The sequence below is a fragment of the Enterococcus sp. 3G1_DIV0629 genome (assembly GCF_002141285.1).
Taxonomy (GTDB): Bacteria; Bacillota; Bacilli; order Lactobacillales; family Enterococcaceae; genus Enterococcus_B; species Enterococcus_B lactis.
The window spans coordinates 300341-358011 of record NZ_NGLI01000003.1; the positions used below are offsets into that span (position 1 = coordinate 300341).

A 57671-nucleotide genomic window follows, 5' to 3' on the forward strand; every position below is an offset into this window, starting at 1 on the left:
TTTGCTTTTTAGACAAACCTAATTTTTTAAACATTTTAGAAGGTACGCAGTAAAAATAAATATTCTGGAAAATAAGCAATAAGCGATTAGGAGATTCAAATTATGGATCAGTTAAATCGATGGAGTACTCGGGGGCACTAAAACATCAATAAAGCAAGTAGCCCCGCTATCGATTGTCAACAGGGTCACTTACTTTAATGTGATTCCATTAATTTGGAGAATAAATGAACTTTCACTCTACTCCGATGGTCATCCTGAAAGAATTATCAACCATCGGAAGACCTAACATTTCCTTTCCCAAACCAAATTGATACACAACAAACTCATAACTTCCTGGATCGCTTGGCGCTTTGAAAGAAATCTTTCTATTTTGTGGAGTAATTTTATTGGATTTAGAATCTTTCGATAACCGAATAGGCAAGTTAGAAAGACCATTTAGTTCAATTTGCTTATTTCCTAATAAGACAACAAGGACGTATTCCTATAATCCCTCAATACTTGGACCAACTAAGAAGTTTAATTCAACCATTTCTCCTATTGATACATTCAAATAAGGACTTGGATTATTTATTAACTCACTTTTAGAATCTGTAACATTTAATCCATATTAAAGTATTCGCAGATTAACTGAAAAAGACGTTTTTTCTTTGTTTAAAATAAAAACAGTTTTGTGGGATTTTCGTGGCATAAAATAAAAAAACAGCGCAGACACATTGTTAAACCAACATGTTGCACTGTTTAAGGAAGCCACTTGCCGGGCTTGAACCGGCGACCTCTTCCTTACCATGGAAGCGCTCTACCAGCTGAGCTAAAGCGGCATTATCATTAATACAAATAATAGGATAACGAATATTAATGTATTTGTCAATATATTTTTTATCAAAAAAATGTGTTTTTGTACTAATGAAACAATTCACATAAAAAAGTAAAAATAACAAAAAATGCTAACGGTTTCTTCGAGAATATAGTAAAAAAATTCAAAAAAAGTATTGCGTTATTTGAAAGAAATTGATATTATATTCATGTACTTGATTCCGGCATAGCTCAGTTGGTAGTAGCGCATGACTGTTAATCATGATGTCGTAGGTTCGAGTCCTACTGCCGGAGTAAATAAAGCTTATGCAAAAAAAAGAAATCCAATTACTTGGGTTTCTTTTTCTTTTATTATGATGATGAATCAAGCTTTCTGTTTTTGTCACGTATGTTATAATCTTTACGAAAGAGTAGGGTTGGCTACTCATAATCAACCATACTTCCCATCATCGCTAAATACGAAATAAATCAGCATTCCTACACCGATCAAAGCACAAGCTGCACCAAGAAAAGGGATGACATTCCCAAAGTTATCTGTATTCATAAGTATGCCACCACCCACAAACAAAAAGCCACCAGCAACCAGGTTTTTCATTTAATACATTCTCCTTTCTTACGTTATAGTATTTCCTTCTTTCAATGAGTATTTTGAAAGCTATCTTATTGTATGATGTTCTTCTAGGCCTCTTCTTTATTATACAGGCCATTTTCGTTATCTCATAGAAATATTCCTTTTTATCTGAAAACTATTGTATACCGTATGACATTTTTCTTCATGAAGTCGTAAGTATATTCTCATTCAAATGAAAATTTCATCATAGAAGAGATTGTATTTCTAAATTCTTAAGAGTAAAATACGAAGTGTAACTTGGATTTGGAAGGATGATTGGATGAAAGCTATTACACCGGATATGACAACAAAATTTGACAAACAGTTTCAAGCAAATAACAAACAGCAGGCATTGCAGCGGGCTGTCGTGAAGAACGGGATTACTGCTTCTGCTGAAAATATTTCAGCACATGTGGCGAATACACCAGTATTTTCTATTGATCTAGCTACAGGAAAAGTGGCTAATCAGATGCAATCGGGCCGTTGCTGGATGTTTGCTGCATTGAATACGTTCCGTCACAAAATGCTGAATCAATTCCATTTAAAAGAGTTTGAATTATCACAAAATTACACTTTTTTCTGGGATAAATATGAAAAGGCAAATTACTTCTATGAAAACATCATTGCAACTGGAAAAGAGGCTATTGATAGCCGAAAAGTTGCTTTCTTGCTAACTACTCCTCAACAAGATGGCGGTCAATGGGATATGATCGTTTCATTATTCCAAAAATACGGTGTTGTGCCTAAATCGGTAATGCCGGAAAGTGCGAATAGTTCAAATTCTCGAGATTTGAATAACTACTTGAACAAACTACTGCGTAAAGATGCAGTTGTGTTACGCGAAATGGTTGCTCAAGGAGAAACATTAGACGCTATTGAAGAAAAAAAAGAAGAAATGCTAGAAAGTATTTATAACTTCTTAGCCATCTCATTAGGAACACCTCCAAAAGAATTCGATTTTGAGTACCGCGATGAGGAACAGAACTATCATCTTGACCGAGGATTGACACCACAAATTTTTTATGATAAATACATCGGTGTAAAATTAGATGATTATGTTAGTGTGATCAATGCACCAACAAAAGACAAACCATTCAATCGTTCTTATACAGTAGAGATGCTAGGGAATGTCGTTGGCGGGAAAGAAGTTAAATACCTGAATGTTGATATGGAAACTTTCAAAAAATTAGCGATTGCTCAGCTTGAACAAGGAGAATCTGTATGGTTTGGTTGTGATGTAGGACAATCTTCTACTAGAACCAGTGGCATCATGGCCTTAGATGCTTATTCGATGGATGATCTATTCGATACAGACTTCACAATGACTAAAGCTGAACGTTTGGATTTTGGTGAAAGTTTGATGACCCATGCGATGGTATTGACTGGCGTTGATTTAGTGGACGGACAATCAACAAAATGGAAAGTCGAAAACAGCTGGGGCGAAAAAGTTGGAAAGAACGGTTTCTTCGTTATGAGTGATGCCTGGATGGACGAATATACGTACCAAATCGTTGTAAGAAAAGATTTGTTGACGAAAGAGCAACTAAATGCGTTTAATGAAGAACCAATTGTGTTATCTCCATGGGACCCAATGGGTGCTTTAGCATAGGTAAATAGTTCAATAAAGAGTATGCTATAGATAAAAAAGAGCTGGCTTAAGTCAGCTCTTTTTATCTATAAAGTCCATCTCCTGATTTTTATGGTCCCTGTGCTATAATTCTAAATAAAGGGATGAGGATTGGAAATAATCCTTTTATCATGAAACAAGTATGATGACAAAATAGAATAAAATTGGGAGCAGGGGGAAAAGTCATGGATATCCAAACTGTTTTATCTGAACTGAAACTAAATGGTAAAGTGATTCCAGTTGTTGGCGGCGATGTGAATCAAACTTATCGTATAAAAACAGAGCAGCGTGCTTATTTTTTGAAAATCCATCCGAATGTAAAAAAAGATTTTTTTGAAGCAGAAGTAGACGGGTTAAAAGAGCTAGCTGCATTCGTACGTGTACCAGATACGTACATGCTGGGTGAAACAAGTGAAGGCGCTTATTTGTTAATGGAATGGATCGAGCCGGGAAAAGGAGATCAACGAGATCTTGCTGCAGCTTTAGCTAACCTCCATCAGCAAACAGCGCCACAATTTGGTTTTCGAAAAGATAACTATCTAGGTACACTTATTCAGAAAAATTCTTTTGAAGAAGATTGGTGGATTTTTTTCTTTAAAAATCGGCTTGAAGCCCAGATTTCTTTAGCAGAAGAAACGAATCGTTGGAATGTACAGCGGCAAGAAAAGTATCTGCAATTTAAAGAACGAGTATTGAAATCGGTTGAACCCAAAAAGATCACTCCACGCCTCTTGCATGGAGACCTGTGGAGTGGTAATGTGTTCTTTGACCAGCAAGGACATCCAATTTTTGTCGATCCGGCTGTTTCTTATGGGAATCGGGAACAAGACATTGCAATGAGTCAGTTATTCGGCGGTTTCCGACCGGAATTTTTAGATGCCTATCAAACTATATTTCCATTAGAAGAGGGATGGGAAGATCGACTGCCGATTTACCAGTTATATTATCTTTTGGCACATTTGAATATGTTTGGAGAAAGTTACGGTTCCCAAGTAGATCAATTACTAGAAAGTTTTTAAGAGGAGGGCGTGTTTTTGGCAAAGAAATATACCAAAAAGCATGAAGTTTCATATTATGAGTGTGACATCAATCAAACGATGACATTTCCTTCGATGTTAGGAGTAGTTATCAAAACATCTGAAGATCAAAGCGACCAGTTGGGAAGAGGCAGTGAATTCGTCAATAGCTTTGGACTGACTTGGGTCATCACGAATTATTCTATGGAGATTAATCGTCTGCCTAGAGTCGGTGAAGTAATTTCAGTAACGACTCAAGCCATGGAGTACAATAAGTTTTTTTGTTATCGGAACTTCTGGATCCATGATGAGGATGGGGAAGAATTAGTCAAAATAGAATCTGTTTTTGTATTGATGGATTTTGTGAATCGAAAAATGAGCAGTGTTAATGAAGAGATCATTGCTCCTTTTGAGAGTGAGAAAATCAAGAAAATCAAGCGTCAGGAAAAAATTGAAAAAATCGATTCGGGCTTCATGTTGCCATATCGTGTTCGTTTTTATGATATCGATAGTAATCAGCATGTTAATAATGCGATGTATTTTAATTGGATCATTGATGTATTGGGATATGACTTTTTGACTACGCATGTTCCAGAAAAAGTAATTATTCGATTTGATAAAGAAGTAGAGTACGGGAATGAGATCGAAAGCCATTTTGAACAAGTCCCAACCGAAAATGGTATCAAAACAAAACATGAAATCCGAATGCAAGAACAGCTGTATTGTGAAGCCAATATTATATGGAAAAATAAATAAAAAAGAGGTTGTGACAGAAGTGGTCAGCTTCAAGAAATAAGAAGAAATTTACGAAAATTGTTTCTCAAATTTTTGTAAAATTTCGGCTTAGTTTTCGAAGAAGCTACTTTTGTCACAGCCTCTCTTTTTAAGTTTAGCTATCAGATATTGATGGTTAGTTTTGGATAAACGAAATCAATTCTTCGCCCGTCAAACCATAGTTTACGGCAATCAATAGTTTTAAACGTGCTTTTTGACTATTGATGCTGTTGCAGAAAATAATCCCCATTTCTTCTAGTTCTTTTCCTCCGCCTTCATAATCATAAACAGGCTCTGCGATTCCATTGAAACAACGAGAAACAAGTACTACAGGGATTTTTTGGACAAGGAGCTTTTCTAAAGCTGCTAAGGCTTGAGGAGGGAGATTTCCGGCACCTAAAGCTTCAATGACTAGACCGTCTACTTTCGTATGGGCGATTGCTTCCAATAAGTCTCCTTGCATCCCAGCATATGCTTTAACAATTGGGATAGTCCCATTTACAGCGGAAATATCCAGCCGCTTTGTTTCTAAAAGTTCTTGTAAGAATAAGATTCGATTCTTAGTTACTAAACCGATTGGTCCCAATGTAGGCGTTCGGAAAGTAGCAACATTTGTGGTGTGGGTCTTTGTCACGTAGCGTGCAGAATGGATCTCATCGTTCATGACCACTAATACACCCTTATCTACCGCTTCTTCACAGCTTGCGACGCGAATAGCACTTTCAAAATTATAGAGGCCGTCACTTCCAAGTTCGTTACTTGAACGCATTGCCCCAGTCAAAACAATTGGTAATTTGTCGCCAATCGTTGTATCAAGAAAAAAGGCAGTTTCTTCTAATGTATCCGTACCATGTGTAATCACCACTCCGAATATACCTGATTCATAAGCGGACAAGATACGTTCTTTTAATACCAACATGTGAGAAGGCATGATGTGTGGTGAGGGAAGATTGAAGATATCTTCAACTAAGAGTTCCACATGCTCAGGTATCGTGATTTCTGCATCTAATAACGGGTTTGCCACATCAGGACTAACACCGCCAGTGAGCATGTTTTCTTTCATGGCGATCGTTCCGCCGGTGTGCAGTACAAGTATTTTTTTCATTTTACAGACTTCCTTACGAATAATTTTGCATAGCCGTTAAATCTTATTGTATACTATATAAAAGAGTTTTGCTATCAGTGAAGAATAACAATAGCCAGACTTATTATAAAAAAGCTGCCCTTACTTAAACGAAGAAGACTCGACCTTGACCTCTTAATGCACGGAGTATTTGGTTGAGTTTCTTTTACAAAAAAGCAGTCAAGGGAAAACAATTACGAAGGTGGTCGAAAATGATCAGAATCGGATTAACATCGTTTAAAGAACATGACAAATTAACTGGCAAAAAGAATAACACTCTGTATGAATATGCCGGATTTCTACCCTTAGTGGAATTAGATACTGCTTATTATGGGATTCCTCGAAAGTCCTCTGTTGAGAATTGGATAAACGAAGTACCTGAATCTTTTCGCTTTGTAGTCAAAGTCTATCAAGGGATCAGCGGTCAAGGAGATTGGAAGCCTTATTATCAGACAGAAGAAGAGATGATTACGCATTTTTTAGATGTCATGTCGCCAATGGTAGAAGCTGGAAAGCTTTTTTGCTTTTTAATTCAATTCCCCTCTTCATTCAAGTGTACAAAAGAAAATGTCCAATACTTGCGCAAACTTAGAAAGTGGTTTGAGGGTTATCCTGTTGCTGTAGAATTGCGGGACTATTCTTGGTATAGCGATGAATTTCTTGAACGTACGAGAAACTTTATGTCTCGAGCCGCTTTTTCTTTAGCCATCATCGATGAGCCGCAGCTGCTGAATACAACGATTCCCTTTGATTCATTTGTAACCAATCCGAACTTTGCTCTTTTTCGATTTCATGGCAGGAATGCTCAGGGATGGCAAGCAAATGATAAAGATTGGCGCAAAAAAAGAACATTGTATCGTTATTCAGAAAAAGAACTGCAAGAACTAGCACGTGAAGTCAAAGCAGTTGATTCTAAGACAAAAGAGGTAGGTGTGATTTTTAATAACAATTCTGGCGGGGATGCGGCTGAAAATGCATTAGCACTGCAAAAAATATTAAATATCAATCCGGATGGACTTAATCCAACTCAAATGGATCTGTTTTAAAGGCTTATTTTATTCATGAAAGGGGCGAAGTCTATGATCAAAGCTATTTTTTTTGATATTGACGGAACATTGGTCACCAATCGTTCAAAAGCATTGGAATCAACAAAACAAGCAATTAATTATGCTCGGAAAAACGGCATTTTATGCGGTGTAGCAACGGGTCGCAGCCCAATAAAGATCAAAGAAATCATTGATGAATTGGAATTAGATATGTATGTCGTGTATAATGGTCAACTGGTTTTTACTGCAGATCGAACGATTATCGACCACCCTTTTGAACAAAAAGTATTGGAACATATTGTTGAATTTGCAGATGAGAACCATCGACAAATCGTTTTTGGTGCGAGAAATCGGCTAGATGGATCAACGACGATGCTATTAGGACAATCGATTTTTATCAAGCGGCTAGTCAGCTTTTTACCGCGTAAATTCCCGGTACGTCTGATGAAAAAAATCCTCCAGCTTTTTAGCCCTCACCGGCAAAAGGACCGTTATGAAACATTAGAGATATTAAAAGAACCAATTTACCAATGTATACTGCTTAGTCCGGAGTCAGAACAGAAAAAGTTAGAACATCTATTTCCCGAGTGTACCTTCCAACGTTCAAATACGTATACTGTAGATATTATCCCAAAAGGTGGTTCAAAATTGCTAGGCATCCAAGCTTTCGCAAATGCTGTCGGAATTGAGATGGAAGAAATCATGGCATTCGGCGACCATTACAATGATATCGAGATGCTGAAAGGTGTAGGAATTGGAGTGGCCATGGGAAATGCCCAGAACGAAGTAAAACATGCCGCAGATTTTGTGACCCAATCAAATGAAGAAGATGGCATATACGAAGGACTGAAACACTTTGGTCTGATTTATTAGTCAATGAAAGAAGGAAAACATTAGTATGGAATCAGAGACACCTTTTCAAAAAGTAGAAGCATTTCACAAAATTTTTGATCCAAGAAGACCAGAAATCCCCACAGCTTTTACTGCGATGGAGGCTCATACACGTGCTGCATTCAAAATAGAAGAACTTGTTGAATTTGTTGCAGCTACCTCACCAAGTAAAGTACAACTACATGAAGCTGTTACTCTGCTACACGAAGCATTAGATAAAGCAGAAGAAAAAATACTTGATAAAACAGAGTGGGTAAGTGATCCACTGATTGAACAAGTAGATGCACTGACAGATATCCTTTACTTTACTTATGGTTCTTTTTCATTATTGGGAATAGCGCCTGATCGAATATTTGATATCGTCCATCAGGCAAATATGGGAAAATTGTTTCCAGATGGAAAACCTCATTATGATCCTGTAACAAATAAAGTATTGAAACCTGAGAACTGGCAGATGGAGTACGCGCCAGAGCCTAAAATCGCGGCAGAAATCCAACGACAGATTCAAGAAGCTCTTGCTGGGAAAAGCTCTGCTGAAAAGAGTGCACGCACAAACGAAACAGAGTGATCAGTACTTCACTATTTTTGTTATCTTTATACGATGGAAAAACAAAAGATTTTCGTTTAAGTTAGTGAATGCACGAAAATAGTATGCTATAATCTAAAATAGATGTCTTTTGCACGAGAGACGTATTATTTGGATTTATGCCAAGCAGAACGCCATCTGTTGCATAAAAAGATGCATACTGAAAACGGAGGAACCATAAATGGGAAATAATGTTATCATCGGAATCGTCATTGCAATCATTATAGTCGCCATTGTCGTCTTTTTGGTTAGTTACTTGATGAAGAAAAAAAACCAAGATCGATTGGATGCCTTAGAAAAACGCAAGGAAGAATTATTTGACTTGCCAGTGATTGAAGAAGTCGATGATGTTAAAAAAATGCATCTGGTTGGGCAAAGCCAAAATACCTTTCGTGAATGGAGTCAAAAGTGGAATGACATATCTACTTCCTCATTCGCTGAATTAGAAAGTCAAATTTTTGAAGTGGAAAACCTCAATGAAAGTTTTCGGTTCTTAAAAGGAAAAAAAGCAGTTGTTGAAGCAGAAGCAACAATGGACCAAATGGAGAAACAAGTAACGGAAATCCGTGAAGGTCTGAAGGAATTGCGAGAAACGGAAGAACGCAACTCATTAGCTGTCCAGCAGGCGCTTGATGTCTATGAAGAACTGAAAGAAAAAGTCAGAGAAGACGAGCATGAATATGGACCAGCTCTTTTTGAATTGCAAAAACAGATCAAGATGATCGAAAAAGAATTTACGCAATTCGTGACTTTAAATACTTCCGGCGATCCTGTAGAGGCCCGCGAGGTTTTAGATAAAGCAGAAAAACATACGTATGAAGTGGAAGCTCTGATGAAAAAAATTCCACCACTGTATGAAGATCTCCATACGACTTTCCCTGAACAACTTGAAGAAATCAGTGATACTTATGAGAAATTAATGGAAGAACAATATGTATTCCCTGAAGAAGATCTTGCTGAAGATATCGCAAAAGTAAGTCGAAGAATTGAAAATTCATTAGCCAATCTTGAAAAAACAGAAGTTGAAACGGTCGAATTCGAAAACCGAGAAACAGCTGATTTGATTGATTCGCTATATGACATCTTAGAACGGGAAATGGAAGCTCAGAGATATGTAAAAACTAACCAATCAACGATTGCAGAGTATATCAAACATACAACGAAGAATAACCGTCAATTATTGATTGAGTTGGATCACACCGCTCAAAGCTATACATTGAATCACAATGAAATTGGTCGTGTACGAGGTTTCCAAACTGAAGTGGAAGAAATGGAACGTCAAAATGAACAGATGATTCCGCAGATCCGCCAACACGAAATCCCTTATTCAGAAGTGCGTACGTTCTATAAAACAGTCTTCAAGGTCTTAGAAGATATCGAAACGCAACAAGTAGAGATCGACGACTCATTACATGAATTGAGAAAAGGCGAAAAAGAAGCGCAAGAAAAGATCGATACATTCGAATTTAAATTGCGTAGTTTGAAACGTTTTGTAGAGAAACAACGTTTGCCTGGCTTGCCGAATGATTACCTAGAATTCTTTTTTGTTGCTACTGATCGTATTGAAGAACTAAGTGTTGTCTTGAATAAAATTCGAGTAAACATGGAGGAAGTCAATCGTTTAGTTGCTCTATGCGAAGAAGATCTAGAATTATTAGATAAGAAGACACATGATCTAGTAGATGCAGCAGCACTAACGGAGCAAATGCTCCAATATGCAAACCGTTATCGTCATACACACGAAGAAGTGCGAGAAGCGATTGATAAAAGTTACTATTTATTCAATAAAGAATATCATTATCAAGAAGCATTAGACGAAATTGGTACAGCATTAGAGAGAGTAGAACCAGGTGCTTTCAAACGCATCGAAGATTTTTATTTTAATCATCCAGACTTAGTATAAAGCAAAAAAGCAGTAATCATGCAAGAACAAGACAATCATCCGTCTTGTTCTTGTCTTTTTTTATGTCTATCCGAAGGACGAAACAAGTGAAAATTCCACCTGCTCTTGAAAGCACCTTGGACAACCGTTATAATAGAAAAGAATTTCAAAAAAGAGGGGTTTCTTATGATATATTTTGATAACAGTGCAACGACCCCAATCTTTCCGCAAAGCTTAGATGCATATGTAAAAACCAGTCAGCGGATTATTGGGAATCCATCAAGTCTTCATGATTTGGGCAATCAAGCTAATCGGTTGTTGCAGCAAGCAAGAAAGCAGATCGCTGATTTGATCCATGCAGAACCAGAAGAAATCTTTTTTACTTCAGGAGGAACAGAAGGAGATAACTGGGTATTAAAAGGAACGATGATTGAAAAAAGAGAGTATGGGAATCATATGATCATTTCAGGAATCGAACATCCGGCAGTCAGTGAGACGGCCGAACAATTAAAAGAATTAGGAATCGAAGTAAGTATCGCCCCAGTAGATAAACGCGGATTTGTACGTGTTGACGAATTGAAAAAATTAATAAGAAAAGAGACAGTTTTGGTCTCTGTTATGGCTGTGAATAATGAAGTAGGATCGATTCAGCCCATCCAAGAAATCAGTGATCTTTTGGATGATTTCCCTAAAATTCATTTCCATGTAGACGCTGTTCAGGCAATCGGAAAAGTACCATTCTCGCAATGGTTGACAGGGAGAGTGGATTTTGCAACATTTTCAGCCCATAAATTCCATGGTCCACGGGGAACGGGTTTCATTTATTGGAAAAAGGGTCGTCGTTTAGCACCATTACTGACAGGTGGAGGACAGGAAAGAAATCAACGAAGTGGGACAGAAAATGTTCCAGGTATTGTGGCTATGGCTAAAGCTTTACGTTTATCATTAGAGATAAAGAAACAAAAACCTGAGCAGACACAACGCTTAAAAGAAGCTTTGATCAATGCGTTGAAGTCGTATGATAAAGTGACGATCTTTTCAGAAGGAACCGACTATGCGCCGCATATTTTATGTTTTGCTCTAAAAGGAATTCGTGGTGAAGTTCTCGTCCATGCTTTAGAGGAAAAGCAAATATTTGTTTCTACTACTAGTGCCTGCTCCTCACGTAAACATATGGCAAGCAGTACATTGCACGCGATGCATGTACCAAATGATTTGGCTACATCTGCTATTCGAATCAGCCTAGATGAAAATAACTCATTAGCAGAAGTGGAACAATTTATGATTATTTTCAAGCAGCTTTATAAGAAATTTTCTGCAATCAATTAAAAGAGGAGTGTTCTTGTGAAATACAGTGAAATTATGGTCCGTTATGGAGAGCTTTCGACAAAAGGAAAGAATCGAAAAAGCTTTATCATGCAACTAGCACAAAATGTCAGACAAGCTTTGAAAGAATTTCCAGAAATCAAAATCCATGCTGATCGCGACCGGATGCATCTTTTGTTGAATGGTGCAGACAGTCAGCTAGTTATTCCAAAACTAGCAAAAATATTTGGGATCCAAAATTTTTCTCCGAGTATTCGGGTAGAAAAAGATGTCGAAGTTTTGAAACAAGCTGTTCAAGACATCATGAAAGAAATTTATACAGGGAAAGAAACATTTAAAATTATCGCTAAAAGAAGCGATCACCAATTTGAATTGACAAGTAATGAATTGAATCAAACATTAGGCAATGCTGTTTTTGATATTTTCCCTCATATCCAAGTTCAAATGCGTCAGCCCGATATTCCATTACGTGTAGAGATTCGTCGTGACGGCGCTTATCTGTCGTATGAAACGATCAAAGGAGCTGGCGGGTTGCCTGTAGGAACAAGTGGAAAGGGAATGCTCATGCTTTCTGGTGGGATTGATTCTCCTGTAGCAGGATATTTTGCAATGAAGCGGGGAGTGGAAATCGAAGCTGTTCATTTTGCTAGTCCACCGTATACAAGTGAACAAGCACTGCAAAAAGCAAAAGACTTAACAGCGAAACTAGCGCCATATGTAGGAACAATCCATTTTATTGAAGTGCCATTTACCGAGATTCAAGAAGAAATCAAAAAATCAGTGCCACAAGGATATTGGATGACGATCACTCGTCGAATGATGTTGCGGTTGACCGATGAAATTCGCCGTATTCGTCATGGTCTAGTTATTTTGAATGGCGAATCATTAGGTCAAGTGGCTTCACAAACCTTGCAAAGTATGGTGGCTATCAATGAAGTAACGAATACGCCAATCATTCGGCCTGTAGCGACAATGGATAAACTTGAAATCATTGAAGTAGCAGAACAGATCGATACATTTAATCTTTCTATCCAGCCTTTTGAAGACTGCTGTACGATTTTTGCTCCTCCACAGCCAAAAACACGCCCTCAACTGGAAAAGGTCCATCAATATGAAGAGCGTTTAGCAATAGATGAAATGATCCAACGAGCATTAGCTGGCTTGAAGATGGAAGAGATACAAGCAGAATCTTCTAATGAAAAAACTGAAGAATTTTCAGAATTGCTATAAGAGGTTGTGAAATCAGTGTTTTGAACTAATGTCGAAGATTAGCTGATAAATGATAAAAAAGAGAAATTTCCATGAAATAGCGACCCAAATAGTTAATTTTTGGGTCGTTTTATTTGTCTCACACCCTTTTCCTTCCTACCTGTAACCTTGCTCCCGAGTTAGAAACATGTTACACTAAATATGTGAAATTATTAACAAGGAGCGTCGTTATGCGAGAAAAAACAGATACACTGCCAAAAGCAACTGCGAAAAGGTTACCTTTATATTTACGCTACTTAAAGATGCTGGATGACTCAGGCATAAGTAGAATCAAATCAAATGAGTTCAGCGAAATCACCCAAATTCCTTCTGCAACGATCCGCAGAGACTTCTCGCAATTAGGCGAGCTAGGCAGAAGCGGATATGGCTATGATGTCCCTTTCCTTATCGATGTATTCAATAATATCCTTAATACTAAAGAAGAAAAACGAATCGCATTAGTCGGATACGGAAATCTTGGCAAAGCATTGAAACATAACAATTTTAGAAGAAATGAAAATCTAAATATCGTGTGCGTCTTTGATAATGATCCAGCACTGATCAATCGAGTCATTGATGGAGAATTGATCTATCCGATTGATCGTTTCGCGGAGATAGCCAAAGCAAAAAATGTGACAGTAGCAATCTCTACGGTACCAAGTAAATATTCACAATCTGCTATTGATGAAATTGTCAAAGGGAATGTAACCGCTATACTTAATTTTGCACCTGACCGAGTAACTGTCCCAGCTTATGTCAATGTTCAATACATTGATTTGACAACCGAGTTACAGACGCTTATTTACTTTGATGAGAATTACTCAGAAGTTTTTTCTTAGGAAAATTTGAGTAGGCTTATTGTTCTTGCGAGGATCCGTCGTAATTCTTTCAAAAATTTTTTAATACTAAATGAAGTGGTTTTTTCACGACCACTTGTTGACTAAAAAAAAAAACCATTGTAGAATGAAGCATAACGCTGAACAAGAGGAGTAACTGGCACATTCATTCTTAGAGAGAGAACTATCTGCTGAAAGGTTCTCAATGACAACCAGTGAAGGTAGCTTGGGAGTTTCTGTCTTGAATGGAGTAGAGATAGACGAGTCGTGATCGTTAACTCACTTGAGAGGCAATAATGATTGATTATTGCAATTTAGGTGGTACCGCGTAAATCATACGTCCTAAAATACGAAAGTATTTTAGGACGTTTTTTAGTTTAAAGGAGGAAAACAGCATGACGGAAGAAAATAACCTATCAACAAAATATAACCCGCAAGAAGTTGAAGCTGGACGTTATCAGCATTGGTTAGAACAAGATTTGTTTAAACCGAGCGGAGATAAAAAAGCAAAACCTTATTCAATCGTGATCCCACCCCCAAATGTTACCGGAAAACTTCATTTAGGGCATGCTTGGGATACGACCTTGCAAGATATGCTGATTCGTCAAAAGAGAATGCAAGGATATGATACTTTATGGTTGCCTGGTATGGACCATGCAGGAATCGCGACACAAGCAAAGGTAGAAGCAAAGCTCAGAGAGCAAGGAATTTCTCGCTATGATCTAGGTCGTGAAAAGTTCATCGATCAAGTGTGGGAATGGAAAGAAGAGTATGCAAACCATATCCGTGAACAGTGGGCTAAAATGGGCTTATCTTTAGATTACAGCAGAGAACGTTTTACATTAGATGACGGATTATCTGAAGCAGTACGTAAAGTTTTTGTTACCTTATATGAAAAAGGGTTGATCTATCGCGGTGAATACATCATCAATTGGGACCCTCAAGCACGAACAGCTCTATCTGATATCGAAGTTATTCATAAAGACATCGAAGGCGCCTTTTACCATATGAGCTATGAACTGGCAGATGGATCAGGCGTAGTAGAAATTGCGACGACCCGGCCAGAAACGATGTTGGGAGATACGGCGATTGCTGTTCACCCAGAAGACGAGCGTTATCAAGCGCTGATCGGCAAAAAAGTGATTCTACCTTTAGTCAATAAAGAAATCCCAATCATTGCAGATGAATATGTAGATATGGAGTTTGGGACAGGCGTAGTAAAAATCACTCCAGCACATGATCCAAACGACTTTGAGGTAGGTAATCGTCATGATCTCCCACGAGTCAATGTGATGGATGATGATGGCACGATGAATGAACTAGCAGGAAAATATGCTGGAATGGATCGTTTCGCTGCCCGTAAAGCAATCGTGCAAGATCTAAAAGAAATCGGCCGATTGATCAAAATCGATACGATGGTCCATAGTGTGGGACATTCCGAGCGGACAGGTGTCGTTGTCGAACCTCGATTGTCTACTCAATGGTTTGTAAAAATGGCGCCGTTAGCAAAAAAAGCCATTGATAACCAAGAAACAGATCAAGCAGTGGAATTCTTCCCTCCAAGATTCAATCAAACATTTTTACGTTGGATGGAAAATGTCCATGACTGGGTAATTTCACGACAATTATGGTGGGGACATCAAATCCCTGCATGGTATCACAAAGAAACAGGCGAAATGTATGTAGGGATGGAAGCACCAGCTGATAGTGAAAACTGGGTCCAAGATCCGGATGTTTTAGACACTTGGTTTAGTTCAGCATTGTGGCCTTTTTCAACGATGGGCTGGCCAGACACGGAAAGCGAAGATTATAAGCGGTACTTCCCTACTAGCACCTTAGTAACTGGTTATGACATCATTTTCTTCTGGGTAAGCCGAATGATCTTCCAAAGTTTGGAATTTACTGGCGAACGACCATTTGAGAATGTCTTGATTCATGGATTGATTCGTGACGAACAAGGGCGGAAGATGAGTAAATCATTAGGTAATGGAATCGATCCGATGGAAGTAATCGAAAAGTATGGAGCAGATGCTCTTCGTTGGTTCTTATCGAATGGTTCTGCCCCAGGGCAAGATGTTCGCTTCAGCTATGAAAAAATGGATGCTTCATGGAACTTTATCAATAAAATCTGGAATGCTTCACGTTTCGTTATCATGAATATCGAAGGAATGACCGTAGAAGAGATCGATTTATCTGGAGAAAAATCAGTGGCTGACCGATGGATCCTTACTCGTTTGAATGAAACGATCGCACGTGTAACTGAATTATTTGATCGTTTTGAATTTGGTGAAGCCGGTAGACAACTGTATAACTTTATCTGGGATGATTTTTGTGACTGGTATATCGAAATGAGCAAAGAAGTACTTTATGGAGATGATGCTGTTTCAAAACAAACAACACGTAGTATCCTAGTCCATACCTTGGATCAGATTTTGCGTTTGTTGCATCCAATCATGCCATTCGTCACAGAAGAAATATGGGAACATATTCCTCATCAAGGAAATTCTCTAGTAGTAGCAGAATATCCTGTGGTACGTCCAGAGTTTGACGATGAAACTGCTTCTAAAGGAATGGAAGTATTGAAGGAATTGATTCGAGCAGTTCGAAACATTCGTTCAGAAGTGAATACACCATTGTCTAAACCAATTACGTTATTAATCAAAACAAACGATGCTAAAATCGATCAATTTTTAGTTGAAAATACAAGCTACATCGAACGCTTCTGTAATCCAGAAGAGTTGACGATATCAAGTGAGATCACTGCACCAGATCTAGCGATGTCAGCTGTTCTGACAGGTGCAGAAATCTTCTTGCCGTTAGCAGGATTGATCAATATCGAAGAGGAAATCAAACGATTAGAAAAAGAACTGGAAAAATGGACAAGCGAAGTGAAACGTGTCCAAGGAAAACTTTCTAATGAACGGTTTGTTTCTAATGCGCCGGAAGAAGTAGTAGAGGCAGAACGTGCAAAAGAAAAAGATTATTTAGAGAAGCAAACGGCTGTCAAAGAACGAATCGAAAGTTTGCGTACTATTCAATAAAAGCGGGGAACACCACTTATTCCGAATAAGGGGATGTGACATGATTATTGTCGCATCCTCTTTTTTAGTCTACTCTGATTACTTAGAAAAAAGAGCGATTTATCATGTATCTGGAGCAGATTTTTCTCTCTATCGTCCTTTTATTTTTCTTATGTCTTCTATTTGTTATAATAAAAGAGAAATGGGGGAATTGTTGATGACGATTGAAGAAGCAATAGAATGGATCCATAGTCGATTACCATTTGGTTCACGTCCTGGTCTTGACCGAGTCGAAGCTTTATTAGAAGTGGTAGGTCATCCGGAGAGGAAAGTAAAAACGATCCATATCGCTGGAACAAACGGAAAAGGGTCTACTGTAGCCTATTTGAGAAGCCTATTAGAAGAAGCTGGTCTGATAGTTGGAACGTTTACTTCACCTTATATCGAAACGTTCAATGAACGGATTGCAATCAATGGAAAAAGTATCCCAGACAATGACTTGATCCAGCTTGTAAAAAAATATCAGCCGCTGATCAAACAACTTGATCAATTTGAAGCAGTAGCTGGTATCACTGAATTTGAGACATTAACAGCAATGGCATTTGATTATTTTTTGATGAAGAAAGTTGACGTAGCGATTATTGAAGTTGGTTTAGGTGGCTTATTGGATTCTACCAATGTAGCTGTACCGATGCTAACTGGAATAACAACGATTGGGCTTGATCATACCGAGATACTTGGAGATACGATTGAAGAAATCGCTGCGCAAAAAGCAGGAATCATCAAACAAGGCGTTCCTGTTGTCACAGGAAACATCGGCCCAGAAGCTTTTAATGTCATCAAACAAACAGCTAAAGAAAAAAATGCGACGCTTTATGTATACGGGGAAAATTATAAAATAAACTATCTGCATCCTGATGAGACTTGGGGAGAAGTATTTGAATTCTTTAATGAAGCAGGGAAAATCCCTCAACTAACCACGCCGCTTTTAGGGCAACATCAAGCTGAAAATGCAGGAGTAGCCATCGAATTGTATTTTGTTTACTGTCAATTGGAAAAGCTGCCTTTTCGAGAAAAAGATGTTTTGAAGGGGTTGAAGAAATCTCGATGGCCAGGAAGAATGGAGCGTTTGAGTAACGAGCCATTAGTTGTTTTAGATGGTGCTCATAATACGCATGCAATGAACCGGCTTGTTGAGAATTTGAAAAAAGAATTCAAAGGATATCAAATCAACATTTTGTTTTCCGCCTTACGAACTAAAAATGTTAGAGAAATGCTAGAACGACTGCAGCAAGTACCAAATGTCCATATTTATTTGACGACCTTTGAACATCCAAAAGCCATCGAATTAAGTGAAGTATCAGATTTAGCAAGTGAGAGAGTATCAATCGTTTCATTGTGGCAATTCGGATTAGCAGATATATTGGAAAAGATGACAAATGAAGATGTATTAGTTGTGACCGGTTCGCTTTATTTCATTTCAGAAGTTCGTCATTTATTAATACAATTAGGAGGAGACCATGAAGTATAATGCAGTGATTTTTGATATGGATGGTTTATTGTTTGACACAGAGTTAGTATATTACGAGGCTTCACAAGTAGTAGCAGATAGGATGGGTTTTCCTTATGATAAAGACCTGTATTTAAAATTCTTAGGTGTTTCCGATGAAGAAGTGTGGGCGAATTATCATATGATTTTTGCGGAATTCGGCAAAACAAGCGTACAAAGATTCATAGATGATTCATACCAGGAAACGCTTGATCGCTTTTCACAAGGAGCTGTACAAATGAAGCCAGGTGTGTTGGAACTCCTCACTTTTTTAGAAGAACATCAGATTCCCAAAGTTGTCGCTTCCAGTAACCAACGAGCTGTCATTGAACTTTTATTGAAGAAGAACAATCTGTTTGAACGATTTGAGACGATTGTTTCCGCAGAGAATGTTCAACGAGCAAAACCAGATCCGGAAATTTTTTTATTAGCCAATCAGAAATTAGGTACAGCTAAGAAAGAAACATTGATTTTAGAAGATTCACAAAATGGTATTTTAGCAGCTTCTGCGGCTGAGATCCCTGTAGTCATGGTGCCAGATTTGCTTCCGCCTTCCCAAGAATTGATCAAAAAAACGGCTGGGGTCGTTTCTTCTTTGCATGAAATCCCTGCATTGATAAAATAAAAATCCATCTCTTTTCGTATCTTATTTTAGAAAAGATAGAAAGGAGATGTTTTTTTGGAAAAACGATTGATCAAAGAAGTACCAACTAGCTCTTTACCAAGGGAACGTATGGAAATTTATGGAGCTGAAGCTTTATCGGATCAGGAGCTTTTAGCAATTTTACTGCGTACTGGTCAGCACCCTCATAGTGTGATGTCGATTGCTGGCAATCTGTTAAAAACGTTTGGTGGATTGGCTTCTTTACGACAGGCGACTTTGCATGAGTTAGAAGAGATTCGAGGGATAGGACGTGTGAAAGCAATCGAAATCAAAGCCTTGATTGAGTTAGGCCGCCGCATTCAGACGGACCAAGAAAGAGCAGCTCCGGCCATTCATACTAGCTATGAACTGGCACAACAATTGATTCTGGAAATGAAAGATCACAAATAGGAACATTTGATTTGTATTTATTTGGACACGAAGAATCAAGTGATCTTAAAAAAGACAGTGTTCATCGGTTCGCTGAATCAGTCAGTCGCTCATCCTAGAGAAATATTTCATTATGCTGTACGTTATTGCGCGGCAAGAATCGTTTTAGCACATAATCATCCTTCTGGTAATGTTATTCCATCACAACAGGATATGAATTTTACTAAAAGGATACAAAAGTGCGGAGAAATGATGGGCATCACTGTACTGGATCATTTGATCATCGGACGTAAACGATATTTTAGTTTGAGAGAAGAAGGATTAATGGAAGAGAAGTAAGTTGCTTTCTTGCAAAAAAAATGAAGCAAGTGTACAATTATATTGTAATTTTGTTTGGGAATAGAAGTTGAAACATCTGTTGCACCTCTATCGTACACGAGCAATGTTACAATTTAAATAAGTGCTTTTGGCACGAGGAGGATATTATTATGGAAAACGGAACAGTAAAATGGTTCAACGCTGAAAAAGGATTTGGATTTATCTCACGTGAAGATGGAAGCGACGTATTCGTTCACTTCTCTGCTATCCAAGGTGACGGATTCAAAACATTAGAAGAAGGTCAAGCAGTGACTTTCGACGTTGAAGAATCAGACCGTGGCCCACAAGCTGCAAACGTTGTAAAAGCTTAATTTTATCTGTAAATCAAATTGATGGTAGGCATCAATTTTTACGAGAGAACAAAGCGAGTAACAAAAATACCTGCCACAAGAGGAAATTTCTCTTGTGGCAGGTATTTTTTGTATGAAAAAGTAAATAAATTTTAAGAGGTTGTGAAAAAGCTGCCCAGTATCAATCAATAAGAACAGCCAAATAAAAACAACTTGTCCTGTTTTCCGTTTGGTTTCTCTTATACTCAGGTCAGGGCACTAATTTCACAATCTCTTACTTATTCTTCATCTGGTGTCATGACCATCGGTAAAATCATTGGATGTCTTTCTGTACGTTCGAATAAGAATGGCTGAAGCGCGCCAGTCATCGCTTCTTTCAATTTATATTCTGAACAGTCAGGTCCATTTAAACATTCTCTTAAAGCATGGAATAAGATTCGCTGAGCTTCATTGATCATTTCTCCTGATTCTCGCATGTAAACAAATCCACGAGAGAGAATATCTGGACCAGCCAAGATTTCTTTTTTCTTGATATCTACTGTTGCAACAGCTAATACAAGACCTTCTTCTGAAAGCAGGTGACGGTCACGTAAAACGACATTACCGATATCGCCGATCCCGCTACCATCGATATATACATCTCCAGCCACAAAATGCCCAGCAGGACGTGCAGAATCGCTAGTTAACGCTAAAACATCGCCATTTTCCATGATGAAGCAGTTTTCTGCAGGAACACCTACATCTTGTGCTAGAGAAGCATGGACTTTCAGCATGCGGAATTCTCCATGGACAGGGATAAAATATTTTGGTTTCATCAAGCGAAGCATCAATTTTTGTTCTTCTTGTCCACCGTGACCGGAAGTATGGATGTTATTGATTTTTCCATGGATTACTTCTGCGCCAGCTTCAGACAGCAAGTTGATCAAATGATTGACACTTGTTGTATTACCAGGGATAGGTGAACTTGAAAAGATCACTGTATCGTCTGGCTGGATTTGGATTTGACGGTGGGTACCATTTGCAATACGGCTCAAAGCGGCCATCGCTTCCCCTTGAGAACCTGTACATAGGATCATCGTTTCGTTAGCAGGCAAGCGATTGATTTCATGTGCATCTACAAATGTGCCGTCTGGAACTTTGATATATCCTAAACGTTGGCCATTGACAATGGCATTTTCCATGCTACGTCCGAAAACAGCGATTTTACGACCAGTCGCCACAGCGGCATCTGCTGCTTGCTGCAAACGGAAGATATTAGAAGCAAAGCTGGCAAAAATAATACGACCTTCGATTTTTGAAAAGATCTTCAAGATAGAATGACCAATCGTTTTTTCTGATTTAGTAAATGTTGGAATCTCAGCATTTGTACTATCAGATAAAAGGCACAAGACACCTTCTTCCCCGATACGAGCCATTTTATGCAAGTTTGCTGGTTCGCCAACGGGAGTGAAATCAAACTTGAAGTCTCCAGTCGCTACGATATTACCAGAAGGTGTTTTCACCACGATTCCTAATGCGTCTGGGATACTATGAGTCGTTCTGAAAAAGCTGACAGAAGTTTTTCTAAAACGAATGATCGTATCTTCATTGATTTCATGAAGCTCTGCCTCTCGAAGTAAGCCATGCTCATCTAATTTGTTCGTGATCAACGCTAATGCGAGAGGACCAGCATAGATAGGAATATTTGCTTGTTTTAGCAAGTAGGGTATTCCGCCGATGTGGTCTTCATGTCCGTGAGTAATCACTAGGGCTTTTACTTTGTGCAAGTTTTGTATGATGTAGCTGTAGTCGGGAATGACATAGTCAATTCCAAGTAGATCGTCTTCCGGGAACTTGATCCCGGCATCAATCAAAATGATTTCATCTTGGAATTGTACCCCATACGTATTTTTCCCGATTTCACCTAATCCACCAATAGCAAAGACGCCTGTCTCATTATTTTTGATGGAAAGTTTCATATTAAAACTCCACTAATGAGAAATCAGCATTTTCTTTTTCGTATTCTAGATGACTTCCTTCTAGAAGTTGAACGAATTCAATATTGTATGGGGTATTTTCTTCCACACGTTGGCGAGCGTCTACATCGCTTTTTGCCTCAATGTAAAGAGATTTTGTTTCTTCCCGTTTAGGGTTACGTACTTTTGTTTCTTGATAATAAACTTTATAGATCATTGTTTTGTCTCCTTTATCTGCGTAAAGCAGTGATTTAGCTAGTTGATTTTTTTAGACAACACAAAACGAGGGGACAAGCCACCTAGTTTTTCATATGCTTTGACTAGAATACTGGATTCGAGTCAAAGAGACAAGCCTCGTTTTTGCTCATCTGTTCGGATATTTTTTCAACCGTACCTTCTGTATAAAAAATATACAACAATTAATTGTTATTCTAGCATAAAACAGCAAATAAGTATAGAAATCAACTAGATTGAAAGAAAAAATCAACGTTTATCATTTTACTATAATCATAATGACTTTTTTATGAGAGAAGTGTTCTATTAATAGGTTCGTTGTGCTATCATTTTTAGTAATGAAAATGTAACAAAAGATTAAAAGGAGATGAGAAAGTGAAACTAATGTGGCATTATACCATGCGTTATAAGAAATTCTTGTTTTTCAATTTCATATGCGTATTCGGTTTTATTTTGATTGAATTAGGACTTCCTACGATTTTAGCACGTATGATTGATGTAGGAATCCGCAATGATGATTTTGATTATGTGAAACAGCAAGGGATATTTATGATCGTTATTACCGTAATCGGTATTATTTTGAATATCTTGTTAGGTTATTTTGGTTCGAGGATCACGACCAATATCGTAGCAGATATTCGAGATGACTTGTTCGAAAAGATCCAAAGCTATTCGCATCAGGAGTACGAAAATTTAGGCGTATCTTCCTTGATCACTCGTACAACAAATGATGCTTATCAGATCATGTTGTTCCTGCAAAATATTTTACGTATTGGTTTCATGGCGCCGATGATGTTCGTTGTCAGTTTGTACATGGTCATGCGTACAAGTGTGACACTCAGTTTGTATGTAGTAGGCGCATTGCCTTTGCTATTATTGGCGGTCGTAGCGATTGCTAAGGTGTCTGAGCCGTTATCTAAAAAACAACAAAAAAACTTAGATAAAATCAATAGTATCTTGCGGGAAAACCTTTCAGGATTGCGTGTGATTCGTGCCTTCGTCAATGAAAAGTTTGAAGAAAAACGCTTTGCTGTAGTCAATGAGAATTATGCTGCTAGTTCGAAAAGCTTGTTCCGTTTGATGGCTGTTGCACAACCAGGCTTTTATTTCTTGTTTAATATCGTGATGGTATTAATCATTTGGAGCGGGGCAGTGCAAATCGATGCTGGCGAACTTCGAGTAGGAGATTTGATTGCATTTATCGAGTATATATTCCATGCCTTATTCTCATTCATGTTATTTGCCAGTGTGTTCATGATGTATCCAAGAGCAGCCGTTTCAGCTGGACGTATCCAAGAGGCACTAGATGCCAAACCTTCGATTGTAGAAGATCCAAATGGTATATCGGATACGAAGACTAAAGGGTATATCGAATTTCAAAATGTAACATTTGCTTATCCAGGCCATTCGCAAGAACCAGTGATTCGAAATGTCAGTTTTACAGCCTCTCCAGGAGAAACCGTTGCTTTTATTGGAAGTACCGGTAGCGGAAAATCTACGTTGATTCAATTGATTCCTCGCTTTTATGATGTGAGTGAAGGAAAGATCTTGATTGACGGAGTGGACGTGAGAGATTATCGGTTAAGCAAGTTGCGAGATAAGATTGGGTTTATTCCGCAAAAAGCGCTGCTATTTACTGGAACGATTGCAGATAATTTGAGATACGGGAAAGAAGATGCCACACAAGAAGAAATGGAACGTGCAGCTGAGATTGCTCAAGCTTCAGAATTCATTTCTCGAAAACCAGATGGATTTGACGAACATTTATCAGAAGGTGGTTCCAATTTTTCAGGCGGACAAAAACAACGATTGGCAATAGCCAGAGCCATCATACGCCGTCCGGAAATCTATATTTTTGATGACAGCTTTTCTGCATTAGATTATCAAACGGATGCGAAGTTACGTGCTCGTCTGAAAAAAGAAACAACAGAGTCTACTGTATTGATCGTAGCACAACGTGTGGGAACGATCATGCATGCAGATAAGATCATCGTATTAAATGAAGGAGAAGTCGTCGGCATGGGGACACATCGGGAGTTGTTGGAAAAATGCCCGATTTATTATGATATTGCCGCTTCTCAATTATCAAAGGAGGAATTAGCATGAAAAAAACCTTTTCTTCCTTAAAACGTTTAGCTCGATATATCAGACCGTATCGTGGGACTTTTCTCCTAGTGATCCTATTTACAGTTCTGACAGTGGCTTTCAACGTGGCTTTGCCATATGTTACAGGACTTCCTACTACAGAAATCAGCCGTAATATTGCCAATGGCGAATCAATCAATTTTTCTTATATATTCAAATGTCTTATTTGGATCACAGTGGTCGGAATAGGGTATTGTATTTCGCAATTGCTTTCTGGTGTTTTGATGACAAATGTCGTTCAAAGTGCCATGCATGATTTGCGAAGAGACATAGAAGAAAAAATCAATCGTCTTCCGGTTTCTTATTTCGATAAAAACCAGCAAGGAAATATTTTGTCTCGTGTGACGAATGATGTAGATGCAGTCAGCGGTGCTTTACAACAAGCTTTTATTGGTATCGTAAATGCGATATTGGGAATTACGTTGGCTGCAGCAATGATGTTTTATATCCAGCCGATGATGGCGCTGATCTCTATGATCATGATTCCAACATCGATCTGGATCTCCAAACGAGTGATCAATGCTTCGCAGAAATATTTTCAAAGCATGCAGAATTCGCTTGGTGAGCTAAACGGCTACGTTCAAGAAAATATGACAGGTTTCAGTGTATTGAAAGTATACGGACGCGAAAAAGAAACATTGGAAGGATTCAAAAAAGTAAATCATAGCTTGAAATACTTTGGGTTCCGCGCAGCGTTCATTTCTGGGTTGATGATGCCATTAGTCCAACTAACTGCCTATGCTACTTATATTGGTATGGCTGTTCTAGGAAGTTTCTATGTTATTACTGGAGCAATCGTTGTTGGTCAACTTCAGGCGTTCATCCAATATATTTGGCAAATCAGCCAGCCGATGGGGAACGTGACACAATTGTCTTCTGTTTTGCAAAGTGCATCAGCGGCAACAAAACGTGTATTCGAGATTTTAGATGAGCCAGAAGAAAAAGAAAACAAAGTAGATGTTTCACTGCCAGAAACGATTTTAGGAGATGTGACATTCGATCATGTCGATTTTGCGTATGATCCGAAGAAACCATTGATCCAAGATTTGAACTTTGAAGTGAAAGCAGGTCAAACCGTGGCTGTCGTCGGTCCGACTGGTGCCGGCAAGACGACCTTGATCAATCTATTGATGCGTTTTTACGACGTAGACAAAGGAGCTATCAGGATCGACGGGATTGATACCAAATCAATGAGCCGCAGTGATGTTCGTTCCTTGTTTGGTATGGTCTTACAAGATGCATGGCTCTATCAAGGAACGATTGCCGATAATATCCGTTTTGGAAAGCTTGATGCGACAGATTATGAAGTAGTAGATGCTGCAAAAACAGCAAACGTAGACCATTTTATCCGGACAATGCCAGATGGATATGAGATGGCCATAAATTCTGAGGGAGACAATGTGTCTTTAGGACAAAAACAGTTACTGACGATTGCCCGAGCAGTGGTTTCAGATCCTAAAATTTTGATTTTGGATGAAGCGACAAGTTCAGTAGACACTCGTTTAGAAGCGTTGATTCAAAAAGCGATGGATCGCGTGATGGAGGGGCGGACAAGTTTTGTCATTGCTCACCGTTTATCGACGATACGCGATGCAGATCTGATTCTAGTGATGGACCAAGGTCAGATCATTGAAAAAGGAACACATGAGAGTTTATTGGCACAAGGCGGATTTTATGAAAAACTGTATAACAGCCAATTTGCTGAGGAAGCAGGATAAAACAGTTTGAAACTTATTTTTTGTTCTCCTTTCTTGATAATGGTAAAGTAAGGTTATCAAAAAAAGTGAGGGCACGGAGATGGAACAGTTTTTAAATGAAAAAATCACTGAAGCCAAAAGAGAAATTGATCGTTTAACGCACGTCTGTCAGACAAAACCATTTGATTCAGCTGATTTTTTTGAAAATGAGTTTCAAATCGAACGCTTGGCAGCACAAATCGAAGTGTACGAATTAGTTTTGAAGAAAGTAATAGAAGAAAATATAGAGGTACAATAAACAGGTAAAACGTCAGTTTACCAGATAGCGCAAATAGGCATCTGGACCGAGCAGGTTTTACCTGTTTTTTTCTTATAAAATAAATATATGCTATGATACATTTATTCAATAGGATTAGTTTCTACAAAAAAACGAAAGGAGAAAATAGAGATGGAACGGTTTATAGCATCAAATGCTACAGTGATTGGTGACGTGACATTGTCAGAAGATGTGACGATCTGGTATCAAGCAGTTTTACGCGGGGACAGTAATTGGATAAAAGTAGGACAAAGAACGAATATCCAAGATGGTACAATCGTCCATGTCGATCATGATGCACCTGTAGATATTGCTGAGAATGTGACGGTAGGACATCAGTGTATGCTACACGGCTGTACAATCGAAAAAGGGGCGCTGATCGGGATGGGAACCACGATATTGAATCATGCGGTTATTGGTGAGAATAGTTTGATTGGTGCTGGATCACTAGTAACAGAAGGAAAAGTTATTCCTCCTAATGTCTTGGCTTTTGGTCGTCCAGCTAAAGTGATCCGACCTTTGACAAAAGAAGAAATACAAAAAAACAAAGAAAATATCCAGCATTATGTCGAAATAGGTCGGATGCATGCGCAAGGAAAATTCAAGGAGCAAAGATAGGCAGTAGCATCCATAAAAATAAAAAAAGGATGGTCAGTTTGAGCTGGCCATCCTTTTTTATTTGGTTTAGATAAGAAGGCTTAAAAAGCTTCCTTTGAAACAGATTAATTTAATGAAGAACTGTTTTCCATGACTTCATCAATCAATCCATATGCTTTTGCTTGTTCAGCTGTCATATAGTTGTCACGGTCTGTATCTTTTTCAATCACTTCAAGCGGTTGGCCAGTGCGTTCAGCTAAAATTTTGTTTAAGCGTTCGCGTGTTTGTAAAATATGACGTGCCGCAATTTCGATTTCAGTTGCTTGACCTTGAGCGCCGCCAAGAGGTTGATGGATCATGATCTCAGCATTTGGTAAAGCAAATCGTTTCCCTTTTGTACCAGCTGTCAGCAAGAAGCTTCCCATTGAAGCAGCCATACCCATAACGATTGTTTGGACATCAGCTTTGACAAAGTTCATTGTGTCGTAGATAGCCATACCTGCTGTAACTGAACCACCAGGAGAATTGATATAAAGATAGATATCTTTTTCAGAATCTTGAGCATCTAAGAAAAGCAATTGGGCGATGATCGAATTAGCAAGATCATCAGTTACTTGGCCGCTTAACATGATGATACGGTCTTTCAATAAACGTGAGTAGATATCGTAAGCTCTTTCGCCTCGTGATGATTGTTCAATGACTGTAGGAATTAAATTCATAATAGAGTTCCTCCTTGGTTTCGTTTAGAAATAGTGTACCATAATTTAGTTTCTAATACCTAAAAAGTAGTATACATTTTTGGTCAAAAAAGGTCAAATAAAAAACTTAGGCAAATTAGTCGCATAAACCTGCTTTATGGTATGATAAGCAGAGAAGCAAAACAAGGAGGAACAACAGATTGATAGTTGGTATTACAGGTCTTATCGGCGTGTTGACGGGTGCTGTAGTTGTCTATATCGGCATGATACTGCAAATGCGTCACTTGGAAAATAAAGAACAGCGTAGACGTGAATTGGAATTGAAAGTCAAAGAAATCGAGACGCTGAACCAATTAAATAAAAAGATCAACGAGATCTTGCAAAAAAGGACGACGCTGATGGAAGAATATGTCAGCTTTGATGCATTCGATGATTGTTATATCACGATTGACGATTTTGCGTATCTCCAATCATTTTCAGCGCAGAATAGTTTTTATCTGCCAAATTATATTTTAGATGAGCTGTTTAAGAACATCTCCCATCGAAAAGTGATTTTATCTCCAGATGAAACAATGAAGATTGGTGGATATGCTTATAAAGGCGGACGCGTGATTTTAGAGAATTTTACGGATAGTTTGACTGAAATGATCAATGAAAAAAAAGCACAGTTGAAGACTATGACGCGCCAGCCGATTGGTTTCTTCTCGAAAGATGATGTTTGGAGCTGATATTTTGAAGCATTGCCGTTGCACATGAGAGCGTGGTAATGCTTTCTTTTTTTCTTAATGATACAATAGAACTGAACGGAGTGAAGAAAGATGTTACAAATCTATGCTCATCGCGGAAGCAGCGGTACCCACCCAGAAAATACGCTTCCTGCATTTGCAGAAGCTGTACGAGTAGGTGCAGATGGTATCGAACTAGATGTTCATCTAAGCAAAGACGGTTATTTGATCGTTATGCATGACGAAGAAGTGGATCGGACGACTAACGGTAAAGGGCTGATTCGAGAAAAAACATTGGAAGAACTCAAAAAATTGAATGCAGGAGGCAAATTCAGCAAAGAATTTCCAGCAGCTAAAGTCCCTGAATTGAAAGAAGTTTTAGGACTGCTTCTCCAAAAAAATTACCGAGGGATGCTAATGATTGAAATTAAAACTGATCAGTATGAATATCCCGGTATCGAAGAAAAATTAGCCGAAACATTAAAAAGCAGAGATTGGCCTTTTCAACATGCATATTGCAGCTTTCATTTGGCTTCTTTGGAAAAAATCGCGTTATTGGAACCAGAGATACAGCTGGACTTATTGATGAGTACTTCTGATAAAAAGATCCAACTAGCAGCAGAAACCCCTTATATAGAAGGAGTACATCCAAAAAATACTTGGTTGTTCGAACATCCAGTCCAGGCAGCTGATTTTCCAAAAGCAATTCGTGCATGGACGATCAACGATGAAGAAGAAATGGCCAAATGTCAAGAACTCAAAATAGATGGAATAATAACTGATTTTCCGGAGAAAGCTCTTCGGTGGAAACAATCAACGAAAAGTAGGTAAAATATGGAAAAAGTATTAGTAATCGTCGGTCCGACAGCAGTCGGTAAAACAGCGCTAAGTGTGGAACTCGCACAACTATTTGGAGGAGAGATCATCAGCGGTGATTCATTGCAAATCTATAAAAATCTGGATATCGGTACAGCAAAAATCAAAGAAGAAGAGATGAATGATGTTCCGCATCATTTGATTGATGTGATCGAACCTACTCAACATTACTCAGCCGCTGATTTTCAGCGTTCAGGTCGACAATTGATTACTGAGATTGCGAACCGAGAGCATCTACCTATCATAGCTGGCGGAACGGGTCTGTATATCCAATCTCTTCTATACGATTACCAGTTAGGGGCGACAGAAGAAGCGAATCCTGAGATTAGAAAAAAGTATGAAACGTTAGCCGAGACAATTGGTTCCCAAGCGTTATGGAATCAGTTGAAAGAAAAAGACCCGGCAGCTGCTGAGAAAATCCACTGGAACAATCAACGCAAAGTGATAAGAGCTCTGGAAGTTTTGGAGACGACAGGGCATAGTATCACGGCACCTAAAGAAGAGCCAAAGCGATTATATGATTACCTCATGATTGGGTTAGATACGAAGCGTGATGTCTTGTATGATCGAATCAATCACAGAGTCGATTTGATGCTAGCAGAAGGCTTGGTAGCAGAAGCACGTATGGTATATGAGCTTGGAGAAGTCCAAGCCAGTCAAGGGATTGGATATAAAGAATTTTTCCCTTATTTTGAAGGGAAAGAAACATTGGAAGAAGCAACAGAACAAGTCAAACTACATTCGAGAAGATACGCGAAACGTCAGTTAACGTGGTTTCGTAACCGTTTGGATGCACAGTGGTTTGATCTTATAAGTGAGCCAAATCAAAAAAGTCAGATTGAGCAAACAATCAAAAAATGGCTGGAGGCGGAATAAAATGGAAGAAAAAGTAATCATCGTAGGGGTAGAAACCGAAGCAAACCAGCGTTACTTTACAGAGTCAATGGAAGAGCTAGTTCAGCTGACGAACACCGCATCAGGAGAAGTCGTATTCACAATTACACAGAAAAGACCACAAGTAGATCGGCAAACGATTATCGGGAAAGGGAAATTACAAGAATTAGTTCAACAAGCAGATGCGCATGAAGCGGATTTGATCATCTTTAATCATGAACTGACTCCGAGACAGAGTCAACTGATTACGGATGCTGTTGGTCTTCCGGTGATTGATCGAGTACAGCTGATTCTAGATATTTTTGCGATGCGTGCTCGTTCGAAAGAAGGAAAGCTGCAAGTTGAACTTGCCCAGTTAGAATATCTTCTGCCTCGTTTAGTAGGGCAAGGGAAAACATTGTCTCGTCTTGGTGGTGGGATTGGAACAAGAGGACCAGGTGAAACAAAGTTAGAAACAGACCGCCGACATATACGGAATAAAATTTTTGCTGTTAAGAAAGAATTGAAAGAAGTAGAAGCCCATCGAGAGCGCAACCGTCAAAAAAGAAAAAACAGTGAGATTTTTCAGATTGGTCTTATAGGCTACACGAATGCTGGAAAATCAACCATCTTGAATTTATTGACACAAGCGGATACTTATTCAAAAGATCAGTTGTTTGCAACGTTAGATCCATTGACTAAAAGATGGCGTTTTGCTGAAGGATTTGAGATTACAGTAACAGATACCGTCGGGTTCATCCAAGATCTGCCTACGCAACTGATTGATGCTTTCCATTCTACACTAGAAGAAAGTCAGAATATGGATCTTTTGTTGCATGTAGTCGATGCCAGTTCTCCAGATCGCATTTTACAGGAGCAGACTGTACTAAAATTGATGGATGAATTGAATATGAAAGAAATGCCGATACTGACTGTTTACAATAAGGCAGACCAGATTGATCCGGCGATGTTTACGCCCACCTTATTCCCTAATGTCTTGATTTCTGCTCAAACGAAAGAAGGGAAGACGGCATTGATCGAAGCAATCAAGCGTCAACTGATGGAACTGATGACACCTTATACACTGTCTGTGCCAAGCAATGAAGGACAGAAATTAAGTGAGTTAAGAAGACAAACGATGGTTTTGGACGAAGCCTACATGGAAGAATCAAACGAGTATGAAGTGAGAGGATTTGCAAAAAATGATTCAAAATGGTTAAGAAAAAGCAAATAAAATTTTGTTTTTTTACAATAAAAATCACTGGGAAAGAATAGCATAGTACAATAAAAGTAAAAGGTATCTGGTACGAAAATCAACTAGATACCTTTTTTTGCGTTCATATTTTTTTGTTATTTTATAAAAAAATAGAGATCTCATGTTAGAAAACCTAACATATGCAGTTGACAATATTTTTTTTAATTGGTACACTTTAGCCAACTTATAAAACGAAAGGGGACGTCTGATGGGAGAAAAGGAATTGCGCCGATCTATGTCCGTATTTCCAATTGGTACAGTTATGAAGCTGACTGATTTGTCTGCTCGGCAAATTCGCTACTATGAAGAACAAGATTTAGTTCATCCGGAACGAAGCGAAGGAAATCGCCGCATGTATTCGTTGAATGATATCGATATGCTGCTTGAGATCAAAGATTATCTTTCAGACGGGTTAAACATGGCTGGAATCAAACGTGTATACGAAATGGCACAGGCGAAAAAACAAGAAGCAAAAAGCAAGAAGCCGTTGACAGATCATGACGTTCGACAAATTTTTCGTGATGAGATTTTGGCGCAAGGTGGGTTAAGCAAAACAGGTCATTATCAGTCGCAAGGATTACAAAGACAATTCTTTGACTGAATAAATTAAAAAAAGGAAGAGGGATACCATGGTAAAGAAACAGATAACAGGTGAAGAGATCAAACGAATCATTGAGGAAGAAAACGTACGATTTTTACGATTGATGTTCACAGACATCTTAGGTACGATTAAAAATGTAGAAGTTCCAGTGAGCCAGATTGACAAAGTGTTAGAAAACAAAATGATGTTTGACGGTTCTTCGATTGAAGGATTTGTTCGAATTGAAGAAAGCGATATGTATTTGTATCCAGATCTCTCCACTTGGATGATCTTCCCATGGGAAAGTGCTCATGGAAAAGTTGCTCGTTTAATTTGTGATATCTATAATCCAGATGGGACACCATTTGCCGGTGATCCTCGTGGAAATTTGAAACGAGCATTGAAAGACATGCGCGACCTTGGTTTTACCTCTTTCAATTTAGGACCTGAACCAGAATTCTTCTTATTTAAATTAGACGAAGATGGTGGGATCACAACGACCTTGAATGATAAGGGTGGTTATTTTGATTTTGCACCAACAGATTTAGGTGAAAATTGCCGCCGTGACATCGTGTTGGAATTAGAAAGCTTAGGCTTTGAAGTGGAAGCTTCACATCATGAAGTAGCGCCAGGACAGCATGAAATTGACTTCAAATATGCGGATGTAGTAGATGCTTGTGATAATATCCAAACCTTTAAGCTCGTTGTCAAAACGATTGCACGCAAGCACGGACTTCACGCAACTTTCATGCCGAAACCGTTATTTGGAATCAATGGTTCTGGTATGCATTGCAATATGTCTTTGTTCAATGATGAAGGAAATGTCTTCTATGATAAAGACGGTGAATTGGAACTTAGTGAAACAGCGTATCATTTCTTAGGCGGTTTGCTGAAACATGCTCGTGCCTATACAGCCGTTTGCAATCCAACAGTCAATTCTTATAAACGTCTCGTTCCAGGTTATGAAGCGCCTGTTTATGTCGCATGGAGCGGTCGTAATCGTTCGCCATTAGTACGTGTACCAGAATCTCGCGGTTTGTCCACACGTTTGGAATTGCGTTCAGTTGATCCATCTGCAAACCCATACTTGGCAATGGCAGTATTGTTGCAAGCAGGACTAGACGGTATCCGTAATCAGATCACACCGCCAGCCGCTGTTGACCGTAACATTTATGTAATGGATGAGGAAGAAAGAGAAGCTGCACATATCCAAGACTTACCTTCAACTATCCATAATGCTATCAAGGAATTACGTAAGGATAATGTAATGATTGACGCATTAGGACAACATATCTTCTCAAATTTTGTTGAAGCAAAACGTCTCGAATGGGCGGCATTCAGACAAACTGTTTCCGAGTGGGAAAGAGAACAATATCTAGAACTTTATTAAAACAGGAATAACGTGAATTAGAGGTTGTGAAATCAGCGTTTTGAGCTAATACCGAGGGTCAGCTGATTGAACACCTTTTACCAAGAGGTTGTGAAAAAGACGTTTAGTTTCGAGTATTAAGAAAAATTTTGTGGAAATGGTTCCTCACATTTTTGCATAAATTTGGCTTAATACCGAGAAACTGGCTTTTGAACACCGTTTATCAAGAGGTCGTAAGCCTGCCGTTTAACTCTAAGTCACAAGGAATAATTTCAAAAACAGCTGCTCATGTTTGTTGAATATTGTGACTTGTGACCGAGGAGTTGGCAGGAGAACACCGTTTATTTGGAAATAAGGAGGGCACGACTTTTGTCGCACCTCCTTATTTTTTTATCTATTGTTTCACTTAAAATTTTTCAGTAAAGATTTCCTGATTTGCTTAAGTTTAACGTTAGCTATGTTTATCTCAAGCCTATTATGTGGGTTAAATTTTTTTGCACTCATAAAGGACTTAAGAAATAATTTCTCAAAGGATACCGAAAAAGAAAAATTGTAAGCGGATAGTCTTCATTTGAGTACTTGACTTTCCCTCAGTCAGCTTGTATTATACACCTTGGGCACCCTTTTAAAGGGTCAGAAGTTTACAGAAATTTCGGCTCCCTATTCTTATTGAAGAATAGGGAGCTTTGTTTATTTTCTGAGACTTTTCCTGCACATAAATTAAAAAGGAGTTTTTGAACTTATGACAAAATATATTTTTGTGACCGGCGGTGTCGTTTCATCAATCGGAAAAGGGATTGTTGCAGCTTCTTTAGGACGCTTATTGAAAAACCGCGGCTTAAAAGTAACTATCCAAAAATTTGATCCATACATCAATGTGGATCCAGGGACGATGAGCCCATATCAGCACGGAGAAGTATTCGTAACAGATGATGGTGCTGAAACAGATTTGGATCTGGGCCACTACGAACGTTTTATTGACATCAATTTGAACAAATACTCCAACGTGACGACAGGAAAAATCTATTCTGAAGTTTTGCGTAAAGAACGTAAGGGCGAATACTTGGGAGCAACAGTTCAAGTTATTCCTCATATTACAAATGAGATCAAAGAAAAAATCATGCGAGCAGCTAAAATGACTGATTCAGATGTGATCATTACAGAAGTAGGAGGAACGGTAGGGGATATAGAATCTTTGCCATTCCTTGAAGCACTTCGTCAAATGAAAGCAGATGTCGGTACAGATAATGTTATGTATATCCATACAACATTGATCCCTTACTTGAAAGCTGCTGGAGAAATGAAAACTAAACCAACGCAGCACAGTGTAAAAGAGCTACGCGGTTTAGGTATCCAACCGAATATTTTGGTGGTACGTACAGAGCAACCTGTTTCTCAAAGCGTGAAAAATAAATTGGCACAATTTTGTGATGTCGAACCAGAAGCAGTCATCGAGTCGCCAGATGTAGATACACTTTATTCCATCCCATTAGTTTTACAAGCACAAGGAATGGATCAAATCGTTTGCGACCATTTGAAACTAGATACACCAGAAGCAGACATGACAGAATGGAAAGAATTAGAAGAACGTGTCTTGAACTTGAAGAAAAAAGTACGAATCGCACTTGTCGGTAAATATGTCGAATTACCAGATGCATATATCTCAGTAGTTGAAGCATTGAAACATTCTGGTTTCGCCTATAATTCAGATATCGAGATCGATTGGATCAAAGCACAAGAATTAACGAGAGAAAATGTAGAAGAACGTTTGAAAGATGCAGATGGAATCTTAGTTCCTGGCGGTTTCGGCGATCGCGGAGTAGAAGGGAAAATCGAAGCGATTCGTTATGCTCGCGAAAATGACGTTCCGTTTTTAGGGATTTGTCTTGGTATGCAGATGGCTTGTGTCGAATTTGCACGTAACGTCGTGGGGTTGGAAGACGCGGCATCAGCTGAAACAAATCCAGATACAGCAAACAACATTATTGATTTAATGGCTGACCAGGAAAACATCGAGAATTTGGGTGGAACTTTACGCCTTGGATTATACCCATGTAAAATCAAAAAAGGAACGAAGACGGCTGAAGCATATGATGGAGCCGATGTTGTGCAAGAACGTCACCGTCACCGTTATGAGTTCAACAACAAATATCGTCAAATGTTTGAAGAACAAGGGTTAGTCTTTTCAGGTGTCTCACCAGATAACCGTTTAGTAGAAATCGTAGAACTGCCAGAGAAGAAATTCTTTGTGGGATGCCAATTCCACCCAGAATTGATTTCTCGTCCAAATCGTCCACAAAAATTAATCAAAGCATTTGTCGGAGCATCATTAGCAGACCATGAAACAAAATAATTTTTTAGCTTGATAGAAAGAGAAAAGCAGCAAGAGAAGGGGATAAGCAATTTTCTTGTTACTTTTCTTTTTTTCTGATTTGTTATTATTTATAGAAAAAAAGATAGGAAGTAAAAGACTTTTTTTGAGTAAAGAGCGATTAAGCATTTTATTTTTTGCAAAAAACTTCTTGAAAATTTTCATTTTCATTGATTTTAGTAGAAAACTACCGAAATGTTTGGTAAAATAGGGTCGTTGGTTAAGAATTGTCTTAACAAATTTAGTTTTACAAAACTTAGGAGGAATTTTATTATGCCAGTAGTATCAGGAGCTGAATTTTTAAAAGCTGCTCGTAAAGGCGGTTACGCTGTCGGCGGGTTCAACACAAACAACTTGGAATGGACTCAAGCAATTCTTGAAGCGGCTGAAGCAAAACAAGCACCAGTACTTATCCAAACATCAATGGGTGCAGCTAAATACATGGGTGGTTACAAAATCTGTAAAGATTTGATCACTGATTTAGTTGAAGCAATGAACATCACTGTTCCAGTTGCTATCCACTTAGACCATGGTGACTACGAAGCTGCTTTGGAATGTATCGAACTAGGCTATACTTCAGTAATGTTCGATGGTTCACATCTACCATTCGAAGAAAACTTGAAATTAGCTAAAGACGTTGTTGAAAAAGCACACGCAAAAGGTATCTCAGTTGAATGTGAAGTTGGTTCAATCGGCGGAGAAGAAGACGGAATCATCGGTAACGGCGAATTAGCTGACATCGAAGAATGCAAACAAATGGTTGCTACAGGTATCGACTACTTAGCTTGCGGTATCGGTAACATCCACGGTCAATATCCAGAAAACTGGAATGGATTAGCATTTGACCACTTACAAGCAATTGCAGATGCTGTAGGTCCAGACATGCCTTTAGTATTACATGGCGGATCAGGTATTCCTCAAGATCAAATCGAAAAAGCTATCTCAATGGGTATCTCAAAAGTAAATGTTAACACTGAATTCCAATTATCATTTGCTGCAGCTACTCGTAAATATATCGAAGCTGGTAAAGATAAAGAAGGTAAAGGATTCGACCCTCGTAAATTATTAGCTCCAGGTAAAGCAGCAATCGTTGAAGATGCAAAATCTCATATCGACTGGTTTGGTTCAGCTAACAAAGCGTAAGCATCCACATAACAGATACGATATATAGGAATGGAGAACGACTTTTGAAGTCGTTCTCCATTCTTTTTTACTTAAAACGGCAGACCATGCTCGTTTCTTTTTTTTATCTATGATAAAATACAAGCATATCCATGAAAAAAGATTAATAAACAAGGTGGAAACAGATGAAAAAAATCGTAATCAAAGGAAACCGACCTTTAGCTGGCGAAGTAACGATCAGCGGTGCAAAAAATAGTGCAGTCGCATTGATTCCAGCTGCAATCTTAGCTGATTCCCCAGTGATCTTGGAAGGTGTGCCGGACATACAAGATGTTCATTCATTAATTGAAATTTTAGAGATCATGGGCGCAACGGTCCATTTTTCCAACAACATACTAGAAATTGACCCTCGAGAAATCGTATCGGTTCCGATGCCGCACGGAAAAATCAATAGTTTGCGTGCGTCTTATTATTTTATGGGAACACTGCTTGGTAAATTTGGGGAAGCGGTAGTAGGCCTGCCAGGAGGCTGTTATTTAGGTCCTAGACCGATTGATCTACACGTCAAAGGATTTGAAGCTCTAGGTGCTGAAGTGACAAATGAACATGGTGCCATGTATTTACGGACAGAAAATGAAGGGTTGCATGGCAATCGTATTTTTATGGACGTGGTTTCAGTCGGAGCTACAATCAATGTGATGTTAGCTGCTGTAAAAGCAAAGGGACAGACAGTAATTGAAAACGCTGCACGAGAACCGGAAATCATCGATGTGGCAACTTTACTGAATAATATGGGGGCAAAAGTTCGAGGAGCGGGTACAGATGTGATCCGTATCGAAGGAGTCGAAGCATTACATGGCTGTCGTCATTTCATGATTCCTGACCGTATCGAAGCAGGAACCTATCTGGCATTAGCAGCTGCAGCAGGAAATGGTATCAAAGTGAAAAATGTGATTTTTGAACATTTGGAAAGCTTTATAGCAAAATTGCAGGAAATTGGCGTCCATATGAAAATCAGCGAAGATGAAATCGAAGTTTACCCCTCAAAAGAATTAAAAGCCGCAAATATCATGACCTATCCTTATCCAGGATTTGCCACAGATCTGCAGCAACCACTCACTGCGTTGCTATTGATGACCGTAGGCACTTCAGAAATCATCGATACGATCTATGCGAAACGGGTGAATCACGTGCCTGAATTAGCTCGAATGGGCGCTGATATTACCGTGGAAGGAAATATGATCATCGTGAATGGTCCCAATAAACTTCACGGGACAGAAGTCGTGGCTTCCGATCTTCGAGCAGGTGCTTGTTTAGTGATTGCCGGACTATTAGCAGAAGGAACAACGACGATTTATAACGTAGATTATATCTTACGCGGTTATGATCATATTATCGAGAAACTAACAGCCTTAGGGGCATCAATCGAAATGATAGAGGAAGTGGGAGCTGAATGAGCGATTATTTGACAATGGCAGAACTAGAGAACAAAACGTTAAAAGAAGTTTATAGTTATGCCAAAGAATTTAAAATTCCTTATTACAGTAAGATGAACAAAAAGGAATTATCTCTAGCTGTGATTCGTGCACAAGCTGAGAAACAAGGATTTTATTATATGGAAGGGATATTAGATATCGTTGGTCAAGATGGTTACGGTTTTTTACGGCCAATCAATTATGGACCAAGTGCAGAAGATATCTATATTTCTGCCTCACAAATCAGACGATTCAGTTTGAGAAATGGGGACAAAGTGGCAGGAAAAGCCCGTCCACCTAAAGAATCGGAACGTTATTATGGTTTGATGCACGTGGAAAGCGTTAATGGAAAAGATCCGGAAGAAGCAAAAGAACGTCCGCATTTTCCAGCCTTAACACCTCTTTATCCGCAAAGACAGCTTCAACTGGAAACAACACCGCAAAGACTATCTACCCGAATGATCGATATCTTCTCTCCAATCGGTTTTGGTCAGCGTGGATTGATCGTCGCACCACCAAAAGCAGGGAAAACTTCTGTATTAAAAGAAATCGCAAATGGTATCACCGAAAACTATCCAGAAGTAGAATTGATCGTTCTACTGATTGATGAACGACCGGAAGAAGTAACGGACTTAGAACGAAGCGTGAAAGGCGACGTGGTATCTTCTACATTTGATCTGCAGCCGCAAAACCATACTCGAGTTTCTGAATTAGTATTGGAACGCGCAATGCGTTTAGTCGAAGATAAACGAGATGTCGTTATCTTGATGGATAGTATTACCAGACTTGCTCGGGCCTATAACTTAGTGGTTCCACCAAGTGGACGTACATTGAGTGGCGGGATTGACCCAGCCGCATTGTATAAACCTAAGAAATTTTTCGGGGCGGCAAGAAACATCGAAGAAGGTGGCAGTTTGACGATTTTAGCGACCGCTTTAGTCGATACAGGAAGCCGCATGGATGACGTGATCTATGAAGAATTCAAAGGAACTGGAAATCTAGAATTACAACTTTCACGCGAGTTATCCGAACGTCGGATCTTCCCAGCCATCGATATCAAAAAATCAGGTACCCGAAAAGAAGAATTATTGATGCCAAGTGAAGAACTAGAAGAAATTTGGAAACTTCGAAAAAATATGACTGGAGATTCATTAGAATATACGGAACAACTGATCCGCTTTTTGCGTAAAACAAAAAACAATCAGCAATTTTTCAAAGAATTTCAAGATGTCTCCTTTGGTAAAAAAAATCCGACCAGAAATCTGAAAAGATAATTGCAACCTTGACTGAAACATGTTAAGATGTTAATGTTGTAAATCGACAAATCAACTCTGGTTCAGCAAATGGAGCAGGGCAAAGGAGCGAAAAAATCATGAAAGAAAACATCCATCCAGATTACCACCCAGTAGTATTCATGGATTCAACAACTGGTTTCAAATTCTTGTCAGGTTCAACAAAAACTTCACAAGAAACAGTTGAATGGGAAGACGGTAATACATACCCAGTCATCCGTGTCGAAGTAACTTCTGACTCACATCCATTCTACACTGGACGTCAAAAATTCACACAAGCAGACGGACGTGTGGACCGTTTCAACAAAAAATACGGTCTCAAAGACGCAAACGCTGCGGAATAATAAAAACGCTGATAACTCAACGTTTAGCAGACTATCTGATAGGGATAGTCTGTTTTTTTTGCGTTTTTTGCCAATTTAAAACTTCGTTTGATGCTGAAAAAGACATAGAATCATAATGCACAAAACAATGAAAAAACTAATATATAGTTTTAATTATCCACTTGATAAAAACACCTATATTAACGAAATGAAGAGGGGTTATTTCGAAGTAAAAATCCATTTACCTAAAATTAGAAGCTAAGCTTTCCTTTCAAGGCAGGCTTTTTGTTTTGTTATAGAATTGCGATTGTTTATGAGCTGAATCGTTCATTTTGATGACTGAAACACTAGGATGATGGGTCTTTTTCCTCTGTTCATTCATAATATTGAACGGTACAGCTAGCGATGCTATACTGACCTCAGTTCCAAGAAAACGTTAACATTTTTTGTGGGGGAGAGGTTTTTTATGAGGTTTGATCAATTGATCGCAGAAGAACTGATTGTTTTCGATCCATCGATAGATTCAAATTGAGGTATCGATATTTAACGAGATTCTCTTTAAGAGGATTCTGTTTTTTGTATTCAAGTTTATAGCAATTAAGTGTTGTCAGCGAATTCATCATAGTAATGGATGTTCGTTTGTTTTTTTATTTGTTATTTTTATAAGTTATATAGTAAATATAATTTGAGTATATTATGATTTTTGTTGGATAAAAACGAAGTTTAAACTATTTATCAAAAAAATGTTGTGTTATTTATTTTTATATTAAGCAATACACGTAGCCATTTAGTGTGAAAAACTGATTGATCCAAAAGAAGAATAAGATCCATAATAGCTGAATATTAGGAGGGAAGAAGATGGAAGGAAACAAAGTGAAGGTAAAAATAATTAATATTAAGAAAGAAAAAAATTACCTAAAAAATTCTCTAGCAACAATGATTCTATTTATGAGTAGTCAAGTTCTGCAATTTATTTTAGTGCTAGATGTTTTAAGAGAAACAGGATCAGCGCTCATATTCTCTGTAGCAGTAGCAGCTTCTAGTATTTTTAATATTGTATTTTCTCCGATATCCGGATTCATTAATGAAAAATATGATAAAAGGTACATTATGGGAATTTCTAGTGTCGCTGTAGGATTTTTAGGCATAATAATCTATTTTTTGTACATTTCAATGGAAATAACTTCAATTATAGTGCCTGTCGTTTTGCTTGTTGGCCTTGGAATTTTTGAGGTCTTCTATTTAGGTGGTTGTATACCGATATTATCAGAAATATTTGAGGATAAAGATATGATTGAAATATCAGCGACTTCCACTCAAATGATGGTTCTAATAATGAAAATTTTATCTCCTTTAATTGGAGGAATCATCTATAGTATCTGGTCCATAGAAAGAACAATTGTTTTTATATCGGTCACTTTTATAACAACAAGTTGTTTCTGTTTTTCTATGACTATTCGCCCGAAAGAAAATAAATTGACTGACAAAGTAAGTTTTTTAGAAATTTACAGAAATAAATTAGGCGACTTAAGAAGTCAAAAGCAATTGGCTCCACTTCTACTTATCTTGATTGTTTCTAGCATGGTATTCTTATCAAATAAAGACGTCATAATGATTTACAGTTTTGATCGAATTGATTTATCGTCTTCGGTAGTGATTGGCTTATCTATGACTATTATCACAGTAATCGAAGGGATTTTTTCTTTTATTGCATTGGGAATTTATCAAGAAAAGAATGATGTATTTGTGCTAAGAATATCTAGTCTGTTGATTTCAGGTTTTTTCTTACTTTTTTTCATTATTCTTATGTTTTATGAATCTTATTTGAATAATTTTTTTGTAATATATAGTTTATTTACAGCAATAACAGCAATTTTTACTATCATTTCCATGAAACATTTTTTGGCCCAATTCCCAGAAGAAGAGAAGGTTCAAGCGATTAGTACAATTAATTATTTGACTAATATTTTTGTCTCTTTAGGTTATATTATTTATGGATTTTTGATCCAAACCATAGGACTTATTTCTGTAGTATCCTTAAGTGGTCTTCTTTTTTCAACTGTTGTTTCTCCCATCTTAATAGCTTGGAAAAAAAGTTCGATTGAATGATGAGGACTTATTTCTAGTAAAAAACCATTTACCTAAAAATAGAAAACAAGCAGATCGGCTTGCCGTTTTAGTTACACAGCAAAAAATTGCGCATAAATTCATGCATCAAGCCATTGCTTTTCATGAAATCGATTATCTGGTGACAAGTAACGAACTGGCAAAAGAACAGTATGAGAAAGTAAAGGAACACCATATCGAATGTCTGTATGGATGAATTATTGCGTGAATATTCTAAGGTGTTTTCCCATTTTTTCATTTTCTTAGATAGGACCTTATCTTTGCTCGCTTCTCTTAGCCGATGGTATAATAATGAAAAGGTTATCTTGTTAGATAATCTTACTTTTTTATCCAGGAGAAAGGAGTGCAGAAAATGAAACATGTGAAGGCGTTGGTAGTGAAGGCAATCATGATCTGGGCAATTCTGTGGGTCGTGCTGACCGGTTTATACGGTGTTAGCTTTATGGATTCAACGATTGTTGGGGTAATTATCGTAGTGATGATCTATGTGCTAGGGGATCTATTGATCTTACGTAAAGTAGGGAACATCGCAGCGACGATCGCAGATGCTGGTTCAGCTGCAGTCATCTTGTGGCTCTATCTATACTTTATGAATGATACAGTCGATATTTGGATGAAAGTCTTGATTCCTGCTCTATTGATCGGTGTGGCAGAATGGTTCTTCCACAAGTGGTTATTAAGTCAAGGAATCGTACCAGATGAACGAAAAATGGAATAAAGCATCAGTTGTTTTTATCAAAAAACCGCTCAGAACATTTTCAGATCTGAACGGTTTTTTTATCTATTCATCAAGATCAAATTTCATTTTTCAATGATTCAATCAATTCGCCCTCTGCTTCATGACTATGTTTTCGGCCCTTAGCAAGATAGAGCGCTGTACATATCAATGGAATGACTCCGGCAATCACATACAATCCTCTAAATGAAGTAAGAGATTTTAGCATCCCCATCAAATAAGGACCAACGCCTAAGCCTAGGTCTAAACCAATAAAGTAGGTAGACAAAGCAATACTGATCCGGTGTTCTTTTACGATCTTCAAACAGACAGCTTGTCCATTTGACATGAACGTACCATAACCTAAGCCGACTAATGCTCCAGAAATAAGCAATGTCACACTATTTGTCGTTACACTCAGTAAAAATAATCCTGCTGTTAAGAATAAATAGCTAGGATACATCACGTATTGTTCTCCTTTGACATCGAAAATCCTTCCAGTCAATGGACGTGTAAATGTGATGACCAAAGCATATACGACGAAGAAAAATGACCCAGCAGCAACTAAGTGGATTACTTTTGTATAAGAAGATAAAAATGATAAAACACTTGAATAAGAAAGACCCATCAAAAAGGCGATTCCTGTAATGAAAAGTGCTTTCTTTTCAATAAAACTATTGATATTCCATGAACGAAGAGATGTTTTTTGTTCTTCAGATAATGGAATATTTTTTACAGGAAAGACAAGGCAGGCAATCGTAACAAAGAAGACCAGTACAATTGAAAACCAAATAATGAAACGAAAGTCAGTCATGTTCAGCAAAATCATTCCTAAAAATGGTCCAACAGCGGCAGCTAAACTAGTACTTAATCCGTAATAATTGATGCCTTCCCCTTTTTTAGATGCAGGGATATATGCAGTAACGATAGCATTTGTAGCTGTAGAAACTGTACCGTAACCAAATCCATTTAAGAATCGAACTAAATACAATGCCCCGATAGTTGGTGTATAAAGATAAGCTAATGTTGAAAGAAGATAGAAAATCGCGCCGCCTCTTAAGGTAAGCTTCCGACCAAATAGTTCTAACTGTTTTCCCATGAATAAGCGTGCCAGCAATGTTCCGATGATATAGATCCCAGAAGCAAAACCTGCTTGGCTCAAGCTGGCGTGTAATGTGTCTTGCGCAATGACTGCCATGATGACCATCAACAGATAATAAATCAGGTAGACAATAAAATTGATCAATGTGATTCCGATAAAATATTTATTAAATAATTTCTTTTCCATGTATGTTATACATTCCCCTTAAGCTGAATATGCTTTTAATTTTTGTATTTGAACTTCTACATCGTGATAATTGGATGGATAGCGATCAACAAGTTGGCGAATAAATAAATCCCGTGTAGACATAAACAGGTTTAAAAATTCTTCGCATTCGTTTGTTGGATTCTCATCCACTGCTTTGATCAATTCGATCGAGTTTTGATACGCATCATTTAAAAAGACTAAAGAAGCTTTCATGTCAAATCTTGTTTGATATGCTGTTTCTAATCGATTAATGATTGTGTTCATCCAGTAATTCATGTTTTTTCCCTCTATTCTTAAAAAATTTTACTTCTGCAGTATAACGAATAAAAAAAAGGAAAAAAATCGCATAAGTGATAGAAAAAGGTACTTAACAAATGTTAATATCATTAGTAAAATACCTTTGGACTTTAAAAAGTTTTAAAGTACTGTATGATCTTTTTAGATGAAAGTTTGGATGGGGGAGCATCATTGGATAGTAGAGTCTTAAAGGAATATTTGGATAAAAATGATTTTCCGATAATACGCAAAGGATATCATAAATATTTGACATTCGAAGGGATGGAAGATTCCCATACGTATATCTTGAAAGAGGGAACGGTAAAAGCAAGTGTTATTTCAAATGATGGGAGAGAATTTAACCTTCGCTATATCAAAGATCTTGAAATCGTCTCTCTTTTAAAAGACGAATATTCACAATTCATCGATTCGCCGTATAATATTCGAGTTGAATCAGAATATGCAGAGTTTTATCGAATCAATCGTGTGCGATTTTGGCAAAATATCAACCAAGATCCAAAGCTACAACACTATGTAAAAGAGTATTACCGCTATCGCTTGCTTTATTCGATGAAAAAAATGCAACAAATGCTGTTAAATGGAAAACTGGGAGCTGTTTGTACGCAACTTTACGAATTATATGATTTATTCGGCGTGCGAACAGAAGAGGGGATGCTGATCGATTTTTCGATCACAAATGAAGAAATCGCCAAATTTTGTGGTATTTCAACTGCTAGCAGTGTGAACAGAATTTTAAAGCAGTTGAAAAAAGATGGTATTATCACAGTGAAAGATCATCATATCGTTATTTTGAATATGGACTTGTTAGAAGACAATATTATCTTTTGATGAACAAAGAGGTTGTGACAGAAGTGGTCAGCTTCAAGAAATAAGAAGGAATTTCCGAAAATAGTTACTCACATTTTTGTCAAATTTCGGCTTATTTTCGAAGAAGCTACTTCTGGAACACCGTGAATAAGAGGTTGTGAAATCAGCGTTTTGAGCTAATACCGAAGGTCAGCTGATTGAACACCGTTTACCAAGAGGTTGTAAAAAAGCTGTTCTGCATCAAGTAATAAGAAGAGCCAAGTAAGAACAGCTCCTAATGTTTTTAACTTGGCTGGACTTATTACCGCGGATGCAAGCTTTTGAACACCGTTTATTCGCAACAAAAGGGCTGTGACACGATTTTTGTCACAGCCCTTTTTGCGAACATTCATTTAGCTATTTTTAGAAACTTCTTCCGCCACCGCCAAAAGTCCCGCCACCGCTAGAGTGGGTAGTACTTCCGCCACCGCCGCTTCCAGGAGGTGGGCTTTTGGGGATTCTTCTTGTCGTGACAAAAGAATTTGTCAGACGATCGGTTTTTTCAGTTAATTTGATACTGGATTTTTCTCGGAACGGATATTTGTAGATGCCTGATTTCAATTGATAACGCGAAACAGTCACAAAATAAAAGACAAGACTAAGGATAAGAGCCAAAACAACAGCAATGATGATTTCCACTGTCGTCAAAACTTTATAGCGTGTGATTTTGCCTGTTTCTTCATCTACACGATAATGACCTCCTGGAACTCCGTCTTCCACATATGTGGCTGATTTAGACAAGTACGCTTTTGCAGCATCGTAGTAGGCAGCATTCGTCATCTGATCATAAACATCATCTAAGATCGAATCGATTCTACTGTCAGTCAAATAATCGATCATATTACCAGAAGTCGAAATGTAGATTTCACGCTGTCCCATATCCAATAGCAAAACTGAGCCATTTTGATCATTTCCGACTGCCTTTCTTAAGTAATTATCGGCAAAGTCTCTTGGTTCTTCTGAATTAGAAGTAGTTGTGACGATTAAGACTCGTCCCTTGATTTTTTCATTCAGTTTTTCTGCCTGTTGTTCCAAAGATTGAATTTGTTCTGTAGTGAACAACCTAGCTTCGTCATTTACCGTCGCTGTATCCGCATGAGTAGCCACCGGCCAACTAACACTTACTAGCAAAAGAAAGAACAAAAAGAATTTTTTCATCATATCAAGTAACCTCCGATCAGAAAGAGGATCGCTAGTCCAGCGAAAATCCCAAGAGCAGTCAGTCCTAATTTTTTCTGGCTAATCGGCAGGACACCGCTGACTTTTCCTGTTTGCCCATTCATTGCATAGTAGTAGACTTTTTTACTTGAGTCATTGCTTCGATAAGTAACGAGCCATACCGGCAACAATACGTAATTATTTACTTCATTTGTGATTGAAGCAGAGGTTCGGACTCCTGTCAATGTTGTATACCCATTGGCAGTATCTTTTAACAGTTTCTCTGAATAGTCTTTTAATTCAGATTGAATTTGCGATTTGATTGCCTCGTATTCGATATCTCTTTTTTCTGCTTGGAACCCGGCTAAATACTGGCTTTTAAAATCAATTGCTTTATCTAACGGGAAAGGTTGCACGCCTTCGACCATCTTTTGTTGCGTATTTTTTGATAAGGCATTTTTTACTAGTTCTTTAAAAGAAAGCTTGCCTGCTCTTGAAACAGCAAATTGCTTCGTTTCTGTGTATTCGATGTCACCTATTCGCCAAATGCGGATAACTGTTCCGTTTGCCTGCATTGCCCCATCTACTTCAGCATCTGTAGCCCAATAAGGGAAATATACACCCGTCAGCTTATCGATTTGGTCTTTATTGAAAAAAGCTTTTGGAACAAACCATTTTTTCTTGGTCCAAGCGAGAAATCTATTGATTGCTTCTTCTTTCTCGACAGCAAAAGGAAGTACTTTGTTTGGCAAGAATTCTCCGCTTAAACGTCCCGATAGTACGACGGGATTATGGCAGTAGTAACAATAAGTCGCAGCAGTGGTCGCATCGGTCACAATCTCTGCACCACAGTTGGGACAAAGGAAAAGATCCATCGATACAGTATTACCTGCAGCTTCGTCCGCTGTATCTGAAAAACCGCCTGCCTCGTCAAACGCTTTGCGCTCGGCTTCACTCATGTCGGTAAGCTGTTCTTGAGCTGTAAAAGTAAAATCTTCTGTAGGCGAAGGTTCTTCTTTGTTCTCTTCGCCAGCCATACGCGCTTCTTTTTGTTTCTGCTCATATTGGCTGACTTCTTCTTCGGTATAGATATTCAGGCAGTATTCGCAATGAAATTTTTGGTCTTTAGGATCAAAAGTCAACGGACCGCCGCAATTAGGACATTTATGTGTAAGAACATCCATCAGCTGCACACCTTTCTCAATAAATTAATCAACGGGGATTCCTTTAAACGGTTTGCCGCAGTTTGGACAGAATTTAGGGATACCGTTGGAAAGATCCACAATTTCGTTACATTCGCTGCAACGCATCTGTAGCTTAGGCTGAGCGTTTTCTACTGGTTTGGCAGCGCCACAGTTGGAACAGAATTTTCCGGAATTTTCTGTCCCACAGACTGGACACGTCCAAGTATCTGCATTCCCTTGTGCGGCTTGTTGATTTTGTTTTTCAGCTTGTTGCTTGATTTGTTCTTGGTTGTTTTGAGCCGCTTGGGAAAGGTAAGAGCCATTTGCATTCATTCCCATACCTACGCCCATAAAGCCAGTCATTGCTCCTGCTTCATTTTTTCCGGCTGCTTCCATTCCACGGGCAATGGAACCTTGCACGTATCCTTCACGCACGCTAGGATCACCTAGCATCGCTCCTTCGTTACGCATATTGATTAGTTTAACAGAATCATCGGTGTAAGAAATGCTGGCCACAGCGACAGAGACGATCTCCATCCCTCGCAACTCGCGCCAAGAATCATCCAGTGCAGTATCCATGTATTTGCTTAACTCCAGACTCTTAGATGGTACATAAGAAATCCGTTGTCCATCCGCAGACATCTGATTGATAGCTGATTGCAATGCTGTTAGGAATTCAGCTAAGTATTGCTCGTTGATATCATTGATTTCTACTTGTGTTTTGTTTTTAGGAATTGCGTTTGTATAAAATAAAATCGGGTCAACGACATGAATAGAATAAGTGCCATGTGCCCGTAAGAATAATTCTGCGTTATAGAAATTATCAAAGTAGTTCAATGGTGCACTCGTACCGAATTTGATTCCTTTTATTTCTTGGAGGTTGATATAAAAAACTTGTTGCTTCTGCGGTGTAACGCCACCAAATTTAAATCGGTCAAATGTTTCAGCAATTGCTTCTTTCAGTGTTCCGTTGAACATGGAAGGAGCTGCGTCATTTTTAATGGTGTAATAACCTTCCTCAGCGGTATAATCGATGATTTTTCCACCATCGACCAAAAGCATCATCATGTTTGGGTAGACATGGACGACTGTTCCGTCTGTCAAAACATCTTCTGTTCCTTTACGATTTGAGCCACGTTTGTCATCCTTGCGAACTTTGACACCTTTCGTCATAACCGTTGTATCACTCATATTGTCTGGTTCGATGACTTCTAGCCATTGATCTGCCAGACCGCCGCCGACCATACTTGTTGCTGCTTTGATAAGACCCATAAAAAATTCCTCCTCTGATTCAGCTAATGCCAAACAATTATTGTTTATTTATTATACCATAGGAAGAAGTGAAACTTCTCGGACTAGAGACGGAATTGAAATGGAAACTTGCGTATTGATTAAATACCTGAAAAAGCCGAGAAGGATAGTAGTTTTTTTGCCCAATATCACGTATAATAAGAGATAGTGAATTTTTTAAAAAAGGGGGATCCTTATGGCATATCAAGCACTTTATCGAGTCTGGCGTTCGCAGCGTTTCGAAGACATCGTTGGACAAAAAGCTGTGACACAGACACTAAAAAATGCTATTGTTTCCCACAAAACCTCACATGCCTATTTGTTTACAGGACCCAGAGGAACCGGAAAGACAAGTGCAGCAAAGATTTTCGCAAAAGCAATCAACTGTCCGAACAGTAAAGACGGTGAACCATGCAACGAATGCGAAATGTGTCGATCAATCACTGCTGGTACGCAAGAAGATGTGATCGAAATCGATGCTGCCAGCAATAACGGAGTCGAAGAAATCCGATTTATCCGTGATCGGGCAAACTATGCGCCTACAAAGGCAGCGTACAAAGTGTACATTATTGATGAGGTACATATGCTTTCAACAGGAGCTTTCAATGCCTTGTTGAAAACATTGGAAGAGCCAAAAGAAAGTGTCATATTCATCTTAGCAACGACCGAACCTCACAAAATACCAGCTACGATCATTTCACGAACCCAACGATTTGATTTTAAACGGATCAATACGGCAGATATTGTCGAACATCTTGAATTTATCTTAAAAGAATCGACTATCAGCTATGAACTAGCTGCATTGAATGTGATTGCCCGTTCCGCAGAAGGCGGGATGCGGGATGCATTGAGTATTCTTGATCAGGCAATCTCATTTAGTGAAGGAACGATTACTTTAGATGATGCCATGCAAGTAACAGGCAGCTTGACAGACGAAATGATGGACAGCTACTTGAGTGCTTGCGTGAAAAAAGAAGTACCAGAAGCATTGGAAGCGTTGAATCAAATTCTCGCAGCCGGCAAAGAATCACGTCGTTTTCTAGAGGATATGTTACAATACTGCCGTGATCTGCTGATGTATCAGCAAGCACCCAATCTAGTCGAGGAACAATCAAGTACGATCAGAAGTACATTTACGGAATTGGCACAAACTGTTTCAGCGGATCAGCTATTTTCAATGATAAAGATTTTGAGCGATACACAAAATGAAATTCGATTTACTAATAGTGCCGCTATTTATTTGGAAGTCGCTACAATCAAACTCGCACAGCTACCGTCTGCTTCTGTTCCTTCAGCAAAAATGGCATCAGCAGATGATCAGATAGTAAAACAGCTGCAACAAGAGATCAATGAACTGAGAAACGAAATCAAAGAACTTCGCAGTAACACAGGAACTGCGAATACAAAAGTACAGCCAGTACAGCAAACGAATCACAAAAAACAAACAAGTACGTATCGTGTACCGACGGAACGGGTATATAAAGTTCTGCGGGAAGCGACAAGACAGCATCTGAACCAAGTAAAAGAAGTATGGGAAGATTTGCTGATGAGCCTCTCTGTCACTCAGCGGGCAATGCTTAAAGCAAGTGAACCAGTTGCAGCTGGCCCTACAGGATTAGTGATTGCATTTGATTATGAGATTGTTTGTCAAAGAGCAGCAAACGACGAAGAACTGCAGCTTTCGGTACACAATAATTTAAGCCGAATGATCAAAGACTATGCGCCTGATCCGGTTTATATCACAAGAGAAAGTTGGCCGGAACTTCGAAAAAATTATTTGACGCAAGCACAAGAAGAGGGAACAGAAAACTCTTTTGCTTCTGAAGAATCAGAAGGAGAAATCGAATTACTCCCTCAAGAACAGGAAGTACCAGAAGAAACACTTGTAGTAAAAGCAGAGGAACTTTTTGGTTCCGAGGCTGTTACAGTAGTAGATGATTAAGAAAAAAGGAGTAGATAATTATGATGCGTGGAATGGGCAATATGCAAGGCATGATGAAACAAGTACAAAAAATGCAAAAAGAAATGGCGGAAGCACAAGAGCTGCTAAATAAAACAGAATTTACAGGTAAAGCCACTAACGAATTGGTCAAAGCCGTATTTACAGGTGATCGCCGTATGAAGGATATCCAAATCAATGAAGAAGTCGTTGATCCTGATGATATTGAGATGCTTCAAGATCTTGTCGTAATGGCAGTCAATGACGCAATCGCACAAATTGATGTGGAAACTGAGAAAAAATTAGGGAAATACGCAAAAGGTTTACCAGGATTTTAGTTTTAAACTGAAGGAGTAATGAATATGCAATATCCAGAACCAATTGCGAAACTGATCGACAGCTATATGAAACTTCCAGGAATCGGTCAGAAAACAGCGACAAGACTCGCGTTTTATACAATCGATATGAAAGATGAAGTAGTGAATGAATTTGCTAAATCTTTGTTAAGTGTAAAACGAGATTTACACTTTTGCAGTATCTGCGGAAACATCACAGAAGAAGATCCTTGCGAAATATGTAGAAACCCTTCACGTGATCGCAGCATTATCCTAGTGGTCGAAGAGCCCAAAGATGTAATGGCGATGGAAAAAATGCGGGAATATCACGGACTTTATCATGTACTCCATGGTGTGTTATCACCGATGGAAGGGACAGGTCCAGAAGATATCAATATTTCTTCGCTGCTGCAGCGGCTGCATGATGCAGATGTAAAAGAAGTGATCATCGCAACAAATGCGACAACAGAAGGAGAAGCAACAGCAATGTATCTCTCACGTCTAATTAAACCAGCCGGTATCAAAGTAACACGTTTAGCACATGGGTTGTCTGTAGGCTCTGATATCGAGTATGCAGATGAAGTCACGTTATTGAAAGCTGTCGAAGGAAGACGCGAGTTATAAATTTCTAATTAAATGTTTTTTCAGATACAATATAGAAGCAGCATAAGAGATGGGGGCAACAATGTGAACGGACTATTTATTACAATCGAGGGGCCTGATGGTGCAGGAAAAACCAGCATCTTGAATGAACTTTTCCCTCTTTTGAAAGAAGTAGCAAAAACAGAAATCATTCAAACAAGAGAACCGGGAGGCATCCCGATTGCTGAAGAGATTCGAGCGGTAATCCTGGATCCAAAAAATGATCGGATGGATGAACGCACGGAAGCACTACTTTATGCGGCGGCAAGAAGACAGCATCTAGTCGAAAAGGTCTTACCTGCTCTGGCAAAAGGGAAAATCGTTTTATGCGATAGATTTGTCGACAGTTCTCTTGCTTATCAAGGTGCAGGCCGACGCATCGGCGTTACCGAGATTGCTCGGTTGAATGAGTTTGCTACAGAAGGTACTACGCCAGATTTTACCCTTTATCTTGACGTAGATTCAGACACCGGATTAAGAAGAATCAAGAAAAACAGACAAAACCAAATCGACCGTTTAGATTCGGAAGGTTTGGAATTCCACCAGCGTGTACGACATGCTTACTTAAAGCTGGCAGAAGAGAATCCGGAAAGAATCCACAAAGTTGATGCAAGAAAAAGCTTTGAAGAAGTGCTGCAAACAAGTTATCATACAATTATTGAACAATATCCGCAATTTTTTGAAAACTAGGAAGGTGAACGTTTATGAAAATTATTTTAGCGATTATCCAAGACAAAGACAGCAACCGTTTATCAAATGAATTGATTGATGCAAATATCCGTGCCACAAAATTATCATCGACAGGCGGCTTCCTTAAGGCTGGAAACAGCACGTTTATCGTGGGTATTGAAGATGATCGAGTAGAAGAAGCATTGGAAATCATCAAAAAAACGTGTGAATCAAGAAAACAATTTGTATCTACACCTGTTACATTGGATATTTCGATGGATGGGGGCGTCCCTTATCCAGTAGAAGTAGAAGTAGGCGGTGCAACAGTCTTCGTCTTACCTGTTGAAGGATTCCATCAATTTTAGGAGGAGCTGAGCTATGAATCAAGAAATAAACTTGGCTCAAATGCAACCGATCGTGTATCAGCAGCTTCAACGGAGTTTTGAGCATGGGCGTCTCGCTCATGCTTATCTTTTTGAAGGAGAAAAAGGAACAGGAAAACATGAAGTAGGTGTGTGGCTCGCACAGCATCTGTTCTGTACCCAAATGGAAGACAATCAGCCTTGCGGAAAATGCAACAATTGTCAGCGGATCGAAAAGAAAGAACATCCAGATGTTCTGGTTATCGAACCGGACGGACAAACAATCAAAGTTGACCAGATCAGACGTTTGCAGACAGAATTCAGTCGCAGCGGATATGAATCAAGAAAAAAGGTTTTTTTGATTAAAGAAGCTGAAAAAATGAATAGCAGTGCGGCAAACAGTCTGTTGAAATTTTTGGAAGAACCACCGGGAGATTTTTTAGCGGTATTAGAGACAGATGCAGTAGGAAGGATTCTCCCTACTATTCAATCCCGTTGTCAAGTGCTGCATTTTCAAGAACTTTCGAAAGAAGCATTGATCCATCGATTGCAAGAAGAGCAGATTCCATTAGAAAAATCAAAACTTTTGGCTTTCTTAACAAACAGTTTAGGAAAAGCAGTTGAAATCTCTCAAGATGAATGGTTTAATGATGCTAAGGACTTGATTTATCAATGGTTCGTTTACTTGCAAAGGCAAGACACTCAAGCCTTTATCTATGTCCAAAAAAAATTAGTGAAATCATTTAAAGAAAAAACACAGCAGTTTACAGGATTATCTGTCCTGATGTTTTATTATCAGGAAGCACAGCGTCAAGCAGTAGCGAAAGGCGAATATGGCAAAGTGAAACAGATAAACCAGATAATTGAACGAATATTGATCGCAGAGCAGAAACTACGTAGCAATGTCGGTTTTCAAGCTGTTGCGGAACAGTTCGTTTTGCAGACGATTTTTTAGCTTGCCGCAGAGGACGATAATCAAGGAGGATGGAAATGGTAGAAGTAGTAGGTGTCCGATATAGAGATGCAGGTCATATCTATTATTTTGCACCAGGAGACTCTGAATATATTTATAATGACAAGGTATTAGTCGAATCTCAGCAATCCTTACATATTGCTACTGTTGTCCTTCCTAAAAAAGAGATTGATCCCAATGACCTTCCTGAAGCTATTCGTCCAATCTTGCATAAAGCATCAAAAGCTGAACTAGAAAAAGACAAAAAAAATAAAGAAGATGCGCGTGATGCATTGCAAATCGCAAAAGAAAAAGTGCAGTTGCGTGAGCTGGAAATGAAAATAGTCAAAGCTGAATATACATTTGATCGAAACAAACTGATTTTTTCTTTTACGGCGGACGGGCGAATCGACTTTAGAGAATTGGTAAAGGATCTAGCCGCTGTATTTCGTACTCGTATTGAGCTTCGACAAATTGGTGTACGCGATGAAGCGAAGATAATAGGCGGAATTGGTCCATGTGGGCGTCCATTATGCTGTTCTTCTTTTTTAGGCGATTTCGTGCCCGTATCGATCAAAATGGCAAAAGATCAAAGTTTATCTTTGAACCCAACAAAAATTTCCGGTTTATGCGGACGCTTGATGTGCTGTCTACAATATGAGAGCGAAGAATACGAGACAGCAAAAAAAGAACTCCCTGACTTTGGAAAAGTAATTGTTACACCTGATGGTAAAGGGAAAGTCGTAGGGTTGAATCTGCTTAGCCGTATCGTTAGTATTCGGCTGACTGGACGGGAAAATCCTGTCGAATATGAATGGGATGAATTGAAAGAATTTATCCAAGTAGGTGAGATAAATGGATAAGAGATCATTATACGACGGATTGAATCAGTTAGAATCAGAGTTGAGAAATACATTAACAGAACTTGTTGAAATGAAGCATGCTTTGCATGAAATCGTAGAAAAAAATACGACTTTGGAGATGGAAAATCAACGCTTGCGAGAACATCTTCGGGAATTGAACCAAGTTGCACAAGCTCCAGCTGAAAATGTGAAGCAAGAACTTTCCAAGTCTCGTATGAATCTTGAAAAAATTTATGAAGAAGGCTTCCATGTCTGCTACGATTTATATGGATCAAGACGGGACAATGACGAGCCTTGTGCGTTTTGTCTAGAAGTGATCTATCGCGAAAGCGGTCGATGATCAATAACAAGAGGAGACTGGAGCGGAGAAAGACTGCTCCAGTTTTTTTATTAAGGAGATTGTGACAGATGTATAATCAAAAAAGTTTCAAAGGAAATACAGTATACGGGAATTTATATCTTGTACCGACGCCAATCGGAAATCTAGAAGATATGAGCTACAGAAGTGTTCGTATGCTACAAGAAGCAGACCTTATCGCAAGCGAAGATACGCGTAATACACAAAAATTATTGAATCACTTCGAGGTTCATACGCCCCAAAAAAGTTTACATGAACATAATTATAAAGAACGTGTCCCTCAATTGATTGCTTTGTTAAAAGAAGGAAAAACGATTGCTCAAGTCAGTGACGCAGGAATGCCTTCCATCAGCGATCCTGGACATGAGCTAGTTTTAGCCTGCATAAAAGAAGGGATTTCTGTGATCTCTATCCCAGGACCTACAGCTGGGATGACGGCTTTGATTGCTTCAGGGCTAGTGCCTCAACCATTTTTATTTTATGGCTTCCTTCCACGCAAGAAAAAAGAACAGAAAGAAACATTGGAAAAGCTAAAAGAACAAACAGCTACGCTGATTTTCTATGAGTCACCTTATCGGATCACAGCTACGTTGACGAATTTCTTAGACATTTTTGGTAATCGCCAAGTCGTTTTGTGTCGAGAATTGACAAAGATCCATGAAGAATACCTTAGAGGAAGTACCGAAGAACTACTTGCATATATCGAAGAACATCCAGTAAAGGGGGAATGTTGTCTGCTTGTAGAAGGAAATTTGTTTGAAACGACAGGGACAGAAGTGGATGAAGAGCAGGGATCCTTAAAAGAACAAGTAGAAGCAAAGATTGCATCAGGCGAAAAGCCAAATGCTGCTATCAAAGCAGTAGCGCTTAAAAATGGACTGAAAAAACAAGAAGTTTACCGTCAATATCACGAATTAGACTGAAATAGTATAAGTAGTATACAATGAAGCGACAATGTGGAAAACAGCTACTAACTTCTCAAATCTCTTGAATGCGAACGAACGTTCCTGTATAATGGCTAAGAGGTGAGGATGATGGAGCTGCAATTTCCTTTACATAATGATACATCAAGAAAAATCATTCATATCGATATGGATGCTTTTTTCGCTTCTGTTGAAGAACGAGATCATCCTGAGTTTCGTGGGCACCCATTAGTAATTGCTAGACATCCCAGTGACACTGGTGGGCGTGGAGTAGTGACTACGGCAAATTATGAAGCAAGAAAATTCGGAATTCATTCAGCAATGAGTGCACAAAAAGCGTATGAACTTTGCCCGCAAGCCATCTTTAAGCCTGGCGACCATCATAAATACAGCGAGATTTCCAAACAAGTACGGGAAGTATTCTATCATTATACAGACATTGTGGAACCAGTTAGTATCGATGAAGCGTATCTTGATGTGACCGAAAATAAAATCAATTGCAAGTCAGCCATCAAAATCGCTCGAATGATCCAGGCAGATATTTGGGAAAGAGTCCAGCTAACATGTTCTGCGGGAGTAAGTTACAATAAGTTTTTGGCCAAATTAGCATCAGACTATCAAAAACCTAGAGGGATCACAGTAGTTGCACCTCAAGATGCTGTGCCATTTTTAAAAGCTTTGCCAATTGAAAAATTTCATGGAGTAGGGAAGAAAACTGTACCTAGAATGCATGAGTTAGGGATTTATACAGGAAAAGACCTATATGAATGCACAGAAATGATGTTGATTCGAAATTTTGGAAAAATGGGCTATTCTCTTTATCGTAAAGTGAGAGGAATCCATGATTCTCCAGTAAATGTTACAAGAGAGCGAAAATCTGTGGGAAAAGAGCATACGTATGGACAGCCATTGCAAACGGAGGAAGCCGTGCTGGCTCAGTTGCGCCAACTAGCTGAAAAAGTAGAAGAAGCACTGAGAAGAGTCCAAAAACATGGGAAAACAGTGGTTTTGAAGGTCAGGTACACCGATTATTCTACTGTGACCAAAAGAGTGACATTGCCAGAATACATCTATAAAAAAGAAGCGCTCTTTTATCAAGCAAGTCTTATATGGGAGGAAATCTTGGGAGTAGAAAAAGGGATCCGATTGTTAGGAATCACTTTGACGAATCTTGACCCGATGACCTATGAAAATATCGTCCTTCCGTTATGGGGAAATCAAGAAATATAAAAACAGCTTTGAGAGTTGAAAATGGAAATCCGTTTTCTCTCTCAAAGCTGTTTTTATATCAAGTCTTGTTTTTTGATTTGTTCATAGGTTTCTGTTGCATCCGTACATTTTTCCCAAATCATAACTTGGTTGGATTCTAAAGATTTTTGGACATGAATGATTCGCTGGTTGCTGCTTCCGCGAAATTGTAGTTTTAGGTCACGTTTGCTCAATTCAAAGCGTCCGTCAACAAGGATATCGATTTGCGAAAGTAGTTCTAATTTATCTTCTGAATCTTGTAGCAATTCATCAAAGGTATAGCCTGTCCATGACCAGATATCTTTTGTCGTACCGAACTCTTTTCGGATACGTCGTACGACTTGCAAACAAACATCTGTATTCAAAAAAGGCTCGCCGCCCAATAAAGTCAGTCCTTGTACGTAATCGTTGCGCAAGTCAGCGATGATTTGTTCTTCTAATTCAGGTGTGAATGGTTTGCCATATCGAAAATTTTGTGCAGCTTTGTTGAAGCAACCTTCGCA

55 protein-coding genes, 2 tRNA genes, 2 pseudogenes and 1 other annotated feature (2 of these 60 running past the window's edge) are annotated in these 57671 nt (G+C 38.6%); of the genes and pseudogenes, 45 read left to right on the forward strand and 14 right to left on the reverse strand.

Annotated features, from left to right (window positions below; genetic code table 11):
* Nucleotides 1-100 (reverse strand): annotated as a pseudogene (locus tag A5816_RS13725) (hypothetical protein); its annotated part reaches 239 nt to the left of the window's first position; the annotation flags it as partial.
* Between the two features lie 645 nt (nucleotides 101-745).
* Nucleotides 746-818: transfer RNA gene (locus A5816_RS13735), tRNA-Thr, on the reverse strand.
* A gap of 215 nt (nucleotides 819-1033) precedes the next feature.
* Here A5816_RS13735 and A5816_RS13740 point away from each other — a divergent pair.
* Nucleotides 1034-1107 (forward strand) — tRNA-Asn (locus A5816_RS13740).
* Between the two features lie 136 nt (nucleotides 1108-1243).
* On the opposite strand, the gene A5816_RS16345 is transcribed toward A5816_RS13740, so the two are convergent.
* Nucleotides 1244-1408, reverse strand: a complete 165-nt coding sequence (locus A5816_RS16345; protein ID WP_002372850.1) for a hypothetical protein — start codon at nucleotides 1406-1408, stop codon at nucleotides 1244-1246.
* A gap of 295 nt (nucleotides 1409-1703) precedes the next feature.
* On the opposite strand from A5816_RS16345, the gene A5816_RS13745 reads away from it, so the two are divergent.
* From A5816_RS13745 to A5816_RS13755, 3 genes are all read left to right on the forward strand, one after another.
* Entirely contained in the window at nucleotides 1704-3032 is a 1329-nt protein-coding gene (locus A5816_RS13745) for an aminopeptidase C (protein ID WP_086311542.1), read from the forward strand.
* A 203-nt stretch (nucleotides 3033-3235) separates the two neighbouring features.
* Nucleotides 3236-4069, forward strand: coding sequence for a fructosamine kinase family protein (locus A5816_RS13750; protein WP_086311543.1), 834 nt, complete (start codon nucleotides 3236-3238; stop codon nucleotides 4067-4069).
* Nucleotides 4070-4084: 15 nt separating this feature from the next.
* Nucleotides 4085-4822, forward strand: a complete 738-nt coding sequence (locus tag A5816_RS13755) for an acyl-ACP thioesterase domain-containing protein (protein ID WP_010733323.1) — start codon at nucleotides 4085-4087, stop codon at nucleotides 4820-4822.
* A gap of 154 nt (nucleotides 4823-4976) precedes the next feature.
* On the opposite strand, the gene A5816_RS13760 is transcribed toward A5816_RS13755, so the two are convergent.
* Nucleotides 4977-5945: an asparaginase gene (locus tag A5816_RS13760; protein WP_002314249.1), complete on the reverse strand. Its 969-nt coding sequence runs from the start codon at nucleotides 5943-5945 to the stop codon at nucleotides 4977-4979.
* A gap of 230 nt (nucleotides 5946-6175) precedes the next feature.
* Between A5816_RS13760 and A5816_RS13765 the strand changes: the two genes are divergently transcribed.
* The 12 genes and pseudogenes from A5816_RS13765 (at nucleotide 6176) to A5816_RS13820 (ending at nucleotide 20069) form a co-directional block, all read left to right on the forward strand.
* The gene (locus tag A5816_RS13765; RefSeq protein ID WP_002372832.1) at nucleotides 6176-7009 is read left to right on the forward strand and encodes a DUF72 domain-containing protein; all 834 of its coding nucleotides are present in this window, start codon (nucleotides 6176-6178) and stop codon (nucleotides 7007-7009) included.
* A gap of 33 nt (nucleotides 7010-7042) precedes the next feature.
* Complete coding sequence (locus A5816_RS13770; RefSeq protein ID WP_002335498.1) at nucleotides 7043-7882, forward strand: Cof-type HAD-IIB family hydrolase; 840 nt, start codon at nucleotides 7043-7045, stop codon at nucleotides 7880-7882.
* 25 nt (nucleotides 7883-7907) lie between these two features.
* Nucleotides 7908-8468, forward strand: a complete 561-nt coding sequence (locus tag A5816_RS13775; RefSeq protein ID WP_086311544.1) for an HAD family hydrolase — start codon at nucleotides 7908-7910, stop codon at nucleotides 8466-8468.
* A gap of 199 nt (nucleotides 8469-8667) precedes the next feature.
* Nucleotides 8668-10389, forward strand: coding sequence for a septation ring formation regulator EzrA (locus A5816_RS13780; protein ID WP_002310211.1), 1722 nt, complete (start codon nucleotides 8668-8670; stop codon nucleotides 10387-10389).
* 165 nt (nucleotides 10390-10554) lie between these two features.
* On the forward strand, nucleotides 10555-11697 hold the full coding sequence (locus A5816_RS13785) for a cysteine desulfurase family protein (protein WP_010733327.1): 1143 nt from the start codon (nucleotides 10555-10557) through the stop codon (nucleotides 11695-11697).
* Between the two features lie 15 nt (nucleotides 11698-11712).
* Nucleotides 11713-12924: a tRNA uracil 4-sulfurtransferase ThiI gene (thiI, locus tag A5816_RS13790; RefSeq protein WP_002310213.1), complete on the forward strand. Its 1212-nt coding sequence runs from the start codon at nucleotides 11713-11715 to the stop codon at nucleotides 12922-12924.
* Nucleotides 12925-13133: 209 nt separating this feature from the next.
* Nucleotides 13134-13781 (forward strand): redox-sensing transcriptional repressor Rex, encoded by a 648-nt coding sequence (locus A5816_RS13795; protein ID WP_086311545.1) that lies wholly within the window; start codon nucleotides 13134-13136, stop codon nucleotides 13779-13781.
* A gap of 128 nt (nucleotides 13782-13909) precedes the next feature.
* Nucleotides 13910-14126: a binding site (T-box leader), on the forward strand.
* A gap of 47 nt (nucleotides 14127-14173) precedes the next feature.
* Nucleotides 14174-16819 carry a valine--tRNA ligase gene (locus A5816_RS13800; protein WP_010733329.1) on the forward strand — a complete coding sequence of 882 codons (2646 nt, stop codon included), beginning with the start codon at nucleotides 14174-14176 and terminating at the stop codon, nucleotides 16817-16819.
* A gap of 196 nt (nucleotides 16820-17015) precedes the next feature.
* On the forward strand, nucleotides 17016-18329 hold the full coding sequence (locus tag A5816_RS13805; protein ID WP_086311546.1) for a folylpolyglutamate synthase/dihydrofolate synthase family protein: 1314 nt from the start codon (nucleotides 17016-17018) through the stop codon (nucleotides 18327-18329).
* The gene (locus A5816_RS13810; RefSeq protein ID WP_086311547.1) at nucleotides 18319-18972 is read left to right on the forward strand and encodes an HAD family phosphatase; all 654 of its coding nucleotides are present in this window, start codon (nucleotides 18319-18321) and stop codon (nucleotides 18970-18972) included. Before A5816_RS13805 ends, A5816_RS13810 begins: the two co-directional genes overlap by 11 nt.
* A 54-nt stretch (nucleotides 18973-19026) precedes the next feature.
* A pseudogene (gene radC, locus A5816_RS13815) lies at nucleotides 19027-19719 on the forward strand (DNA repair protein RadC).
* Nucleotides 19720-19868: 149 nt separating this feature from the next.
* Nucleotides 19869-20069 carry a cold-shock protein gene (locus A5816_RS13820; protein ID WP_002294067.1) on the forward strand — a complete coding sequence of 67 codons (201 nt, stop codon included), beginning with the start codon at nucleotides 19869-19871 and terminating at the stop codon, nucleotides 20067-20069.
* Nucleotides 20070-20326: 257 nt separating this feature from the next.
* Here the strand turns inward: A5816_RS13820 and rnjA are convergent, their stop codons facing one another.
* On the reverse strand, nucleotides 20327-22006 hold the full coding sequence (gene rnjA / locus A5816_RS13825) for a ribonuclease J1 (protein WP_002310218.1): 1680 nt from the start codon (nucleotides 22004-22006) through the stop codon (nucleotides 20327-20329).
* Between the two features lies 1 nt (nucleotide 22007).
* A complete protein-coding gene (locus A5816_RS13830; protein ID WP_002287947.1) occupies nucleotides 22008-22220 on the reverse strand; it encodes a DNA-directed RNA polymerase subunit epsilon in 213 nt (70 codons plus the stop codon).
* Nucleotides 22221-22612: 392 nt separating this feature from the next.
* Here A5816_RS13830 and efrA point away from each other — a divergent pair, with 392 nt between their 5' ends.
* From efrA to A5816_RS13850, 4 genes are all read left to right on the forward strand, one after another.
* The gene (gene efrA, locus A5816_RS13835; RefSeq protein WP_010733332.1) at nucleotides 22613-24343 is read left to right on the forward strand and encodes a multidrug efflux ABC transporter subunit EfrA; all 1731 of its coding nucleotides are present in this window, start codon (nucleotides 22613-22615) and stop codon (nucleotides 24341-24343) included.
* Nucleotides 24340-26100 (forward strand): multidrug efflux ABC transporter subunit EfrB, encoded by a 1761-nt coding sequence (gene efrB / locus A5816_RS13840; RefSeq protein ID WP_010733333.1) that lies wholly within the window; start codon nucleotides 24340-24342, stop codon nucleotides 26098-26100. Before efrA ends, efrB begins: the two co-directional genes overlap by 4 nt.
* A 79-nt stretch (nucleotides 26101-26179) precedes the next feature.
* Nucleotides 26180-26377 carry a hypothetical protein gene (locus tag A5816_RS13845; RefSeq protein ID WP_002372808.1) on the forward strand — a complete coding sequence of 66 codons (198 nt, stop codon included), beginning with the start codon at nucleotides 26180-26182 and terminating at the stop codon, nucleotides 26375-26377.
* Nucleotides 26378-26527: 150 nt separating this feature from the next.
* Nucleotides 26528-27013 (forward strand): gamma carbonic anhydrase family protein, encoded by a 486-nt coding sequence (locus A5816_RS13850; RefSeq protein WP_002310223.1) that lies wholly within the window; start codon nucleotides 26528-26530, stop codon nucleotides 27011-27013.
* Nucleotides 27014-27117: 104 nt separating this feature from the next.
* Here the strand turns inward: A5816_RS13850 and clpP are convergent, their stop codons facing one another.
* Nucleotides 27118-27711 carry an ATP-dependent Clp endopeptidase proteolytic subunit ClpP gene (gene clpP, locus A5816_RS13855; protein ID WP_002289402.1) on the reverse strand — a complete coding sequence of 198 codons (594 nt, stop codon included), beginning with the start codon at nucleotides 27709-27711 and terminating at the stop codon, nucleotides 27118-27120.
* A 179-nt stretch (nucleotides 27712-27890) separates the two neighbouring features.
* Between clpP and A5816_RS13860 the strand changes: the two genes are divergently transcribed.
* The 7 genes from A5816_RS13860 (at nucleotide 27891) to A5816_RS13890 (ending at nucleotide 35721) form a co-directional block, all read left to right on the forward strand.
* Entirely contained in the window at nucleotides 27891-28418 is a 528-nt protein-coding gene (locus tag A5816_RS13860) for a hypothetical protein (RefSeq protein ID WP_002289403.1), read from the forward strand.
* 90 nt (nucleotides 28419-28508) lie between these two features.
* Complete coding sequence (locus tag A5816_RS13865; protein ID WP_002290344.1) at nucleotides 28509-29246, forward strand: glycerophosphodiester phosphodiesterase; 738 nt, start codon at nucleotides 28509-28511, stop codon at nucleotides 29244-29246.
* A gap of 3 nt (nucleotides 29247-29249) precedes the next feature.
* Nucleotides 29250-30167 (forward strand): tRNA (adenosine(37)-N6)-dimethylallyltransferase MiaA, encoded by a 918-nt coding sequence (gene miaA, locus A5816_RS13870; RefSeq protein WP_002372806.1) that lies wholly within the window; start codon nucleotides 29250-29252, stop codon nucleotides 30165-30167.
* 1 nt (nucleotide 30168) lies between these two features.
* Nucleotides 30169-31398 (forward strand): GTPase HflX, encoded by a 1230-nt coding sequence (hflX, locus tag A5816_RS13875; protein WP_002372802.1) that lies wholly within the window; start codon nucleotides 30169-30171, stop codon nucleotides 31396-31398.
* A gap of 229 nt (nucleotides 31399-31627) precedes the next feature.
* Nucleotides 31628-32020 (forward strand): MerR family transcriptional regulator, encoded by a 393-nt coding sequence (locus A5816_RS13880; RefSeq protein ID WP_002290339.1) that lies wholly within the window; start codon nucleotides 31628-31630, stop codon nucleotides 32018-32020.
* Nucleotides 32021-32048: 28 nt separating this feature from the next.
* Nucleotides 32049-33389 carry a type I glutamate--ammonia ligase gene (gene glnA / locus A5816_RS13885; RefSeq protein WP_002287001.1) on the forward strand — a complete coding sequence of 447 codons (1341 nt, stop codon included), beginning with the start codon at nucleotides 32049-32051 and terminating at the stop codon, nucleotides 33387-33389.
* A 721-nt stretch (nucleotides 33390-34110) separates the two neighbouring features.
* A complete protein-coding gene (locus A5816_RS13890; RefSeq protein ID WP_002310226.1) occupies nucleotides 34111-35721 on the forward strand; it encodes a CTP synthase in 1611 nt (536 codons plus the stop codon).
* Here the strand turns inward: A5816_RS13890 and A5816_RS16705 are convergent.
* Entirely contained in the window at nucleotides 35698-35910 is a 213-nt protein-coding gene (locus A5816_RS16705) for a hypothetical protein (protein WP_002372800.1), read from the reverse strand. The two genes, A5816_RS13890 and A5816_RS16705, sit on opposite strands and share 24 nt — an antisense overlap.
* Nucleotides 35911-36012: 102 nt before the next feature.
* On the opposite strand from A5816_RS16705, the gene A5816_RS13900 reads away from it, so the two are divergent.
* The 7 genes from A5816_RS13900 to A5816_RS13935 all read left to right on the forward strand — a co-directional run bounded on the left by A5816_RS13900 (nucleotide 36013) and on the right by A5816_RS13935 (nucleotide 42796).
* Nucleotides 36013-36882 (forward strand): class II fructose-bisphosphate aldolase, encoded by an 870-nt coding sequence (locus A5816_RS13900; protein WP_010733337.1) that lies wholly within the window; start codon nucleotides 36013-36015, stop codon nucleotides 36880-36882.
* A gap of 164 nt (nucleotides 36883-37046) precedes the next feature.
* A complete protein-coding gene (locus A5816_RS13905; protein ID WP_086311548.1) occupies nucleotides 37047-38318 on the forward strand; it encodes a UDP-N-acetylglucosamine 1-carboxyvinyltransferase in 1272 nt (423 codons plus the stop codon).
* Nucleotides 38315-39610: a transcription termination factor Rho gene (gene rho, locus A5816_RS13910; protein WP_002290332.1), complete on the forward strand. Its 1296-nt coding sequence runs from the start codon at nucleotides 38315-38317 to the stop codon at nucleotides 39608-39610. Before A5816_RS13905 ends, rho begins: the two co-directional genes overlap by 4 nt.
* Nucleotides 39611-39708: 98 nt before the next feature.
* Nucleotides 39709-39972 carry a type B 50S ribosomal protein L31 gene (locus tag A5816_RS13915; RefSeq protein WP_002290330.1) on the forward strand — a complete coding sequence of 88 codons (264 nt, stop codon included), beginning with the start codon at nucleotides 39709-39711 and terminating at the stop codon, nucleotides 39970-39972.
* Between the two features lie 837 nt (nucleotides 39973-40809).
* Nucleotides 40810-42060: an MFS transporter gene (locus A5816_RS13925; RefSeq protein ID WP_086311549.1), complete on the forward strand. Its 1251-nt coding sequence runs from the start codon at nucleotides 40810-40812 to the stop codon at nucleotides 42058-42060.
* Nucleotides 42053-42274: a hypothetical protein gene (locus A5816_RS13930; protein WP_002315437.1), complete on the forward strand. Its 222-nt coding sequence runs from the start codon at nucleotides 42053-42055 to the stop codon at nucleotides 42272-42274. Before A5816_RS13925 ends, A5816_RS13930 begins: the two co-directional genes overlap by 8 nt.
* Nucleotides 42275-42430: 156 nt before the next feature.
* On the forward strand, nucleotides 42431-42796 hold the full coding sequence (locus tag A5816_RS13935; RefSeq protein ID WP_002289228.1) for a DUF2512 family protein: 366 nt from the start codon (nucleotides 42431-42433) through the stop codon (nucleotides 42794-42796).
* Nucleotides 42797-42872: 76 nt separating this feature from the next.
* Here the strand turns inward: A5816_RS13935 and A5816_RS13940 are convergent, their stop codons facing one another.
* Together A5816_RS13940 and A5816_RS13945 are read right to left on the reverse strand one after the other, a co-directional pair.
* Nucleotides 42873-44081, reverse strand: a complete 1209-nt coding sequence (locus A5816_RS13940) for an MFS transporter (protein ID WP_086311550.1) — start codon at nucleotides 44079-44081, stop codon at nucleotides 42873-42875.
* An 18-nt stretch (nucleotides 44082-44099) separates the two neighbouring features.
* A complete protein-coding gene (locus tag A5816_RS13945; protein ID WP_002289230.1) occupies nucleotides 44100-44378 on the reverse strand; it encodes a hypothetical protein in 279 nt (92 codons plus the stop codon).
* Between the two features lie 192 nt (nucleotides 44379-44570).
* Here A5816_RS13945 and A5816_RS13950 point away from each other — a divergent pair, with 192 nt between their 5' ends.
* Entirely contained in the window at nucleotides 44571-45227 is a 657-nt protein-coding gene (locus tag A5816_RS13950; RefSeq protein WP_002289231.1) for a Crp/Fnr family transcriptional regulator, read from the forward strand.
* A gap of 381 nt (nucleotides 45228-45608) precedes the next feature.
* Here the strand turns inward: A5816_RS13950 and A5816_RS13960 are convergent, their stop codons facing one another.
* Genes A5816_RS13960 through A5816_RS13970 form a run of 3 tightly spaced genes read right to left on the reverse strand, consistent with a single transcriptional unit; the run spans nucleotide 45609 to nucleotide 48859 of the window.
* Nucleotides 45609-46406: a TPM domain-containing protein gene (locus A5816_RS13960; protein WP_086311552.1), complete on the reverse strand. Its 798-nt coding sequence runs from the start codon at nucleotides 46404-46406 to the stop codon at nucleotides 45609-45611.
* Complete coding sequence (locus A5816_RS13965; RefSeq protein WP_002372765.1) at nucleotides 46403-47587, reverse strand: hypothetical protein; 1185 nt, start codon at nucleotides 47585-47587, stop codon at nucleotides 46403-46405. The genes A5816_RS13960 and A5816_RS13965 overlap by 4 nt, the downstream gene beginning before the upstream one ends.
* A gap of 24 nt (nucleotides 47588-47611) precedes the next feature.
* The gene (locus A5816_RS13970; RefSeq protein WP_002315432.1) at nucleotides 47612-48859 is read right to left on the reverse strand and encodes an SPFH domain-containing protein; all 1248 of its coding nucleotides are present in this window, start codon (nucleotides 48857-48859) and stop codon (nucleotides 47612-47614) included.
* 214 nt (nucleotides 48860-49073) lie between these two features.
* Between A5816_RS13970 and dnaX the strand changes: the two genes are divergently transcribed.
* The 10 genes from dnaX to dinB all read left to right on the forward strand — a co-directional run bounded on the left by dnaX (nucleotide 49074) and on the right by dinB (nucleotide 57150).
* A complete protein-coding gene (gene dnaX / locus A5816_RS13975) occupies nucleotides 49074-50819 on the forward strand; it encodes a DNA polymerase III subunit gamma/tau (protein WP_086311553.1) in 1746 nt (581 codons plus the stop codon).
* A 20-nt stretch (nucleotides 50820-50839) separates the two neighbouring features.
* The gene (locus tag A5816_RS13980) at nucleotides 50840-51154 is read left to right on the forward strand and encodes a YbaB/EbfC family nucleoid-associated protein (protein ID WP_002292337.1); all 315 of its coding nucleotides are present in this window, start codon (nucleotides 50840-50842) and stop codon (nucleotides 51152-51154) included.
* Nucleotides 51155-51178: 24 nt separating this feature from the next.
* Entirely contained in the window at nucleotides 51179-51775 is a 597-nt protein-coding gene (recR, locus tag A5816_RS13985) for a recombination mediator RecR (RefSeq protein WP_002292338.1), read from the forward strand.
* Between the two features lie 63 nt (nucleotides 51776-51838).
* On the forward strand, nucleotides 51839-52483 hold the full coding sequence (tmk, locus tag A5816_RS13990; RefSeq protein WP_002292339.1) for a dTMP kinase: 645 nt from the start codon (nucleotides 51839-51841) through the stop codon (nucleotides 52481-52483).
* Between the two features lie 14 nt (nucleotides 52484-52497).
* Complete coding sequence (locus A5816_RS13995) at nucleotides 52498-52827, forward strand: cyclic-di-AMP receptor (protein ID WP_002292340.1); 330 nt, start codon at nucleotides 52498-52500, stop codon at nucleotides 52825-52827.
* 13 nt (nucleotides 52828-52840) lie between these two features.
* On the forward strand, nucleotides 52841-53779 hold the full coding sequence (gene holB, locus A5816_RS14000) for a DNA polymerase III subunit delta' (RefSeq protein ID WP_086311554.1): 939 nt from the start codon (nucleotides 52841-52843) through the stop codon (nucleotides 53777-53779).
* Nucleotides 53780-53814: 35 nt separating this feature from the next.
* Nucleotides 53815-54639, forward strand: coding sequence for a stage 0 sporulation family protein (locus A5816_RS14005; protein WP_010733351.1), 825 nt, complete (start codon nucleotides 53815-53817; stop codon nucleotides 54637-54639).
* Nucleotides 54632-54979: a DNA replication initiation control protein YabA gene (locus A5816_RS14010; protein WP_002288076.1), complete on the forward strand. Its 348-nt coding sequence runs from the start codon at nucleotides 54632-54634 to the stop codon at nucleotides 54977-54979. The genes A5816_RS14005 and A5816_RS14010 overlap by 8 nt, the downstream gene beginning before the upstream one ends.
* Nucleotides 54980-55047: 68 nt before the next feature.
* Nucleotides 55048-55920 carry a 16S rRNA (cytidine(1402)-2'-O)-methyltransferase gene (gene rsmI, locus A5816_RS14015; RefSeq protein WP_086311555.1) on the forward strand — a complete coding sequence of 291 codons (873 nt, stop codon included), beginning with the start codon at nucleotides 55048-55050 and terminating at the stop codon, nucleotides 55918-55920.
* A 108-nt stretch (nucleotides 55921-56028) separates the two neighbouring features.
* On the forward strand, nucleotides 56029-57150 hold the full coding sequence (dinB, locus tag A5816_RS14020) for a DNA polymerase IV (protein WP_002310241.1): 1122 nt from the start codon (nucleotides 56029-56031) through the stop codon (nucleotides 57148-57150).
* 53 nt (nucleotides 57151-57203) lie between these two features.
* Here the strand turns inward: dinB and nrdG are convergent, their stop codons facing one another.
* Nucleotides 57204-57671, reverse strand: the 3' portion of a protein-coding gene (nrdG, locus tag A5816_RS14025; protein WP_086311556.1) for an anaerobic ribonucleoside-triphosphate reductase activating protein. 135 nt of this gene lie beyond the right edge of the window; only the last 468 of its 603 coding nucleotides appear in the window; its start codon lies off the right edge, out of view; the stop codon is at nucleotides 57204-57206.

What these genes read in the sequence shown, in the direction of transcription:
- A5816_RS13995 (WP_002292340.1), top strand. Translation starts at nt 52,498, where the DNA reads ATGAAAATTATTTTAGCGATTATCCAAGACAAAGACAGCAACCGTTTA.
- rsmI (WP_086311555.1), top strand. Translation starts at nt 55,048, where the DNA reads ATGTATAATCAAAAAAGTTTCAAAGGAAATACAGTATACGGGAATTTA.
- clpP (WP_002289402.1), bottom strand. Translation starts at nt 27,711, where the DNA reads ATGAATTTAATTCCTACAGTCATTGAACAATCATCACGAGGCGAAAGA.
- A5816_RS13745 (WP_086311542.1), top strand. Translation starts at nt 1,704, where the DNA reads ATGAAAGCTATTACACCGGATATGACAACAAAATTTGACAAACAGTTT.
- A5816_RS13765 (WP_002372832.1), top strand. Translation starts at nt 6,176, where the DNA reads ATGATCAGAATCGGATTAACATCGTTTAAAGAACATGACAAATTAACT.
- A5816_RS13760 (WP_002314249.1), bottom strand. Translation starts at nt 5,945, where the DNA reads ATGAAAAAAATACTTGTACTGCACACCGGCGGAACGATCGCCATGAAA.
- A5816_RS13800 (WP_010733329.1), top strand. Translation starts at nt 14,174, where the DNA reads ATGACGGAAGAAAATAACCTATCAACAAAATATAACCCGCAAGAAGTT.
- A5816_RS13805 (WP_086311546.1), top strand. Translation starts at nt 17,016, where the DNA reads ATGACGATTGAAGAAGCAATAGAATGGATCCATAGTCGATTACCATTT.
- A5816_RS13935 (WP_002289228.1), top strand. Translation starts at nt 42,431, where the DNA reads ATGAAACATGTGAAGGCGTTGGTAGTGAAGGCAATCATGATCTGGGCA.
- hflX (WP_002372802.1), top strand. Translation starts at nt 30,169, where the DNA reads ATGGAAGAAAAAGTAATCATCGTAGGGGTAGAAACCGAAGCAAACCAG.
- A5816_RS13775 (WP_086311544.1), top strand. Translation starts at nt 7,908, where the DNA reads ATGGAATCAGAGACACCTTTTCAAAAAGTAGAAGCATTTCACAAAATT.
- rho (WP_002290332.1), top strand. Translation starts at nt 38,315, where the DNA reads ATGAGCGATTATTTGACAATGGCAGAACTAGAGAACAAAACGTTAAAA.
- A5816_RS13900 (WP_010733337.1), top strand. Translation starts at nt 36,013, where the DNA reads ATGCCAGTAGTATCAGGAGCTGAATTTTTAAAAGCTGCTCGTAAAGGC.
- A5816_RS13880 (WP_002290339.1), top strand. Translation starts at nt 31,628, where the DNA reads ATGGGAGAAAAGGAATTGCGCCGATCTATGTCCGTATTTCCAATTGGT.
- glnA (WP_002287001.1), top strand. Translation starts at nt 32,049, where the DNA reads ATGGTAAAGAAACAGATAACAGGTGAAGAGATCAAACGAATCATTGAG.
- A5816_RS13960 (WP_086311552.1), bottom strand. Translation starts at nt 46,406, where the DNA reads ATGATGAAAAAATTCTTTTTGTTCTTTCTTTTGCTAGTAAGTGTTAGT.
- holB (WP_086311554.1), top strand. Translation starts at nt 52,841, where the DNA reads ATGAATCAAGAAATAAACTTGGCTCAAATGCAACCGATCGTGTATCAG.
- miaA (WP_002372806.1), top strand. Translation starts at nt 29,250, where the DNA reads ATGGAAAAAGTATTAGTAATCGTCGGTCCGACAGCAGTCGGTAAAACA.
- A5816_RS16345 (WP_002372850.1), bottom strand. Translation starts at nt 1,408, where the DNA reads ATGAAAAACCTGGTTGCTGGTGGCTTTTTGTTTGTGGGTGGTGGCATA.
- A5816_RS13830 (WP_002287947.1), bottom strand. Translation starts at nt 22,220, where the DNA reads ATGATCTATAAAGTTTATTATCAAGAAACAAAAGTACGTAACCCTAAA.
- A5816_RS14005 (WP_010733351.1), top strand. Translation starts at nt 53,815, where the DNA reads ATGGTAGAAGTAGTAGGTGTCCGATATAGAGATGCAGGTCATATCTAT.
- rnjA (WP_002310218.1), bottom strand. Translation starts at nt 22,006, where the DNA reads ATGAAACTTTCCATCAAAAATAATGAGACAGGCGTCTTTGCTATTGGT.
- A5816_RS13770 (WP_002335498.1), top strand. Translation starts at nt 7,043, where the DNA reads ATGATCAAAGCTATTTTTTTTGATATTGACGGAACATTGGTCACCAAT.
- A5816_RS13970 (WP_002315432.1), bottom strand. Translation starts at nt 48,859, where the DNA reads ATGGGTCTTATCAAAGCAGCAACAAGTATGGTCGGCGGCGGTCTGGCA.
- efrB (WP_010733333.1), top strand. Translation starts at nt 24,340, where the DNA reads ATGAAAAAAACCTTTTCTTCCTTAAAACGTTTAGCTCGATATATCAGA.
- A5816_RS13915 (WP_002290330.1), top strand. Translation starts at nt 39,709, where the DNA reads ATGAAAGAAAACATCCATCCAGATTACCACCCAGTAGTATTCATGGAT.
- A5816_RS13780 (WP_002310211.1), top strand. Translation starts at nt 8,668, where the DNA reads ATGGGAAATAATGTTATCATCGGAATCGTCATTGCAATCATTATAGTC.
- A5816_RS13850 (WP_002310223.1), top strand. Translation starts at nt 26,528, where the DNA reads ATGGAACGGTTTATAGCATCAAATGCTACAGTGATTGGTGACGTGACA.
- A5816_RS13945 (WP_002289230.1), bottom strand. Translation starts at nt 44,378, where the DNA reads ATGAATTACTGGATGAACACAATCATTAATCGATTAGAAACAGCATAT.
- A5816_RS13905 (WP_086311548.1), top strand. Translation starts at nt 37,047, where the DNA reads ATGAAAAAAATCGTAATCAAAGGAAACCGACCTTTAGCTGGCGAAGTA.
- A5816_RS13890 (WP_002310226.1), top strand. Translation starts at nt 34,111, where the DNA reads ATGACAAAATATATTTTTGTGACCGGCGGTGTCGTTTCATCAATCGGA.
- A5816_RS13785 (WP_010733327.1), top strand. Translation starts at nt 10,555, where the DNA reads ATGATATATTTTGATAACAGTGCAACGACCCCAATCTTTCCGCAAAGC.
- dinB (WP_002310241.1), top strand. Translation starts at nt 56,029, where the DNA reads ATGATGGAGCTGCAATTTCCTTTACATAATGATACATCAAGAAAAATC.
- A5816_RS14010 (WP_002288076.1), top strand. Translation starts at nt 54,632, where the DNA reads ATGGATAAGAGATCATTATACGACGGATTGAATCAGTTAGAATCAGAG.
- A5816_RS13865 (WP_002290344.1), top strand. Translation starts at nt 28,509, where the DNA reads ATGTTACAAATCTATGCTCATCGCGGAAGCAGCGGTACCCACCCAGAA.
- recR (WP_002292338.1), top strand. Translation starts at nt 51,179, where the DNA reads ATGCAATATCCAGAACCAATTGCGAAACTGATCGACAGCTATATGAAA.
- A5816_RS16705 (WP_002372800.1), bottom strand. Translation starts at nt 35,910, where the DNA reads ATGAAAATGAAAATTTTCAAGAAGTTTTTTGCAAAAAATAAAATGCTT.
- A5816_RS13965 (WP_002372765.1), bottom strand. Translation starts at nt 47,587, where the DNA reads ATGGATGTTCTTACACATAAATGTCCTAATTGCGGCGGTCCGTTGACT.
- A5816_RS13750 (WP_086311543.1), top strand. Translation starts at nt 3,236, where the DNA reads ATGGATATCCAAACTGTTTTATCTGAACTGAAACTAAATGGTAAAGTG.
- A5816_RS13940 (WP_086311550.1), bottom strand. Translation starts at nt 44,081, where the DNA reads ATGGAAAAGAAATTATTTAATAAATATTTTATCGGAATCACATTGATC.
- A5816_RS13925 (WP_086311549.1), top strand. Translation starts at nt 40,810, where the DNA reads ATGGAAGGAAACAAAGTGAAGGTAAAAATAATTAATATTAAGAAAGAA.
- A5816_RS13845 (WP_002372808.1), top strand. Translation starts at nt 26,180, where the DNA reads ATGGAACAGTTTTTAAATGAAAAAATCACTGAAGCCAAAAGAGAAATT.
- A5816_RS13980 (WP_002292337.1), top strand. Translation starts at nt 50,840, where the DNA reads ATGATGCGTGGAATGGGCAATATGCAAGGCATGATGAAACAAGTACAA.
- A5816_RS13820 (WP_002294067.1), top strand. Translation starts at nt 19,869, where the DNA reads ATGGAAAACGGAACAGTAAAATGGTTCAACGCTGAAAAAGGATTTGGA.
- dnaX (WP_086311553.1), top strand. Translation starts at nt 49,074, where the DNA reads ATGGCATATCAAGCACTTTATCGAGTCTGGCGTTCGCAGCGTTTCGAA.
- A5816_RS13795 (WP_086311545.1), top strand. Translation starts at nt 13,134, where the DNA reads ATGCGAGAAAAAACAGATACACTGCCAAAAGCAACTGCGAAAAGGTTA.
- A5816_RS13810 (WP_086311547.1), top strand. Translation starts at nt 18,319, where the DNA reads ATGAAGTATAATGCAGTGATTTTTGATATGGATGGTTTATTGTTTGAC.